At 69.0% G+C, this 56261-nt stretch carries 53 protein-coding genes, 1 tRNA gene and 1 pseudogene (2 of these 55 cut by a window edge); 25 read left to right on the forward strand and 30 right to left on the reverse strand.

Annotated elements, in window-relative coordinates; genetic code table 11:
- The 6 genes and pseudogenes from uidA to KXS11_RS00530 all read right to left on the reverse strand — a co-directional run.
- A protein-coding gene (gene uidA / locus KXS11_RS00505) for a beta-glucuronidase (protein ID WP_437383474.1) crosses the window boundary here: on the reverse strand, nt 1–1211 show its 5' portion. It extends 589 nt beyond the left edge of the window; the window shows 1211 of its 1800 coding nt (coding positions 1–1211); its start codon is at nt 1209–1211; its stop codon lies off the left edge, out of view.
- A gap of 8 nt (nt 1212–1219) precedes the next feature.
- On the reverse strand, nt 1220–3673 hold the full coding sequence (locus KXS11_RS00510; RefSeq protein ID WP_437384114.1) for a glycoside hydrolase family 2 TIM barrel-domain containing protein: 2454 nt from the start codon (nt 3671–3673) through the stop codon (nt 1220–1222).
- Nucleotides 3674–3691: 18 nt separating this feature from the next.
- Nucleotides 3692–4288: pseudogene (locus KXS11_RS00515) on the reverse strand (sugar-binding domain-containing protein); the annotation flags it as partial.
- 51 nt (nt 4289–4339) lie between these two features.
- Nucleotides 4340–5566 (reverse strand): family 1 glycosylhydrolase, encoded by a 1227-nt coding sequence (locus KXS11_RS00520; RefSeq protein ID WP_437383476.1) that lies wholly within the window; start codon nt 5564–5566, stop codon nt 4340–4342.
- Nucleotides 5567–5714: 148 nt separating this feature from the next.
- Nucleotides 5715–7388, reverse strand: a complete 1674-nt coding sequence (locus KXS11_RS00525) for an FAD-dependent oxidoreductase (RefSeq protein WP_437383478.1) — start codon at nt 7386–7388, stop codon at nt 5715–5717.
- Nucleotides 7389–7507: 119 nt separating this feature from the next.
- Nucleotides 7508–8065: a TetR/AcrR family transcriptional regulator gene (locus tag KXS11_RS00530; protein ID WP_437383479.1), complete on the reverse strand. Its 558-nt coding sequence runs from the start codon at nt 8063–8065 to the stop codon at nt 7508–7510.
- Between the two features lie 191 nt (nt 8066–8256).
- On the opposite strand from KXS11_RS00530, the gene KXS11_RS00535 reads away from it, so the two are divergent.
- The 3 genes from KXS11_RS00535 to KXS11_RS00545 all read left to right on the forward strand — a co-directional run bounded on the left by KXS11_RS00535 (nt 8257) and on the right by KXS11_RS00545 (nt 11271).
- Nucleotides 8257–9312 (forward strand): zinc-dependent alcohol dehydrogenase, encoded by a 1056-nt coding sequence (locus KXS11_RS00535; RefSeq protein ID WP_437383481.1) that lies wholly within the window; start codon nt 8257–8259, stop codon nt 9310–9312.
- A gap of 10 nt (nt 9313–9322) precedes the next feature.
- Nucleotides 9323–10090: an SDR family NAD(P)-dependent oxidoreductase gene (locus tag KXS11_RS00540; RefSeq protein ID WP_437384115.1), complete on the forward strand. Its 768-nt coding sequence runs from the start codon at nt 9323–9325 to the stop codon at nt 10088–10090.
- Nucleotides 10091–10374: 284 nt separating this feature from the next.
- The gene (locus tag KXS11_RS00545) at nt 10375–11271 is read left to right on the forward strand and encodes an alpha/beta hydrolase (RefSeq protein ID WP_437383483.1); all 897 of its coding nucleotides are present in this window, start codon (nt 10375–10377) and stop codon (nt 11269–11271) included.
- On the opposite strand, the gene KXS11_RS00550 is transcribed toward KXS11_RS00545, so the two are convergent.
- Nucleotides 11230–11628 (reverse strand): hypothetical protein, encoded by a 399-nt coding sequence (locus KXS11_RS00550; protein WP_437383485.1) that lies wholly within the window; start codon nt 11626–11628, stop codon nt 11230–11232. The genes KXS11_RS00545 and KXS11_RS00550 overlap by 42 nt on opposite strands.
- Before the next feature lie 21 nt (nt 11629–11649).
- Here KXS11_RS00550 and KXS11_RS00555 point away from each other — a divergent pair.
- Nucleotides 11650–11739: transfer RNA gene (locus KXS11_RS00555), tRNA-Ser, on the forward strand.
- 133 nt (nt 11740–11872) lie between these two features.
- Here the strand turns inward: KXS11_RS00555 and KXS11_RS00560 are convergent.
- From KXS11_RS00560 to KXS11_RS00570, 3 genes are all read right to left on the reverse strand, one after another.
- The gene (locus KXS11_RS00560; RefSeq protein WP_437383486.1) at nt 11873–12550 is read right to left on the reverse strand and encodes a hypothetical protein; all 678 of its coding nucleotides are present in this window, start codon (nt 12548–12550) and stop codon (nt 11873–11875) included.
- Nucleotides 12551–12642: 92 nt separating this feature from the next.
- Nucleotides 12643–12960, reverse strand: coding sequence for an ArsR/SmtB family transcription factor (locus KXS11_RS00565; RefSeq protein WP_437383488.1), 318 nt, complete (start codon nt 12958–12960; stop codon nt 12643–12645).
- Nucleotides 12957–13439 carry an SRPBCC domain-containing protein gene (locus KXS11_RS00570; RefSeq protein ID WP_437383490.1) on the reverse strand — a complete coding sequence of 161 codons (483 nt, stop codon included), beginning with the start codon at nt 13437–13439 and terminating at the stop codon, nt 12957–12959. Before KXS11_RS00570 ends, KXS11_RS00565 begins: the two co-directional genes overlap by 4 nt.
- 110 nt (nt 13440–13549) lie before the next feature.
- On the opposite strand from KXS11_RS00570, the gene KXS11_RS00575 reads away from it, so the two are divergent.
- From KXS11_RS00575 to KXS11_RS00585, 3 genes are all read left to right on the forward strand, one after another.
- Entirely contained in the window at nt 13550–13804 is a 255-nt protein-coding gene (locus KXS11_RS00575; protein WP_437383492.1) for a DUF1653 domain-containing protein, read from the forward strand.
- 11 nt (nt 13805–13815) lie between these two features.
- Nucleotides 13816–14304 (forward strand): SRPBCC family protein, encoded by a 489-nt coding sequence (locus KXS11_RS00580; protein WP_437383494.1) that lies wholly within the window; start codon nt 13816–13818, stop codon nt 14302–14304.
- A 108-nt stretch (nt 14305–14412) separates the two neighbouring features.
- Nucleotides 14413–14790: a hypothetical protein gene (locus tag KXS11_RS00585; RefSeq protein WP_437383496.1), complete on the forward strand. Its 378-nt coding sequence runs from the start codon at nt 14413–14415 to the stop codon at nt 14788–14790.
- On the opposite strand, the gene KXS11_RS00590 is transcribed toward KXS11_RS00585, so the two are convergent.
- A complete protein-coding gene (locus KXS11_RS00590; RefSeq protein WP_437383498.1) occupies nt 14772–15107 on the reverse strand; it encodes a DUF7882 family protein in 336 nt (111 codons plus the stop codon). The genes KXS11_RS00585 and KXS11_RS00590 overlap by 19 nt on opposite strands.
- A 71-nt stretch (nt 15108–15178) precedes the next feature.
- On the opposite strand from KXS11_RS00590, the gene KXS11_RS00595 reads away from it, so the two are divergent.
- Together KXS11_RS00595 and KXS11_RS00600 are read left to right on the forward strand one after the other, a co-directional pair.
- On the forward strand, nt 15179–15535 hold the full coding sequence (locus tag KXS11_RS00595; RefSeq protein WP_437383500.1) for a DUF6804 family protein: 357 nt from the start codon (nt 15179–15181) through the stop codon (nt 15533–15535).
- A 66-nt stretch (nt 15536–15601) separates the two neighbouring features.
- On the forward strand, nt 15602–16885 hold the full coding sequence (locus tag KXS11_RS00600) for an FAD-binding protein (protein WP_437383502.1): 1284 nt from the start codon (nt 15602–15604) through the stop codon (nt 16883–16885).
- 134 nt (nt 16886–17019) lie between these two features.
- Here the strand turns inward: KXS11_RS00600 and KXS11_RS00605 are convergent, their stop codons facing one another.
- The 4 genes from KXS11_RS00605 to KXS11_RS00620 all read right to left on the reverse strand — a co-directional run bounded on the left by KXS11_RS00605 (nt 17020) and on the right by KXS11_RS00620 (nt 19833).
- Nucleotides 17020–17682, reverse strand: a complete 663-nt coding sequence (locus KXS11_RS00605) for a pentapeptide repeat-containing protein (protein ID WP_437383504.1) — start codon at nt 17680–17682, stop codon at nt 17020–17022.
- An 83-nt stretch (nt 17683–17765) separates the two neighbouring features.
- Nucleotides 17766–18053: a hypothetical protein gene (locus KXS11_RS00610; protein ID WP_437383505.1), complete on the reverse strand. Its 288-nt coding sequence runs from the start codon at nt 18051–18053 to the stop codon at nt 17766–17768.
- A 4-nt stretch (nt 18054–18057) separates the two neighbouring features.
- Entirely contained in the window at nt 18058–18312 is a 255-nt protein-coding gene (locus KXS11_RS00615) for a putative acetyltransferase (RefSeq protein WP_437383507.1), read from the reverse strand.
- 27 nt (nt 18313–18339) lie between these two features.
- On the reverse strand, nt 18340–19833 hold the full coding sequence (locus tag KXS11_RS00620) for an SDR family NAD(P)-dependent oxidoreductase (RefSeq protein ID WP_437383509.1): 1494 nt from the start codon (nt 19831–19833) through the stop codon (nt 18340–18342).
- A 104-nt stretch (nt 19834–19937) separates the two neighbouring features.
- Here KXS11_RS00620 and KXS11_RS00625 point away from each other — a divergent pair, with 104 nt between their 5' ends.
- Both KXS11_RS00625 and KXS11_RS00630 read left to right on the forward strand, forming a co-directional pair.
- Nucleotides 19938–23573 carry an SNF2-related protein gene (locus tag KXS11_RS00625; RefSeq protein WP_437383511.1) on the forward strand — a complete coding sequence of 1212 codons (3636 nt, stop codon included), beginning with the start codon at nt 19938–19940 and terminating at the stop codon, nt 23571–23573.
- Between the two features lie 65 nt (nt 23574–23638).
- Entirely contained in the window at nt 23639–25378 is a 1740-nt protein-coding gene (locus KXS11_RS00630) for a cation:proton antiporter (protein WP_437383513.1), read from the forward strand.
- An 88-nt stretch (nt 25379–25466) separates the two neighbouring features.
- Here the strand turns inward: KXS11_RS00630 and KXS11_RS00635 are convergent, their stop codons facing one another.
- Together KXS11_RS00635 and KXS11_RS00640 are read right to left on the reverse strand one after the other, a co-directional pair.
- Nucleotides 25467–25706: a hypothetical protein gene (locus tag KXS11_RS00635; RefSeq protein WP_437383515.1), complete on the reverse strand. Its 240-nt coding sequence runs from the start codon at nt 25704–25706 to the stop codon at nt 25467–25469.
- Nucleotides 25707–25824: 118 nt separating this feature from the next.
- Complete coding sequence (locus KXS11_RS00640; protein ID WP_437383517.1) at nt 25825–26808, reverse strand: SDR family NAD(P)-dependent oxidoreductase; 984 nt, start codon at nt 26806–26808, stop codon at nt 25825–25827.
- 103 nt (nt 26809–26911) lie between these two features.
- On the opposite strand from KXS11_RS00640, the gene KXS11_RS00645 reads away from it, so the two are divergent.
- Nucleotides 26912–27379, forward strand: a complete 468-nt coding sequence (locus tag KXS11_RS00645) for a hypothetical protein (RefSeq protein ID WP_437383518.1) — start codon at nt 26912–26914, stop codon at nt 27377–27379.
- 4 nt (nt 27380–27383) lie between these two features.
- On the opposite strand, the gene KXS11_RS00650 is transcribed toward KXS11_RS00645, so the two are convergent.
- The 10 genes from KXS11_RS00650 to KXS11_RS00695 all read right to left on the reverse strand — a co-directional run bounded on the left by KXS11_RS00650 (nt 27384) and on the right by KXS11_RS00695 (nt 38675).
- The gene (locus tag KXS11_RS00650) at nt 27384–28142 is read right to left on the reverse strand and encodes a hypothetical protein (RefSeq protein ID WP_437383520.1); all 759 of its coding nucleotides are present in this window, start codon (nt 28140–28142) and stop codon (nt 27384–27386) included.
- Nucleotides 28143–28158: 16 nt separating this feature from the next.
- On the reverse strand, nt 28159–29481 hold the full coding sequence (locus tag KXS11_RS00655) for a tetratricopeptide repeat protein (RefSeq protein ID WP_437383522.1): 1323 nt from the start codon (nt 29479–29481) through the stop codon (nt 28159–28161).
- On the reverse strand, nt 29478–30665 hold the full coding sequence (locus KXS11_RS00660; RefSeq protein ID WP_437383524.1) for an ATP-binding protein: 1188 nt from the start codon (nt 30663–30665) through the stop codon (nt 29478–29480). Before KXS11_RS00660 ends, KXS11_RS00655 begins: the two co-directional genes overlap by 4 nt.
- Nucleotides 30666–30845: 180 nt before the next feature.
- Nucleotides 30846–31613: a polyprenol monophosphomannose synthase gene (locus KXS11_RS00665; protein ID WP_437383526.1), complete on the reverse strand. Its 768-nt coding sequence runs from the start codon at nt 31611–31613 to the stop codon at nt 30846–30848.
- 91 nt (nt 31614–31704) lie between these two features.
- A complete protein-coding gene (locus tag KXS11_RS00670) occupies nt 31705–32382 on the reverse strand; it encodes a class F sortase (RefSeq protein ID WP_437383528.1) in 678 nt (225 codons plus the stop codon).
- Nucleotides 32382–33557 (reverse strand): glycosyl hydrolase family 8, encoded by a 1176-nt coding sequence (locus KXS11_RS00675; RefSeq protein WP_437383530.1) that lies wholly within the window; start codon nt 33555–33557, stop codon nt 32382–32384. Before KXS11_RS00675 ends, KXS11_RS00670 begins: the two co-directional genes overlap by 1 nt.
- Before the next feature lie 2 nt (nt 33558–33559).
- Entirely contained in the window at nt 33560–34411 is an 852-nt protein-coding gene (locus KXS11_RS00680; RefSeq protein WP_437383532.1) for a DUF4397 domain-containing protein, read from the reverse strand.
- A gap of 105 nt (nt 34412–34516) precedes the next feature.
- Nucleotides 34517–36514, reverse strand: coding sequence for an ArnT family glycosyltransferase (locus KXS11_RS00685; protein ID WP_437383534.1), 1998 nt, complete (start codon nt 36512–36514; stop codon nt 34517–34519).
- Complete coding sequence (locus KXS11_RS00690; protein ID WP_437383536.1) at nt 36511–38013, reverse strand: glycosyltransferase; 1503 nt, start codon at nt 38011–38013, stop codon at nt 36511–36513. The genes KXS11_RS00685 and KXS11_RS00690 overlap by 4 nt, the downstream gene beginning before the upstream one ends.
- Nucleotides 38013–38675 (reverse strand): GtrA family protein, encoded by a 663-nt coding sequence (locus KXS11_RS00695; RefSeq protein ID WP_437383538.1) that lies wholly within the window; start codon nt 38673–38675, stop codon nt 38013–38015. Before KXS11_RS00695 ends, KXS11_RS00690 begins: the two co-directional genes overlap by 1 nt.
- Before the next feature lie 295 nt (nt 38676–38970).
- Here KXS11_RS00695 and KXS11_RS00700 point away from each other — a divergent pair, with 295 nt between their 5' ends.
- From KXS11_RS00700 to KXS11_RS00750, 11 genes are all read left to right on the forward strand, one after another.
- Complete coding sequence (locus tag KXS11_RS00700) at nt 38971–39330, forward strand: DUF7882 family protein (RefSeq protein ID WP_437383540.1); 360 nt, start codon at nt 38971–38973, stop codon at nt 39328–39330.
- The gene (locus tag KXS11_RS00705; protein ID WP_437383541.1) at nt 39327–40172 is read left to right on the forward strand and encodes an SDR family NAD(P)-dependent oxidoreductase; all 846 of its coding nucleotides are present in this window, start codon (nt 39327–39329) and stop codon (nt 40170–40172) included. Before KXS11_RS00700 ends, KXS11_RS00705 begins: the two co-directional genes overlap by 4 nt.
- A 242-nt stretch (nt 40173–40414) precedes the next feature.
- A complete protein-coding gene (locus KXS11_RS00710) occupies nt 40415–41320 on the forward strand; it encodes a formate/nitrite transporter family protein (protein ID WP_437383542.1) in 906 nt (301 codons plus the stop codon).
- 61 nt (nt 41321–41381) lie between these two features.
- Nucleotides 41382–43970 (forward strand): nitrite reductase large subunit NirB, encoded by a 2589-nt coding sequence (nirB, locus tag KXS11_RS00715; protein WP_437383543.1) that lies wholly within the window; start codon nt 41382–41384, stop codon nt 43968–43970.
- Nucleotides 43967–44377, forward strand: coding sequence for a nitrite reductase small subunit NirD (nirD, locus tag KXS11_RS00720; protein WP_437383544.1), 411 nt, complete (start codon nt 43967–43969; stop codon nt 44375–44377). Before nirB ends, nirD begins: the two co-directional genes overlap by 4 nt.
- Entirely contained in the window at nt 44374–45627 is a 1254-nt protein-coding gene (cobA, locus tag KXS11_RS00725; RefSeq protein ID WP_437383545.1) for a uroporphyrinogen-III C-methyltransferase, read from the forward strand. The genes nirD and cobA overlap by 4 nt, the downstream gene beginning before the upstream one ends.
- Nucleotides 45624–46751 (forward strand): uroporphyrinogen-III synthase, encoded by a 1128-nt coding sequence (locus tag KXS11_RS00730; protein WP_437383546.1) that lies wholly within the window; start codon nt 45624–45626, stop codon nt 46749–46751. Before cobA ends, KXS11_RS00730 begins: the two co-directional genes overlap by 4 nt.
- A complete protein-coding gene (locus KXS11_RS00735) occupies nt 46748–47458 on the forward strand; it encodes a sirohydrochlorin chelatase (protein WP_437383547.1) in 711 nt (236 codons plus the stop codon). The genes KXS11_RS00730 and KXS11_RS00735 overlap by 4 nt, the downstream gene beginning before the upstream one ends.
- A gap of 73 nt (nt 47459–47531) precedes the next feature.
- Nucleotides 47532–47705, forward strand: a complete 174-nt coding sequence (locus KXS11_RS00740) for a hypothetical protein (protein ID WP_437383548.1) — start codon at nt 47532–47534, stop codon at nt 47703–47705.
- Between the two features lie 90 nt (nt 47706–47795).
- On the forward strand, nt 47796–48791 hold the full coding sequence (locus KXS11_RS00745) for an SDR family oxidoreductase (RefSeq protein ID WP_437383549.1): 996 nt from the start codon (nt 47796–47798) through the stop codon (nt 48789–48791).
- The gene (locus tag KXS11_RS00750; RefSeq protein WP_437383550.1) at nt 48788–49720 is read left to right on the forward strand and encodes an NAD-dependent epimerase/dehydratase family protein; all 933 of its coding nucleotides are present in this window, start codon (nt 48788–48790) and stop codon (nt 49718–49720) included. Before KXS11_RS00745 ends, KXS11_RS00750 begins: the two co-directional genes overlap by 4 nt.
- A 24-nt stretch (nt 49721–49744) precedes the next feature.
- Here KXS11_RS00750 and KXS11_RS00755 read toward each other — a convergent pair whose 3' ends face one another.
- The gene (locus KXS11_RS00755) at nt 49745–51349 is read right to left on the reverse strand and encodes an AMP-binding protein (RefSeq protein ID WP_437383551.1); all 1605 of its coding nucleotides are present in this window, start codon (nt 51347–51349) and stop codon (nt 49745–49747) included.
- Between the two features lie 73 nt (nt 51350–51422).
- Here KXS11_RS00755 and KXS11_RS00760 point away from each other — a divergent pair, with 73 nt between their 5' ends.
- Together KXS11_RS00760 and KXS11_RS00765 are read left to right on the forward strand one after the other, a co-directional pair.
- Nucleotides 51423–52325 carry a hypothetical protein gene (locus KXS11_RS00760; RefSeq protein ID WP_437383552.1) on the forward strand — a complete coding sequence of 301 codons (903 nt, stop codon included), beginning with the start codon at nt 51423–51425 and terminating at the stop codon, nt 52323–52325.
- A 2-nt stretch (nt 52326–52327) separates the two neighbouring features.
- Nucleotides 52328–52993: a TMEM175 family protein gene (locus KXS11_RS00765; protein WP_437383553.1), complete on the forward strand. Its 666-nt coding sequence runs from the start codon at nt 52328–52330 to the stop codon at nt 52991–52993.
- Nucleotides 52994–53106: 113 nt separating this feature from the next.
- Here the strand turns inward: KXS11_RS00765 and KXS11_RS00770 are convergent, their stop codons facing one another.
- The gene (locus KXS11_RS00770; RefSeq protein WP_437383554.1) at nt 53107–53880 is read right to left on the reverse strand and encodes a DNA-formamidopyrimidine glycosylase family protein; all 774 of its coding nucleotides are present in this window, start codon (nt 53878–53880) and stop codon (nt 53107–53109) included.
- Between the two features lie 94 nt (nt 53881–53974).
- A protein-coding gene (locus KXS11_RS00775) for an ATP-dependent helicase (protein WP_437383555.1) crosses the window boundary here: on the reverse strand, nt 53975–56261 show its 3' portion. It continues 2555 nt past the right edge of the window; the window shows 2287 of its 4842 coding nt (coding positions 2556–4842); its start codon lies beyond the right edge, outside the window; its stop codon occupies nt 53975–53977.

Below are 56261 nucleotides of genomic sequence, written 5' to 3' on the forward strand. Positions count from 1 at the left end.
ATGACGACGCTCGGATGGTTCTTGTCTCGAGCGATCAGTTCCCTGATGTGTTGGGCGTGAGCCGCCTGGGTTTCATCGTTGCAACCGTCAGGCCCGAAGGTGGGGATCGCCGGTGAGCCGGTCAGGCCGCCCATGACGCCGAGGTTGAGCCCGACTGCCGCCGTTTCGTCGATGACGACGATGCCGTGTCGGTCGGCGAACTCGAGCACTTCCTCCGCATACGGATAGTGGGAGGTTCGGAACGAGTTCGCCCCGATCCAGTCGAGCAGCTGGAAGTCGTGGACGAGGTAGGCCGGATCGTGCCCCTTCCCGCGGATGGCGGTGTCCTCATGCTTGCCGAAGCCGGTGAAATAGAAGGGCTGCCCGTTGATCAGGAACTGGTTTCCTCTGACCTCGACGGTGCGCACCCCGACAGGAATGCTGAAGCTGTCGACGAGATCCTCGTCGTCGGTCAACTCGACGGTCAGATCGTAGAGGTACGCCGCTCCGGGCTGCCAGAGGTGCACGTCCGACACGCTCAGGGATCCCGACGCCCCGTCTGCGCGGGCGACAACGGCGCCCGCCTCGTCGGTGAGGTGCACCGAGACCTCGCCGGAACCCATCGCGTCGATGGTGAAATCGACGAGTGCGGAAGAACCGATCAGCTCCGTCGTGATCGCGATGTCTCGGACGAAACGGCGGGGGGTGGAGTACATCCAGACCGATCGCGCGAGTCCGGCATAGTTGTAGAAGTCATGGAGATAGGACTGCCGCTGAATACCGTCGGGGCCCGTGGTGACCGTCCCCGGGGGAATCGTGACATTCGTCAGGCGGTTGTCAACGCCGATGGTCAGTCGAACCGCTTCACCCGGTGTGACGATGTCGGTCAGATCGGCCTCGAACGGGGTGTAGCCGCCGACATGTTCTGCGACGAGACGATCCTCGACGTACACGGACCCCGCGTGGGTTGCGGCGTCGATGCGCAGGACGATCCGTTCCCCGCCCCATCCGCGCGGCACGAAGACGGTGCGCTGGTACCAGACGACACCGACGTGGCCACGGATCGCGGGATCGACGAACTGGTCGTTGTAGCTCGCCGGCACGGCCGCCTCGAGGCGCCCCGGGAGAACCCGCTCCCAAGGGGCGACGAGGTCGTGCGTGTCAACTGCGAAACGCCAGGTGCCGTCGAGGTTGATCAGGTCGCGGGTCGGGGTGGCTTGGGGCTTGAGCATGGTGCTCCTCAGTTCTCCGGGGCCAGAGCGAGGCTCCAGCTCCATGCGTAGTGGTCTCCGTTGAGGCGGTGGACGGGTCGAGTGTCCGGCCCGAGCAGTGCGGTTCCGACGCCGCGGTGGGCGATGTCTAGATGCACGATCGTGCGGGAGCTCGCAGGAAGCTTCCACCAGTGCGTCGCCTCTTCGAGCTCCTCAGTGGTGTACCGGGAGACGTTCACGTGCAGCGTCGTCGCCGACTGCACGCGCACCCGCCCGGCGGATCCGAAGAGCTCCAGCTCATCGACGCCTCCGCGAGTGCCGTTCTCCTGCGGGATGAGGTAGGGCGTGGCAAGGTCGTCGACGGGACTCGTCCAGCGACCCAGCAGAGCCGAGTCGCTCCGATCCGGATAGTTCTCCCATGGACCAAGCCCCGTCCAGGCGGCATCGGTGAACCCGTCGCTGAGTTCGAATTCAACGCCGACGCGCAGGCCGTCCCGTGTTCCATGAGGAAGGGAGACGTCTTCGTCGAAACGGTACTCCCCGTCGGCTGCGCTGATCCGGCGGCGGTGGACGATCTCCTCGCCCCAGGCGGTCGCGTAACGGATGGTGACGACGGTCGCATCGCCCTCCGCCTCCGCATCGACGGTGGACGGCGTGAGGGCGAAGAAGCCCGACCGGACGAAACGCTTGTCGAGAGCGAACGAGGCATCGTTGTCGGTCAAGGCGCGCCAGAGGCTCAACCGCGGAGGGCTGGTGAGGAGCGGGTGTCGGATGGACCCATCGGCGGCGACCCGTGCCGGTCCGCCGATCGGCAGCGAGAGCGGTGCTCGTGGGAGCACCACCTGCTGGACGGCGACTTCCGTGCCGGCCGGTGCCCAAATGGTGCTGGTGGCGGTCCGCGCGGTCAAGGTGACAGCGAGGACGCCCGGATCGGTCAGATGCTGGACGATCTCCACCGGCAGGTCGATGCTGCGTTCCGAGCCCGGGGCGAGATCGAGCTTGATCGGTGTCTCTTGGCCGGCTCCGCGGCGTGTGTCGACGCGGACGGACAGTTCGAGGTCATCAAGCCCGGAGAAGGCCCGCCGGCTCCGCACCCGTAGCCGACCCTGCATGACGTCTTCGGGGCCAGAGGTGATCCGGATCGGACTAAAGATCCCGCGCATCTCGAACATGGCCGGCTTCGGTGCTGCGTCAGAGAAGGCGATGCCGTTGAGCATGGTCGCACCGCTCTGTCCGGCATCATCGAAGTCGCCGCCGTATCGCAGGCGACCGTCACCGTCGACGTCCAGTGCATGATCGGTGAACTCCCAGATGAATCCTCCTTGCAAGGCGGGGAGGGATTCGAAGAGACGCCAGTACTCGGCGAGCCCGCCCGTGGAGTTGCCCTGGGAGTAGGCGTACTCGCAGGTGATCAACGGGCGGTCCGTGCGCTCATCCATCGCATACCCTTCGAGCGCTGCAAACGAGGGGTACATCGGGACGACGAGGTCGGTCGACGCATGGCCGGCGTGCCAGTCGGTTCCGACCGCCCCTTCATACTGGACCGGGCGTGTGGGATCAGTCGCTCGGACCCAGGCTGCTGCGGCCTCATGCACGGGAGCGTGCCCGGATTCGTTGCCAAGTGACCAGGACACGACGCACGGGTGGTTCCGGTCGCGGAGGACCATCCGCGAGACGCGCTCCATGATCGGGAGCAGGTAGCGCGGATCATGTGCGAGCGATGACGCGAAGGCATGCGACTCCACATCGGCTTCATCCACCACAAGGAACCCGATCTCGTCGCAGAGGTCGAGGAAGTGAGGGTCGTTCGGGTAGTGCGAGGCACGGATGGCATTCACGTTGCAGCGTTTCAGCAGTGACAGCTCCCGGAGCATCCGGTCTCGGCTCACCACCCGACCAGTGCGGTGGTCGATGTCGTGTCTGTTCACGCCCTGGAAGAGGACTCTTCGGCCATTGATGAGGAGATCCGTCCCGACGATCCGCACGGTCCGGAAGCCCACTCGAAGGCCGACTCGATCGATCTCTGTGCCAGTCGGGTCGATGAGGGAGACGGAGAGGTCGTACAGTTCGGGAGTCTCAGGCGACCACGGTCGGACAGCGAGGTCCGCTCTCTCGACGACCGCCGTACCGGCGATGCCGAACGTCGGCATCGTCATGGTTGCGAGATCAGGGATGGCGCGGAACTCGGGCGGGATCGGGGCGCTCGCCGCCCGGATGCTGAGGAGGTCCATGAAGTCGTCCGGCAGCGTCTGGACAGGCCGTTCGTTCCTTCCGCGGGCCGGTTTCGGCAACGTGGGCGCGGCCACTCGCGGCGACACGACGCCGTCGTGCTCGTCGTCTCCGATGCGCACGACCGTTCGATACCCGCCGTCGGTGCGGTGAGCCAGACCATCAGTCTGGACGTCGACGCGGAGGCTTCCGAGACCCCGAGCATGGTCCCACTCAGCCACGGTGACGACGTCGGTGATCCGGACCTCAGGCACGTAAGAAATCCAGACAGATCGTGCGATGCCTGATTGCCACCACTGGTCCTGGTCCTCAAGGTAGCTTTCCGCCGACCATTTGATGACCACGAACTCGAATTCGTTCATCCCTTCTCGGCATGCATCGGAGATGTCGAACACGGACTCGAGGTGCGAGTCGGTTGCCGGAGCATACCGATGCCCGTTGATCGTGACGCGAAGCTCTCCTTCGACAGCACCCACGTGAAGCATGGTCCGCGTCCCGGGCCGTTCCGACAATTCGACGGATCGTCGGTACACGCCTGTGGGGTTCCTGCTCGGGATTGCGGGTGGGATCTCATCGAACGGCATCGGGACGTTGGTGTAAAAGGGACGATCGTCGGAAGACGTCATCGTCCACAGCGAAGGAACCTGCACGGTCGTCCAGTCGTCGCGACGCGGCGCCGTCGGCGCCGGAAGCAGTTGGAAGGCCCACTCGCCGTCGAGCGAGAGGTCGACCGGGCGACGGATCGCTCGCATGGGCTCTCGGCTGGCGACCGCGGAGGGGGCAACGGGACCTTCCGGCCAGGGCGAGCTGTTCGTGACGAGTGTCATGGTGATCCTGTTTCTGCGCTGAAGATACGAGCTCACGAGCATGAGCGAGCCCGAAGATGGATTGGAGATCGGAGGGAACGTGGAACGCTCGCCCTAACCGCTCAGAGCTGCACCGTTGGATCGGGCGATCTCGCCCAGCCAACCGAAGCTCGGTTTCGGCCGTCGGACGAAGGTCTCCCGGTCGACGGCGATGAGTCCGAAGGTCGGTTCCCAGTGGCCCCATTCGAAGTTGTCGAGCAGGCTCCAGTGCAGGTATCCACGGACGTCGACACCCTCGTCCAGAGCGCACTGGACGGCATCCAGCGCGCCTCGTGTGTAGGCGATCCGCTGCGCGTCGTCGGAGGTCGCGATGCCATTCTCGGTGATCAGGATCGGCACGCCGGCGGTTACCTGCCAGCAGTGACGGACGGCGATGCCGACTGCATCCGGCCGGAACGGTGTCCCGACGAGTGTGTCGTCCGGTCGCGGTTCGTGCGCAACCTGGCCATCTGGCCCCACTTGCAGCGTGGAATAGGACTGGACGCCGACGAAGTCGTCTCCTCGGGATGCCTCGAGGTACAGGTCCTCCCATTGCCAGCTGAGGTCTCGGGCACGGGACTCGCCTCCCGGCAGGATTTCGAAGGCTCGGTTCGCCACTGTCCAGCCCACACGAGCACCTGTCCGCTCTCGAATGCGGTCTCGGACCGCGTGGTGCGCGGCGACGAGCCGTCGACCGATCTCCGCATCGGGCGGCGGGAGCTGCGGTCGAGCCTGTGCCGCATCGGGATCGCCGTCGATCGTCGGGCTCGTCCACCGAGCGCGGGCTTCCGGGTCTGCGGCGAGCCGGGCCATGCCGGTCATCATCGAGAGCATGTTGGGTTCGTTCATCGTGCACACCCATGCGACACCGCTGAGAATGGGGATGACGGCATCGACGTAGGCGGCGAATCGAGCGACCGCGGAGTCGACGAGCCAGCCGCCCTCGTCGGCGAACCACTTCGGGTTGGTGAAATGGTGGAGGGTCACGACCGGCGTCAGGCCGAGCGACACGGCGGTGTCGATCATCCGACGGTAGTGGGCGAGTTCTGCACGCGAGATCATGCCCGGTCGAGGTTCGATGCGTGCCCACTCGATGCCGAATCGGTAGGAGGTGTATCCCGCTGCAGCGAGCAACTCCATGTCCTCGGCATAACGGTGATAGCTGTCGCAGGCGTCTCCGCTGAAGTCCATCCCGGGCATCAAGCCCTCGTTCGCCCAGAAGTCGCTGTTGAGGTTGTTGCCTTCGGTCTGATGGGGAGCCGTTGCGGCTCCCCAGAGAAATCCGTCGGGAAAAGCGGTCATCGTTGATCCATCCTGCCTAGGAACCGGTGTGGATCACCGTAACACGAATTATGCAATTGATTGCGATTTTCAGTTCCAGTGCGCGGGCAGGCGAGCCCGCTCTGGCGAGTGTGCGTCCTCCGTCCGGCCTCGAGGAACGCCGTCGTGTTCAGTCCGCGTCGTGTGGATTCGCCGCATGACGGGCTGCGAGATAGCCGAACGCGAGGGCGTAGGAGATGCTGGCCCCTGCGCCGAAGTAGGAGCGTCCAAGCACCGTCGCGGTGGTGTTGCCGGTTGCGTACAGACCGGGGATGGGCAGGTCGTCGACCCCGAGGACCCGCGCATGTTCGTCGGTGACCAGGCCGCCGCCGGTGCCCGCATCCGCGGGGTAGATCTCGTACGCGTAGAACGGGCCCTTCTCGAGGGGGCCGAGGGCCGGGTTCGGCTTGTGGCCCGGGTCTCCCATCGACCGGTCGTAGTTCGATGCGCCGCGTCCGAAAGCCGGGTCGCGGCCCTCGCGAGCGTGCTCGTTGAAGGTGTCCACGGTTCGTCGAAGCGTCGCCGGTTCCGCGCCGATCAGCGCAGCGAGCTCCTCGAGCGAGTCCGCGCGTCGTACCCAACCCCGCTTCAACCACTCCTTCGGCATGGCTCCTGGAAGGCCGACCCCGCTGGAGTAGCGTGCCCGGTACGCGTCGTCGAAGATCGACCAGCATGGCACCGACTTGGCCGCGTACATGGCTTTGGCGACGTCGATCATCGACGTCGATTCGTTGACGAATCGTTCGCCGCTTCGGCTGACAAGAATTGCCCCAGGTCGCTGTCGTGCTTGCCCCAGGGTGGAGACGCCCAGCGCGGTCTGCGTCGACGGCAACCACCAGGCAACGTCCAGCAGATCTGTCTTCGCGCCCAACGCCATCGCCATCCGCATGACCTCCCCGGTGTCGCCCGGGTTGGCGGTGCTCCACTGCCCGTCGTTCGGCATCGCTCCGCTGTACTCGTGCCGCATCCGGGCGTTGCGTGCGAAGCCTCCGGCGGCCAGGAGCACGCCCTGGCGCGCCCGCACGGTGACGAGTTCCCCTCGGTGCTTGATGCGGGCACCGACGACCCGCCCGTTCTCGACGAGGAGCTCTTCGAGTGGCGAGTCGGTCCACACCGGAGTGTTCTCACGGAGGCAGATATTCAGCATCTGCCCGATCAAGCCGGCTCCATTTGTCCAGAGATCCTGTCCCAGGAGTCGGGACCCGAATGTCCGGATGCCGATCCGGACTGCACTGAGCAGTGGCCCGAGGGCGCGATTGAAGAACTGCACCGATCGCATCTCGTTGGTCTTCAGCACCAACCCGATGTGTGTGGCCATGCCCGGGACCACCCGGGACCGCCATGGGCCGAGTCGTTTCGCGTTCCAAGGCTTGGATTCGATGGACCGCCCCCGGGCGACACCGCCGGGTGCCGTGTCGAAATAGTCGCTGTATCCATCGCTGTACGCCAGTTGAACGCCCTCACGGCGAAGGAGGCTCACCACTTCGTTGCCGGCGGTGACAAAGGCCCGGCGCCGGGTGAGGCTCGTCGGCAGGGTCGGCTCACCGAGAAGCGACTCCATGTAGACCATTGCGTTCTCGGTCGAGTCCGGAACGCCCTGGGCCGTCATGAGTTCGTTGGCGGGCACCCAGAGCATGCCTCCGGACATCGCCGTCGATCCGCCGACCGCCGATTCCTTCTCGACGACCAACGTATCCAGTCCTGCGTCCTTCGCGGCGATTGCGGCCGCGAGCCCCCCGCCACCAGAACCCACGATCAGGAAGTCGACAGTGAGTGATCCCGTTCCGGCGGATGGTCTGGTCATCTCGAACACTCTGCTCCCCTGTCGGGGCACGCTGTCCGGGCCCCATCGAATAAGCGTGCACTGGCGCACGCTTAGTCGATGTTAGGGTCCCGAGGTTGAGACTGCCTGGCAGTTTCCGGTCAGGCGAACAGTGCGCGGTGGATCAACGCGCGGGCGTCGCGGAGTTGTCGCTCCCTCGCTGCTCGACGCGGCACGTCCAAGACGCCCGCGAACAGGGGAAATGCCAGCATGACGTCGGAGAGTTGTGTGTCGGGGTGGACGACGCCCGACCTCAGGGCGCGCTCGAGCAATGGGGTGAAGCTGGACTCCGTGCGTTCGGACAGCGCCTCCAGCCATTCGAGGCCCTCGCCAGACAGTGCGCCAACGAAGATCTGGTTCTCCTGCTGCATGTCGAGCACGAAGTCGAGCAGTCCGACAATGCCCGCTTCCTCGTCCCTCAGTGCTTCCGCTCGTTGTTCGATGCGTGCGACGCTCTCCTCGTAGACGCTCGCAGCGAGCTCTTCTCGGCTCGAGAAATTCCGGTAGAGCGTCATTCGACTGACCCCCGCAGCGCGTGCGACTTCCTCGAGTGCGACGTCGATCCCTTGAGTGGCGAACACCTCCCGGGCCGCCCGCAGGAGGCTCTCGCGATTCTCGGCGCCATCTCGCCGCATCGGCTTGGAACGGGTCTCAGGCATGCCCGAATACTATCGGCCGCTCTGCAGGGAAGCGTCCCAGCTCGCGCGATCGGGCATCCGTTCGGCACTGCACGACGAATAAACGTTCATTAGTGTACGTTTATTGCGGACGCGGCGGCGGGCGACTCTGGCGTCGCTGTCGGCGCTCCACTGCACGTGCGCCACCCGCGTTGAAGAGAAAGAGGCACGCCATGAAGAGCGTCTTCGTCACTGGTCCGGGAATGCTGGAGATCCTGGAGGTCCCGACCCCGGTCGCGGGCCCCCGTGATCTGCTCGTTCAGGTCAAGGCCTGCGGCATCTGTGGCGCGGACCCCCATTCGCTTCACAGCGGCGGCGTGATCCCCGGTGCGCCACGGACCGCGATCGGACACGAGCCGGCCGGAGAAGTCCTGGAGGTCGGCAGCGATGTCGACGGCGTGAAAGTGGGAGACCACATCGTGATCGACCCTACTCAGGTCGACGACGCGATCGTCGGCGGGGGTGGACCCCAAGGGGCGCTGAGTGAGGTTCTCGTCGTGCGCGGGGCCCAGGAGGGCAAGAACTTCTCCGTTATCCCCGACCATGTTCCCTGGCACGTCGCCGCCCTGGCCGAGCCGTTGGCGGTCGCGCGCCGTGCTGTCGACAAGACCGGTCCGCGGCCTGAGCATCGTGTGATCGTGTTCGGTGCAGGCCCGGTCGGACTCGGAGCGCTGCTCGCCTTCAAGCACTATGGCGTGGCGCATGTCGTGGTCGCCGATGTTCAGCCCAGCAGGCTGAAGACGGCCCTTCTGCTGGGCGCGGACGCCGTGATTGACTCGAGCGCGGAGGATGTGCGCACGCGGTTGGTGGAGCTGCACGGAGAGGCCACCGACGCGTTCGGGCGCTCTGGCCTTCCTGCAACCGACATCTATCTCGATGCCGCAGGCGTGCCAGCCGTCGCCAACACCGTGTTCGCCGGGCCGAAGCTCGGTGCGGTCTTCGGGGTCGTCGCGATCTACCACGAGCCCATCGAGGTCGACTTCCAGATGCTCATTCCGTCCGAACTCACCATCGTGCACTCGATGGGTCATCCCGACGGAGAGATGTTCGCCGTGGCCGAGGACATCGCTGCGAACACCGACAAGTACGCGCTGATCGTCAGCGATGTACTCCCGCTGGCCGAGGCGGCCGCGGCAGTCGACCTCGCTGGTCGTCCTGCCGATGCCCGCAAAGTCGTCGTCACCTTCGACGAGGCCGAGCCGGTCACTCACCGATACCCCAACCGATAGGAATACACCCATGGAAGGTCTCTCAGGCAAGGTCATCGTCTTCGCAGGAGCCGGAGGAATCGCAACTGCGACCGCATCGCTGCTTGGCGCCGGTGGCGCGACGGTGGTCGTGAGCGATGTCGTCCTCAGCTCAGCGGAGCACACTGTGCAGGCGTGCAAAGACGCCGGTGGAGATGGAATCGCCACGGTCGCCGACATCTCTGACGAAACGCAGGTGAAGGCGCTCGTCGATCTCGCGATCGGCACCTATGGGCGCATCGACGGTCTCTTCAATGTCGCGGCGAACATCGGACCGGAGGACGTCGCGCAGGATACGAACGTCGTCGACATCGACGTCGCTGCATGGCAACGCGCACTCGACGTGAACCTGACTGGTTACATGCTCACCAGCAAGCACGTCGTTCCGCACATCATCGCTGCTGGCGGTGGCTCGGTGGTCAACACGATCTCCGACGCGGTCTACGCCGGGATGGAAGTGAATGTCGCTTACCAGGCCACCAAGGCAGGCATCAGCGCAATGACCCGTCACATTGCCCGCAAATACGGGAAAGACCGCGTCAGAGCCAACAGCGTGGCGCCCGGCCTGGTTCTGACTGAGCAGACGAAGCGCACCATGCCGGAGGGGTACGCCGACATCATCCTGTCCACGACCCCTTCGTGGCGTCATGGTGAACCGCGCGACCTCGGTGCGATGGTCGCGTTCCTCCTCTCCGATCACGCGGAGTGGGTGACCGGCCAAGTGATCAACGTCGACGGTGGAGTCGTCATGCGCGCGTGACCTGGTTTCGTTCTGGAGAGGGCGTACCGAAGTGATGAGTGGTGTCGTCACACCCCTGGCGTCTTCGTTGAAGCGCTGAGGCAGGCTCGCGAGGAGCGGAAGGACGTACGACCGAGGGCGGATTCCAGCGATTGACGGCGTTCGGTGGCGCACCCCGCGCTAATGGTGCAGTAGTGTACGTTTAGAACCTCAGCGATTAGGAGCAGACAATGCCGTCACTCAGCAACTCAGAATCGATCCTGCGTCCCCCGTACGATCCCGGTGTCGCCGCGGCCCTCGCGACGATGCAAGAGGGCACGATCTTCGCGCCGCTGACGCTCGACTCGATTCCGACGATGCGTCAGTACTCCGTACCAGAGGACATCAGCGGCTTCGATCTGGAACGGATCGAACATGTCATTTCCGGCTTCGAGGGCGCTGAGCTGCAAGTGACCGTCCTGCGGCGCCGCGACCACGCGGGCCCTGGACCGGGGATCCTCCACCTTCACGGAGGTGGTCTGGTCATGGGCACGCGCATGACCGGTATTTCACTGGTAGCCCCTTGGGTGGCCGAACATGACGCGGTAGCTGCGACGGTCGAGTACCGGCTGGCGCCGGAGCATCCTGACCCCGTGCCCGTGGAGGACTGCTATGCCGCGCTCCTGTGGCTTGCAGAGAACGCACGTGACCTGGGCGTTGATCCCGGGAGGCTGCTCGTCGTCGGAGCGAGCGCCGGGGGTGGTCTCGCTGCAGGCGTCGCCCTGCTCGCACGAGACCGAAGCGGCCCGCCGATTCTCGGACTCTCGTTGGTGTGCCCAATGCTCGATGATCGGGACGAGACCGTCTCCACCCGGCAGTTCGAAGGTATGGGGCTGTGGGATCGAGGCAGCAACCTCGTCGGCTGGACGGCGCTCCTGGGAGACCGTCGCGGAACCGAAGACGTTTCGCCGTACGCGGCGCCCGCGCGGGCCACAGATCTGACGGGGTTCCCCTCGACCTTTCTCGATGCAGGATCGGCCGAGGTCTTTCGCGACGAGACCGTCGCGTTCGCCTCGCGACTGTGGCGTGACGGCGTCGCCGCTGAATTGCACATCTGGCCCGGTGGCACACACGGTTGGGATGCTCTCATCCCGGGCTCGACGCTTGCCGGTCAGGCTGCGTCAGCACGGAACTCGTGGGCCTCTCGGCTGCTCGCCGGCTGAGTAGTCCTCGGCGCGGTCACGGTGAACGTGAGCGATCCAGTCCAGATCGCCGCAGGCACGCACGGTACTGCCCGGAAATCGGAAGCGGCGGCTCAACGTGCCTGCGCTGATGCCTGGGGAGTTGACGACGTTGTCGGCGATGGTCAGTCCTGACGCGAACGCATTGGCACCCCAGACCCACCACCGGGTGCCGGTGCAGTCGTCGATGACGTTGGCCGCGATGGTGAGTCCGGAGGAGGACTGGTCGGTGTACAGCGGATTTCCCTGTGACGCACCGCCTGTGTGTTCGATGAGGTTGTGCGAGCTGGAGGATCCTGGCTGCGCGCCGAGCGTGTAGATCGCACCGCCGTCGTGCATCTTCCCATTACACTCGATCCCGGTACCGTGTCCGAGCGGCCGAAGGTGCAACTCTCGAAAAGTTGTGTGCTTGAAAGAGCACCGTGGGTTCAAATCCCACCGGTACCGCCAGCAACCCCCTCCATCCCCTGGAAACAGCGGGACGGAGGGGGTTTCTTCGTGCGTGTGCGGGCAGGCGATCCGCGCCGGGGCAGGGAGAGAGTCGGCCCGCGGGTGTCCTGCACCTCGCGCGGATCTCCGGCGCTCAGGGAGCGTCCTGGAGCTCCAGCCCGATCTCCGTGAGGGCGTCGTCGACGAAGGTGAAACGGAGCAGGGCGCCATCGACTGCGTGGAGGTCGTGCTCCCCGGCGAGGGGTGGGCCGAGGCGGTCCAGCACGTCGGCCCGGGTGCTGCCCGGGCCCAGCCCACCGACCAGTGTGCGCGGGCGCGGGTGCGCACCGTCGCCCACGAGGCGGAACACCAGGCGCTCGCGAGCCTCCGAGTCGCTCTGCTCCTGCGCCGAACCGCCTGCCAGCCCGCGCGAGACGGCACGGAGCTGGCTGTCCGCCGGGGTGCCGAGCGCGTCGACGTGGTGCCAGATCTCGCCATCGAACGGCGGAGGGACCGCACGGGTGCTCGCTCGCACGAACCGCTCGGGCTGCCACCGTCCGCCGGCGGGCATGAACAGCAGCCGGTCGGGGTGCTGCCCGTGCCAGGCCTCCGTCACGAACTGCCGGGTCGAGGTCATGCTCCCGAAGGCGTCGTCGTACTGCTCGTCGCTCAGGGCGAACAGGGCGTCGGCCGAACCGTGCCCGACCTGCTGGTCGATGCCGATCCACCCCTGGCCGCTGGTGAGCTCGATCCCGATGCTCGGGTGCGTCGCGACCTCGACGAAGCATCGGGTGTCAGGCTGGTCGGCCCCGGACATCGTGCGTTTCGCCATGTGTGCGTCCCCTCGTGCAGTGGCGTCCGCCAGCCTCTTGGTTGCCGCATTCTGGCCAGAATCGCGGCATGCTGGAGCGGACTTGAACAAGTTCAGAGTGATTCTGCGATGCGCTTGATCGCGGCGAGGCGGCGCTCCCACTCGCTACCGATCGCATCGAGACGCTTGGCTGTCTCGGTCAGCTGCGTGCCGATCACGCGGAAGCGGAGCTCGCGCCCGACTCGCAAGGACTCCACGAGGCCGACCGCCTCGAGGATGCCGAGATGCTTCGCGATGGCCTGGCGCGTGATCGGGAGGCGCTCGGCGAGGGTGGATGCAGAGGCATCGCCCGCGCCGAGCGCTTCGAGAATGCTCCACCTGGTCTCGTCGCCGAGCGCGGCGAACACGGGGATCATGGTCTCGGATGTCACGCGGGCCCTTCCAGGAGGGCGACGAGTTCGTCCAGCTCGGAGGTCCATCCGTCGCGGTGGCTCGTGAGGTTCGCCGAGGGGTCCGAGGTCGTCTCGAAACCGGTCTCCAGGACGTGCAGCTGCGTGCCGCCCTCGATCGCTTCGAGCGTGAAGGTGAACACGGTGGAGTGCGCGTCGTCGATCGTGGCGGGCACGACGTCGAGCGAGTCGTCGCCGCACCAGCGATAGGTGACGCTTCGTGGCGCGTCCATCGCCTCGACGCGGAACGGGATCGAGCCGTGGTCCGGCCACGAGAGCGTGCCCTCCGCGCCGACTCCCGAACCCTGCAGAGCGGCCTCGCCGAACCACAGTGAGATGAGGGTGGGTTCCGTCACCGCTGCCCAGACGCGGTCGAGCGGGGCGTCAATGCGAATCGTGCGGCGGACGGCGAACGCGTCCTCCTCGATCGTGGCGTCGGGGTTGGTGGTCATGTGTTCCATGATGTTCCTTTCGCGTGCTTCAAGCAACCGTCTGGTTGCTTGAGAGTAGCGTAAACTGCAACTGTTGAGTTGCACAAGTGTTGCGCTCCAGGCCTGGATAGACTCTCGACATGAACGAGCAGCCCCAGTCGACGAGCTCCGAGGATGCCGACTTCGGGGTGCAACCCGGCTGGTACCGCCATTTCAAGGGGTCGCTCTACGAGGTCATCGGTGTCGGACGCCACAGCGAGACCGAGGAACCCTACGTGTTCTACCGGACGTCGACGACGCCGCCCACCTCTTGGGTCCGCCCGCTCGCGATGTTCGTCGAGCCCGTCGCGCGCGACGGCTACGAGGGACCGCGCTTCGCACGCGTCACAGACTGAAGGAGCACCGCATGTCCGAGCACGATGAACAGCCCACACCGGCGGACCCCCGTGACCTGCTCGTCGAGCGGATCATCCGCGCTCCGCGTGCGGCGGTCTGGGCTGCATGGGCCGACCCCGCGACGCTGTCCAAGTGGTGGGTTCCGGCTCCCGCCGTGTGTCGGGTGATCGAACTCGAGCTGTCCGCGGGGGGCTCGTTCCGCACCGAGTTCAGTGAAGACGGAGCGGAGTTCGGGCCGCAGATCACCGGATGCGTGCTCGAGGTCGTGCCGGAGCAACGGCTCGTGTGGACGACAGCGCTCGTCGCCGGTTGGCGTCCCGCGCAGCAGCCGTTCATCACCGCGGTCATCGAGCTCGAAGACCACCCGGATGGCACGAGGTACCGGGCCACCGCGCTCCACAGCGACCTCGCACAGCGCGACATGCACCTGGAGCTCGGCTTCCACGCCGGCTGGGGCATCGTCACTGAGCAACTCGCCGCACTCGTCGAAGCCGCCTGAGCACTGCCGAGCCTCGGGCACCCTGGCGCGGTCCTGCAGCGCCCGCTACAGTCGGTGCATCGCGGTCCGGTCGCAGGCGATCGCGTCGATGTCGAGAGGGGACGCAGCATGGCGAAACGACCAGGAGGAGTGACACTCGTCGCGGTGATCGTGTGGATCCAAGGATTCCTGAGCGCATTCGGCGGGGCGCTCCTCATGATCGGCGCGAACACGCCCAACGGTTCGATGTCCGGGTTCAGCATCATCGGGCTCGCCTCGCTCATCCTCGGCGTGGTGACGATCATCGTCGGCGTCGGCCTGCTCCGGGGGAGCCGCACCGCCCGCGTGCTCACCACCCTCGTGCTGGTGCTCTCGATCGCGAGCGCCGTCTACGCGATGGTCACGACCGGGAACGTCGCCACGCAGCTCATCAGCGTGCTGCTCGCGGTCATCGGCCTCATCCTGCTCTACACGAAGGCCGCGTCCGACTACTTCCGGTCGACCTGAGTCTGCGCGGGCGGTGTCGCCGCTGCCGCCGGTTCCGGGACGACGACCATGCCGCCCGGGGTGTAGGACGTGTCGAGCAACGCCGACACCCAGTCATGGTTGATCCGCGGCTCCGCCTGTGTGAACACGAACTGCAACGGAACCGCCGACGCGATCCACAGACTCACCCGCCCACCGCCGTCAGCCGGCTCCTTCGTCCACTCCAGGTAGAACGACTCCTGACGGCGGAGCTTGTTGCCGATCGCGGCCTTGAGGTGCGCGAGCGTGCGGTCGTCGAAGTCGTAATGACTGTTGGTGCCGTAGATGAGAACCCCCATGCCCTGATTCTGCCCCACGGCTGCTCGGGAGCGGCGCGGCCACGCCCCGACGCGACGCGTAAACTCGGGGGATGCCGAGTCCGACCCCAGCCCCAGCCCCAGCACCCTTCACGCTCCGACCCGCGCTCATCCCCGGGATCTTCGGCGCGATCGCGCTCATGCTCGGACTCGCGCTGCTCGAGGTCGACGCGTTCACGATCGTCCGGTTCGTCGTGAGCATCCTCGCACTCATCATGGCTGTGTTCGCCTGGCAGGCGAAGCAGTGTTGGTGGATGGTCCCCACCATCCTCGTCGCCATCGTCTGGAACCCGGTGTTCCCGCTCCCGTTCAGCGGCGTCGGATGGATCATCGCCCAGTTCGTCGGCGGTGTCGTGTTCGTCGCCGTCGGCATCCTGCTGCAGAACAAGCACACCACGCCGGCCGCCTGAGCGGAAACGTTTCGAGTTCACCGCTCGACACCACGGCCGCGGCGCGCCTCTGGCAAGCTGCTGAGCATGACGCTTGAACGCAACTGGGCCGGCACGCACACCTTCGCGGCCCCTCGCATCGTGAACGCCGCTTCGGTCGACGAGGTCCGGGCACTCGTGGGCGGTGCCGCCCGCACGGGAGGCCGGGTCCGCGCGCTGGGGACGCGGCACTCGTTCACCGACCTCGCCGACTCCGACGGAACGCTGGTCACGGTCATCGACATCCCGGCCGACCCGGTGCTCGACGAAGCAGCCGGTACGGTGACGATCGGCGCCGGTACCCGGTACGGCATCGCTGCCGCCTGGTTGGCCGAGCGGGGGCTCGCGCTGCACAACATGGGCTCGCTCCCGCACATCTCCATCGGCGGCGCGATCGCGACCGGTACTCACGGCTCGGGGAACGGCAACGGAATCCTGTCCACCGCCGTGAGCGGGCTCGACTACGTGGACGCGCAGGGCGACCTCGTGCACGCGCGCCGCGGCGACCCCGGCTTCGACGGGCTCGTCGTCGGACTCGGTGCGTACGGGGTCGTCGTGCGGGTGACGCTTGACGTGCAACCCGCGTACCGGGTACGCCAAGACGTGTTCCGCGATGTGCCGTGGGACGCGGTGCTCGCCGACTTCGAGGCGGCGACCGGTGCCGCGTACAGCGTGAGCATCTTCACGAACTGGCTGGGCGACACCATCGAGCAGGTCTGGTGGAAGACGCGGCTGACGCCCGGCGACGACACGATGCCCGAAGTGCCCGATTCGTGGCTCGAGGCGGACCGGGATCCGCTCACCGCTGGCAACCTCGTCGAGACCGATCCGAACAACCTCACGCTGCAGGGTGGCGTGCCCGGGGAATGGTGGGAGCGGCTGCCGCACTTCCGGCTGGAGTCGACTCCGAGCAACGGCGACGAGATCCAGACCGAGTACTTCATCGATCGTGCCGACGGGCCGGCGGCGATCGCTGCGTTACGGGCACTCGGTGAGCGCATCGCCCCGCTGCTGCTCGTCACCGAGCTGCGTACGGCTGCAGCCGACAAGCTGTGGCTGAGCGGTGCGTACCACCGCGACATGCTGGCCGTGCACTTCACCTGGCGGAACCTGCCGGAGGAGGTTCATGCGGTGCTGCCGGCGATCGAGGAGGCCCTGGCTCCATTCGGCGCCCGGCCGCACTGGGGCAAGCTCAATCTGTTGAGCGCCGAGCGCATCGCCGAGGTGAGCCCGCGCGTTGCCGACGCCCGTGACCTCTTCGAGCGCCTCGACCCGGCCGGTACCTTCTCGAACGCCCACCTCGAGCGCATCGGCGTGCGTCGCCCCCGCTGACCCGTCCCTGGGCCAGCGCGGTGCGGCCGACCACGCGCGGGGCAGTGACACGAGCGCGGGTCTCCGGAGGGGCGCGCTCGCGCTGGTACGGCGCGCTGGGTCCAGCGCACCGCGCTGGCAGCCGGCAGGACTGATCAGTCTTGGACGCGGATGCCGAACTGCTCGGCGAACATGGCCGCGAGCTCGGCGACCTGGAACGAGGTCATGGTGGCCCCGCGGAGGTGTTCGAGACCGGCGATGCGGCGCAGCTCCAGGGAACGGAGGTCGACGTCCGTGAGCTTCGCGCGGGTCACATCGAGACTGTTGAGCGTGCAGTTGACGAAGGAGACCCGTGTCGCCGTCGCGTCGGCCAGATCGAGCTCGTCGATCGCACAGTCGGTGAACAGCACGTCCTGCAGGACGGCCCCACGGAGGTTCACGAAACCGAGCTTCGAATGCGACACGTGCACCGACTGCCAGTTCGCGTCGTAACTGTCGGCGGAACCGATGCGGGAGCCGTCGATCTCCACATCCCGTAGCCGGGCACGCGGCGTCAGGAAGATCGGGGCGTTCAGACGCTCGATGCGGGTGTCGAGGAACGACGCCGCGCGGAAGTCCGTCTGGTGCGCGGTGACCTCCGTGAGGAGGGACTCCGACACCGTGATGCCAGCGAGATCGCGGTGCGACAGGTCCAGATCGGTGAGCCGCAGACCCTCGATGCTCCCGTGCGCCTCGAGCGCAGACTCCTCGCCGTCGGTGAGATCGATGAGGCGCACGGCGTCGAGCCGCGGGGCCGTGGTTCCAGTGCGCTTCGCCATGCGGAGGCCTCCCGGGTGCTGGTGCTCATGGTCTGTGTGCGATCAGCCTAGAGCCGCCCACAGACGCGGCTCCGAGCGCGCCCTCAGGCGGTTGTGATCCGACCGGGGCCGAAGCCGAGCCACGGCGCGTGGTAGACGAGGGCGGTGTCGACACCCGTGCGCAGCGTGGTTCTGGCAGCGCCGAACCGCCAGACGCGGTTGTACAGGAACACTTCGAAGTCGACTTCGGACGAGGGCAGCTGCCAGCTCCCGACGCCCCACTGCGCCGGCTGCCCGCGGCCGTCGAACACGACCGTCGGTCGCTGCCAGGCTCCGTACCAGGGGCGCCGCAGGGTGACCTCGACCCGGTGCGCCGCAGCTTCGTTGCTCATCGCCTCAGCCTACGGGGCGTCGACGAGTGCGCGGGGCCGGGGCCGGAGGCACCGGTTTCGCCGCGATGACCGACGTGAAGTGGACCTCCACCGCGCCGCGCTTCGTCTCGACGGTGCAGCCTGTCGCGGTGCGTGCGGACAACTCACCGAGCGCGTCGGTCGCCCCGGCCTCGGCGTCGTCCGGCAGTGCGTAGCGGACGACGACGCGGGTACCGAGCGGCGCGTCGCGGAGGAAGTCGACCGCGGGCGAGCCGATCATGGCGTCACCGTCACCGACCGCTCGCGCTCACCACGAGCTCGGACGGTAGTCCTTGAGGAAGACGCCGAAGAGGTTCTCGCCGGCTTCGCCGCGCACGATGGGATCGTAGACCCGGGCCGCGCCGTCGACGAGGTCGAGCGGAGCGTGGAAACCCTCCTCGGCCAGACGCACCTTCGTGGGGTGCGGGCGTTCATCGGTGATCCACCCCGTGTCGACACTCGTCATGAGGATGCCGTCGGTCTCGAACATCTCGCGGGCGCTCGTTCGCGTGAGCATGTTGAGCGCGGCCTTCGCCATGTTCGTGTGCGGGTGCCCCGGGCCCTTGTAACCGCGACCGAAGACACCCTCCATGGCGGAGACGTTGACGACGTAGGTGCGCTCGAAGTCGGAGGCGACCATCGCCGACCGGAGTCGGCTGATGAGGATGAACGGAGCGGTCGCGTTCGCGAGCTGCACCTCGAGCATCTCGATGGGCTCGACCTGCTCGACGTTCTGCACCCAGCTGTTGCTGTGGTCGACGTCGGGGACGAGGCCGCCGGCGTCGATCGCCGTGCCGGCAGCCAGACGCTCGAGCGACGACGAACCCGCCGTCATCGCCGCTTCCGTGAGGGCGTCGGCCTTGGCGGCTGCGGCAGCGAGGATCGGGTGGGCCGAGACGGAGGCTGCGAGCGACAGCGGGTGGGCGTCGTTCGTGTGGCCGAAGGTGACGAGTTCCGGCAGCGGACCGTCGGGCAGGGGAGCGAGTTCGGCGTCGACGAGCGGCTGGTACGCGCCCTTCGTGCGGCGCACCGTCTGGGCGGCGTTGTTGATGAGGATGTCGAGCGGGCCCTGTTCGGCGACCGAGTCGGCGAGCGCGATGACCTGCGCCGGGTCGCGGAGGTCGATGCCGACGACACGCAGGCGGTGGAGCCAGTCGCCGGAGTCGGGTAGCGCGCTGAAGCGGCGGACGGCGTCGCGCGGGAACCGCGTGGTGATCGTGGTGTGGGCGCCGTCGCGGAGGAGACGCAGCGCGATGTACATGCCGATCTTCGCGCGGCCGCCGGTGAGGAGCGCACGTTTGCCGGTGAGGTCGGTGCGGGCGTCGCGCTTGGCGTGGCTCATGGCGGCGCAGGCCGGGCAGAGCTGGTGGTAGAAGGCGTCGACGGTGGTGTACGGCTGCTTGCAGATGTAGCAGTTGCGGGGCACGAGGAGTTCGCCGGCCGTCGGCGCCGTGGTCGTGGTCGCGAGCGGGATGCCCCGCGTCTCGTCGTCGATGCGGTCGGGGGCGCCAGTGGCGGTGGCGGCGATGACCGCGCGGTCGGCGTCGGCGATGCGCGCGCGGCGGTCGAGGCGGCGCTCCTTCTTCACCGCTTTGAACATCTTCGCGGTGGCCCGGCGCACCTGCAGGTAGTCGGGGTGCTCCTCGTCCATCGTCGCCATGTGCTGCAGGACGCGGAGGGTGGTCTCGAGATCGGTGGGGTCGATGCCCGCGTCGTCGCCGGGAGCGTGGTTCGTCGGCTCGTCGTGGGGGAGGGAGGTCATTGTTTCATTCTACGAGCCGCGCGAGGGGTGCCCTTCGACAGGCTCAGGGACCGGTCGGGGCAGGGGCAGGGAGCGGTGTCCGTGCTGCGTGAGACGATGGGGCCATGACCGTCGACCACGCCCCACTCGTCGACGTGGCCGACATCGTGCGTCTCGTCGGGAGGCCGGCCTTCGATCGCGGACGCAACTACGCCCGCGACGGTCGGGTCACCGCCGCCGACTGGCACGGGGACAAGGGCCGGGTGCACGGCATCGTCGAGGGATCGACGGACGTCCCGTACGCCTGCATCATCGACCTCGGTGACGACGCGACCGGCTTCGCGCGCATCGAGGGGAGCGCCTGTTCCTGCCCGATCGGTGGCGACTGCAAGCACGTCGCGGCGACGCTCCTCCGCAGCAACGCCGACACCCTGCGCGCCGAAGGGCGCACCGACCGCTGGATGGCGCCCGCGGTGCGGGAGGAGACACCGCGAACACCGAGCGCGCCGCGCGGACGCTGGTCGGCGCAGAGCGACGACCCGGAGCTCGATGAATCGTGGTCGGAGCGGCCGATGTACCGTTTCGACGGCACCGACGACTTCAGCGACCTCCCTGCCGCCTGGCGCCCCGAGGCCGAGCGGCAGTCCGCAGCCTGGGCGCCGACGCCGCAGACCTCGCCAGCACCGCCGAGCTGGCGGAACCGTCTCGACTCCCTCGCCGGCGACGGCCAGCGCACGGCGGCCCCCACGGCGATGGGACTGCAGTTCGAGGTGCGCGAGAGTATCCCGCGCACTGCTGAACGCTGGCGTGGCCCGACCTCCCGCACGGCCGACGGCCCGCCGGAGGCGAAGCACCCGCGCCGCATCGCCGTCCGGCCCGTCATCCGCAAGCCCGGCGGCGGGTTCGTGAAGTCCACGGTCTCCTGGACCTCGTTCACCCACCAATCGCACCGCCTCACGCTCGACCCGGCGCACCAGCAGTGGTTCGTCCAGTTCCAGGCGCTGCTGCGCGCCACCCGTCCGCCGGCCGGTGCGTACGCGGGTGCAGGCGACACCGACTGGCTCGTGCTCGACGACTTCGGGAGCCCCGTCCTCTGGCACCTGCTCGAGGAGGCTGCGCAGCTCGGCATCGAACTCGTCGGCACCCGCAAGGGCACCGTCGCCGTGGGGTCCGCCGCCGCGGTCCGGCTCGACGCCGCGCAGGATTCGGAGGGCGTCGTGCTCCGACCGGTCGTGTCGATCAGCGGAGTCGACGCCGACGCGGCGACGAGCGGCACCATCGGCGATCACGGGCTCTACCACTACTCGCTCGAACCGCAGCAGGCGATCGTCATCGCGCCCCTCACGGAACCACTGACGGACGAGGCGCGCGGGCTGCTCGGACCGACCGAGCCCGTCGTCGTCCCCGAGGCCGAGGTCCCGGAGTTCCTGGAACACTACGTGCCGCGCCTGCGTCGCACGATCACGCTCAGCTCCGCGGACGGGGCCATCGTGCTCCCCGAGATCGTCCCACCGACCCTCGTCCTGCAGGCCTCCTACGAGCCGAAGCAGACGCTCCGGCTCAGTTGGGCGTGGCACTACGCCCCGGACCAGCGCGTGCCGATCGTCGGTGCCGCCCCGGCCCTCGCCGCCGGCCGGCCGCACTCGTACACGGTCGCGCACGGCACAGCCGCCGCTCCGGCACTCGCGGCTGGTGCCGCCCCGGACGTCCTCCGCGACGACCGGGCGGAGCGCGCGATCCTCGAACGCGTCGGCGCCGCCCTCACCGCCGCGGCCGAACCCGAGCGGCGCGCCATCACGGCCGGCTCGCTCGACGAGCTCGTGACCCCGTCGATCTGGCCGCCCAGGGCACAACAGCTCACCGACTTCGATGCGGCCCTCGTCACCGAGCGCACCATCCCCGTCCTCGAGGGCCTCGACGACGTGCTCGTCGACATCCACGGCGACCGCCCGGAGTACCGTGAGCTCACCGGCACCCCGCACATCTCGGTCACCACGGTCGAGACGGAGCAGCGTGACTGGTTCGACCTGGGCATCGTCATCCACATCGGCGAGTACAGCATCCCGTTCGAGCCGCTGTTCAAGGCGCTGTCGAAGGGCCGCAACAAACTGCTCATGGTGGACCACACCTACCTCTCGCTCGACCATCCGGCCTTCGAGCGTCTGCGCGACCTCCTCACCGAGGCGGCCGCGCTCAAGGAGTGGGAGACGAAGCCGAGCATCAGCCGCTACCAGGCGAGCCTCTGGGCCGACTTCGAGGACCTCGCCGACGAGACCGAGCAGGCGGTGTCGTGGCGTGCCGCGGCGGCGGGACTCAACGCGATCGACTCCGTCCCCGAGACGCCGCTCCCGGCGGGACTCGACGCCGAGCTCCGCCCGTATCAGCTCGACGGGTTCCGCTGGCTGGCGTTCCTCTGGCAGCAGGGTCTCGGGGGCATCCTCGCCGACGACATGGGCCTCGGCAAGACCCTCCAGACGCTCGCCCTCATCGCGCATGCCCGGCAGACGACGGGCGGCGCCGCGGCCCCGTTCCTCGTCGTCGCACCCACCTCCGTCGTCTCCAACTGGGTCGCCGAGGCCGCCCGGTTCACCCCGGGGCTCGTGGTGCGCAGCATCACGGCGACCGAGGCCAAGGGCAGCGCCTCGATCGCGGAACTCGCCGCCGGCGCCGACGTCGTCGTGACGAGCTACGCCCTCTTCCGGCTCGACGCGACGGCTTACCAGTCCGTCGAGTGGTCGGGTCTCATCCTCGATGAGGCGCAGTTCGTCAAGAACCACCGCGCCAAGCTCCACGAGTGCGCCGTCGACCTCCGTGCACCGTTCAAGCTCGCGATCACCGGCACCCCGATCGAGAACACGCTCATGGAACTGTGGTCGCTGCTGTCGATCGTGGCGCCCGGGCTCTTCGCCTCGGCCCCGCGGTTCACCGAGCACTACGTGAAGCCCATCGGGAAGGGACTCGACTCGAGCCGGTTGCCGACGCTCCGGAAGCGCATCCGCCCGCTGCTCATGCGCCGGACGAAGGAGATGGTCGCGCCGGAGCTGCCACCGAAGCAGGAGCAGGTGCTCCGGATCGAGCTCGCACCTGCCCACCGCAAGCTCTACGACCTCGTGCTGCAGCGCGAACGACAGAAGCTCCTCGGCCTGGTTGACGACCTCGACCGCAACCGCTTCATCGTCTTCCGCTCGCTCACCCTGTTGCGCATGCTCAGCCTCGACGCGGGCCTCATCGATGCCGAGGAGCACGCGGGCATCCCGTCCAGCAAGCTCGACGCGCTGCTCGAACAGCTCGACGACGTCGTCGCGGAGGGGCACCGGGCACTGATCTTCAGCCAGTTCACCTCCTTCCTCGGCACAGCGGCGAAACGGCTCGAGGAGCAGGGCATCGCTTACGAGTACCTCGACGGCTCGACCCGCCGCCGCAGCGAGGTCATCGACCGCTTCCGGGGCGGTGAGGCGCCGGTGTTCCTCATCAGTCTGAAAGCCGGCGGCTTCGGCCTGAACCTCACCGAGGCCGACTACGTGTTCCTGCTCGACCCCTGGTGGAACCCGGCGGCTGAGGCCCAGGCCATCGACCGCACGCACCGCATCGGCCAGACCGCGAACGTCATGGTGTACCGGCTCGTCGCCGCCGACACCATCGAGGAGAAGGTCATGGCGTTGCAGGCGAAGAAGTCCGAACTGTTCGACGCAGTGCTCGACGACGACGCGGTGTTCAGCCAGGCGCTGACCGCGGAGGACATCAGAGGCCTGCTCGAATAGCGTCGCGTCCGCTGCTCGACATCCGCACGGGTGCTGCGCGCCGCGCTCCCGATACCCTGAGGGGTATGGAACTCGGGGTGTACGCGGTCGTCGGCATCGCCGTCATCGTCGCCGTCGCGGCATTCTCCCGCAAGCTCGGTGTCGCGGCCCCGATCATCCTGGTCATCGTCGGGGTCGCCCTCTCGTACCTGCCGGGTGTGCCGGAGATCGAGGTGGAGCCGGAACTCGTGCTCGATGTGGTGCTGCCGCCGATCCTCTACGCCGCGGCGATCAGCGTGCCGATCGTCGACTTCCGACGGAACCTCGCGACGATCACGAGTCTGTCCGTCGTGCTCGTCATCGTCACGGCGTTCGGTGCGGGTTTCTTGCTCTACTCGCTCCTGCCCGACCTGAACCTCGCGGCGGCGATCGCCCTCGGTGCGATCATCAGCCCGCCGGACGCCGTCGCCGCCACGTCGATCGGTCGGCGCCTGGGGCTCCCGCCACGACTCCTGACCGTGCTCGAGGGTGAGGGCCTCGTGAACGACGCGACCGCCCTCGTGCTCCTGCGCTCGGCGAGTGCCGCTGCCGCCGGCGGCTTGCTCACACCGTGGGCCACGGTCGGCGACTTCGTGTACGCCGTCGTGCTCGCGGTCGTCGTCGGGTTCATCGCCGGGTACGTGACGGTGTGGTTGCGGTCGAAGCTCAACGACTCGGTGCTCGACACCGCCATCTCGATCGCGGTCCCGTTCGTCGCGTTCATGCCCACCGAGGCGCTCGGTGGTTCCGGCGTCCTCGCCGTCGTCGTCGCGGGGCTGTACACGGGCCATGCCTCGTCGTCGTCGTTCTCGGCGCAGGCGCGCATCAGCGACCGCATCAACTGGCGGACCATCCAGTTCCTGCTGGAGAACGCGGTCTTCCTCCTCATCGGTCTCGAGATCCGCACCCTCATCGGTGCCGTCGACTCGGAGGTGCTGTCGGTCGAGGCGTCCATCGGGATCGGCCTCGTGGCGACCGTCGCCCTCATCGGTCTGCGGTTCCTCTGGGTGGGGCCGCTCGTGCTGGGCCTGCAGGCCCGGGAACGGGTGGCCGAGCGGCAGACCCTTCAACGGTGGCTCTCCATGGGGTACTCGGAGCGGTTCCCCCGGGAGAGCAGATGGTGGCAGCGGCGCCGACGCCGCACCGAGCGTGCGTACGAGCGCCAACGCGCCGACCTCGAGCAGCTGCGCCAGGAGCAGATCGATTGGCGAGGCGGCGTGATCCTCAGCTGGTCCGGCATGCGCGGTGTCGTGACGCTCGCGGCAGCGCAGTCGCTCCCGCAGAACACGCCCTACCGAGAGCAACTCGTGCTCATCGCCTTCACGGTCGCCGTCGTGACGCTCGTCGTGCAGGGCGGCACGCTCCCGTGGCTCATCCGACTGCTCAAAGTGGAGGGCATCGACGAGTCCGACGACCGCCGTCAGCTCGCGACGCTGCTCGACGAGATCAGTTACGCGGGGCTCAGCGTCCTGGAGGACCCGGCTGCGTCGGTCGGCATCGAGGAGGAGATCGACCCCGACGTCATCGAGCGAGTACGGCAGTCGACGTATCTGCGCGCCGAAGCGGCGTGGGAGCGATCACGTGAGTCGGTGTCGCCGAGCGAGACACATGCGGAGACCCCGCATCAGCTCTACCGGCAATTACGTCTCGCCGTCGTGCAGGCCGAACGCGAGCGTCTGCTCGACGCGCGGGCCCGCGGCGCGTACCCGTCGCGCATCCTGGGGGAGGCGCAGGCCATGCTCGACATCGAGGAGACGCGCCTGCGTCCGCCGAAAGCCGAGCACTAGGCACTGCGCGACAGCAGGAGATCCGCCCGACAGCAGGATCGTCCTGCGGACGAACTCCTGCTGCGGTGCGGATCTCCTGCAGGCAGGGCTACTCGTGCGGGCCGGGGTTGGTGATGTTCGCGATGCGCTCGGCCTCCCGCTCGGCGGCGGCATCACGCTCGGCCTCGGAGCCGGGGTTCGTGATGTCGGCTTCTCCGGTCGCCGCCGGGTCGTCGCCGCCCGTGTGCGGACCAGGATTCGTCGTGGATGCGACCCGTTCCGCCGCCGCGTCGTCGATGGCTTCGTCGTGCGGACCGGGGTTGTTGATGCCGGCATTGTCGTTGCTCACGTCGTGCTCCTTCCGCGATCCGCCGAGGGCGGTCTCACTGCTCGCGCGTCGTCGCGCGGGTCCGCTCTCACGCTAGGTGCGGGGGAGCGCCGATGGCAAGGGCTGGTGTGCCCGTCGTTCAACTCTGTCGGGCGAAGGCGTCGACGCCGGTGAGTTCTGCGGACAGCGTCCAGAGTCGTGCAGCCTCCTCGGGGTCGGTCGCGTGCGGTGCGACCCCCGACGCCGGTGGCGTCGCCTGTTCCACGGGCACCGCGATGTCGCAGTCCTCGCAGAACACGCCACCGAGGCCGTCGAGCGCCGGGGAGGTGGCCGCCCACACCTCGGTCGCGGCTCCCTGCTCGGTCGACTTGAACCCGGTGACGAGGAGGTTGCCACTGGCGTCGACCCAGCCGAGCGCCATCATCTCCTCTCGCGGCAAATGACGCTGCAGCGGTGTGAGGATGCCGCCCGGGTGCACCGAGAACGCGCGGACGCCGTCCTCGGCGCCCAGAGCGTCGAGCTGCACGGCGAAGAGGGCGTTCGCGGTCTTCGCCTGCCCGTACGCCGTCCACTTGTCGTAGTCGTGCTCGAACTGCACGTCGTCCCAGCGGATGCCGGAGCGCTTGTGGCCGCTGGACGAGAGCGCCACGACGCGGGACGTGCCGCCCTTCACGATGGCGGGCCAGAGGCGGTTGACGAGGGCGAAGTGGCCGAGGTGGTTGGTGGCGAACTGGAGCTCCCAGCCGGGACCGACACGGGTCTCCGGAGCGGCCATGACGCCGGCGTTGGTGATGATGAGATCGATCCCGCGACCGGACGCAAGGAAGCGGTCTGCGAAGGTTTCGACGCTGGCGAGGTCTGCAAGGTCGAGTTCGTCCACCTCGACGCCGTCGATGCCGGCGAGCTCCTCCCGCGCCGTCTCCGGTCGTCGCGCCGGCACGATGACGTGGGCTCCGGCGGCCGTGAGTGCACGAACGGCTTCGCGACCGATGCCCGAGTATCCGCCGGTGACGATCGCGAGCTTGCCTGCCAGGTCGATCCCCTCCAGCACCTCCATCGCCGTGCTCGAGTGGCCGAAGCCGGAACCGATGGGGCGCTGCGGGGTGCGTGCGGGAGTCGTCATGCGGCTCACGGTACGCCGATTCGGCGATCGATGGCACCGGTTCCGCCACCCGCGAAGTCGGTGGCGCTAGCGTGGACGTGCACGCTGGCGGTGAGGGGACACCATGACGGACGACAGAACGTGGAACGACGCGGCTGGGACGAACCCACTCGACCCGGCGCCGGAGGTCCTCGCCGAGATCGATCGGCGCGACGCTGCCTGCAAAGCGTCGCCTGGGGAGGTGGATCCGCAGATCCGGCTCTGGCAGGCGGTGGTCGCCCTCGAACAGTGGGTGTTCATCAACCGCGGCACCGCAGAGGCGCCTCGTCCCTACGCGCTCGCCGCGCAGGCGGGGCAGATGCTCTGCGTCTTCAGCAGCGGCTCACGGGCGGAGGCCGCGGCACGGGCGAACGGGCTCGTCGCTGCCGACGCTCGCGTGGAGCTGTTCAGCATCCCCGTGCCGGCGGCCATCGACTGGGCCATGGCGTTCGGTGAGCGAGGCGTCACGGGCGTGACCATCGACTACCCGCAGCTCGGGGCGTGGTGTCCCTTGCCCAACCTTGCCGGCCTGCGCGCGTCGCGTTCTGACTGACCGCTCAGGTGGCGTCGCTTCCGACGCCCTCGTCTGCACCGGGGGCGGGTTCCCCGCCGTCGGCATCCGGGCGCCGGGCGAACATCGTGAGTGCCGTGGCGAGGGCTGTGCCGAGTGCGATCACCGGGGGGAACCAGAAGGACAGGTCGCTCACCTGGCTCGAGCGGATGCCCATGCACACGAGGGCGAGGGTTGCGAAGACAGCCGTCCCGACCGCAGTGCTCTGCGCGCGGCGCCTGGCCGCCTCGTCGCCTCGCCGACCCCACGACCACTGCAGGACCATGTGGATCGCGGCCAGCGAGTAACACGCCGCGACGACGACGAGTCCCGACTCGGCGGGGAAGATCAACTTCCCCCGGTCGTCGGAACTGAGGGAGTACTTCATGGTGTCCGCCCAGGAGTAGGCGAACGGTGACATCCACAGCCAACCGAACATCGTCACGAGTGTGCAGATTCCGCTGAACACCCCGGCGACCCCCAGCCCGCGGTAGATCCCCACCAGCGGGGTGGGCCGCACGCGGTCCGCTTTCTGCAGTTTCAGACACTCGTACATGTAATCGAAGGCGGCCGCGTCGCTCTCGAACGACTGTCTCGTGGATTCGACGGGTTCGTTCCGGTGGTCGGTCGCGTAGACCGTCCAGGCCCCGTCGAGCGGCGCGAACACCACGGCGTTCGCCTCGGAGGCGTCCCCCTCGTCGAGGAAGCGGGCGTTCCCGGCTCCGGGTGCGGCGACGCCCAGCGATCTCAGGTCTTCGCGTCTCATCGGTGGTCCGCTCCCGTCATCGCCCGCGCGCAGCTTCGGGCGGACCGGGATTCACCGAGGCGGTCGCCGCCGCTCTCGAACGGCGACCGGGCCGGGCGTCGTCGCCACCGAACGCCGCGACGCGGTCCCAGAGCCAGTCGGCGAAGCTCGGCGCGACGTCCTGATCGGCGACGCCAGGGGCTCGTCGGATGAGTCGTCCGCCCGCTCCTTCGAAGAGGTACGCGCCGGCATCGTCGGTGAGGAGCTGCGTGAAGTACTCGTGTTCCCCGTCCCACTGCAACCAGTCCTCGGGGTGCTCCTCCATCGACTGGTCCATGTCGCGGATCTCACGACCGGTCATGAGCCGGAATGCCGTCCCGTCGCCCCACAGCCCCCCGGAGCCTGCGATCTGGCCGTCACGCCATTCGAGGAGTTTGTCGTCGCCGCCGCTCGCGCGAGCCGCCTCGCGGTCGAGACCGGGCCGCAGGGAGCGGGCGAGTCCGTCCGGCATCACGGTCTCCAGGGCTTCGAGCGCCTCTCTCGTCCCGGTACCGAACAGCGTGTCGCGCAGGATGCGCCAGGCGATCTCGCCCATCCCTCCGTTGCGCAGGTCCTGCATCGTGCCGACGCCACGCTCGATGGGATCGAGGAAGGCGCGGGCGACGATCATCCCGCCCTGAGCGACCTCGTCCGTCGGGTCTTGGCGAAGCACACGGAGCAAGAGCTCCTTCGCCTCCTCGGGGCGGTAGTCGAACAGGTACGCGTAGGCGAGCGCGGTCGCGAGCAGGGTCTCACTCGGGTCCGCTTCGATGGCTTGCTGAGTGGCTTCGAGGAATCGCATCGGGGGTGCCCCGAGCGAGAGGAAGCGCAGCGAACGTTGCCCGAGCGCGCCTGCAGAGCGGTCGGGTTCGGTACGGCCGCAGAACTCGACGGCGTCGTCGAGCATCGCCCAGCCGGTCTCGGGGTCGACCGCCATCGCCGTCGCGCTGGCGAGTTCCATCCGGTCGAGCCAATCGGCGTCCGGGTCCTCGCGGAGCACGAGTTCCGCGAGCCGCAGTGCTTCGGGGTAGTCGAGCACGGCGAGTTCGAGGTCGCGCAAGGTGCGCAGGGCACCGAGATACTGGCGGTCCCTTCTGCCGAGGAGGTCGTGCAGCAGACGCCGAGCCTCGTCGACCTCGCCGCAGGCACGACGGTGCATGGCGAGCAGGATGATCATCCCGGTGAACTGCGGCGCCCGGGCGAGGACGCTCTGCGTCAGCTGTGGGATCTGCGGATGCTGCGGACGGGCGTCGAACAGCTCCCAGGCGAGGTCGCGGTCGTGTTCGATCGCGGCGCGTTCGAGGTCGAGCGGCTCGTTCATCGCAGGCCCCTCGCGACGCGGTAGGTCCTGAGCTGCGTGAAGGTGCCGTCGTCCACGCCGTACTCGAGCACCGGCGCGATCTGGTCGAACCACGACGTCGTCGACGGGACGAGCGTGCGCGCGGCGTCGAGGAGTGCCTCCGTCGTGACGGGGACCACGGCTCCGGCGCTCATCGACGCCGTGAGCGACTGCTGGAGGGCGACCCTCGCGACCTGCGCGATGTCGGCACCGGAGAAGCCGTCGGTCGCGCTGGCCACGGCGGCGATGTCGACCCCGTCGGCGGGTTTCCCCTCGAGATCGCCCTGCAGGATGGCTGCGCGCGCGACCTCGTCGGGCGGGAGCACCAGGACCGTCTTGTCGATGCGGCCGGGACGACGCAATGCCGGGTCGATGTCCCAGGGCCGGTTCGTCGCCGCCAGGAAGTACACGCCCTCGTTGTGGCTGGTGACGCCGTCGAGTTCTTCGAGCAGCTGGGTGACGATGCTGCGCATCGTCTGCGAGCCGCTGCCGGAGGTCCGTCGGGCGCCGAGCGCATCGAACTCGTCGAAGAAGATGACACACGGTGCTGCGGCGCGCGCGTCGCGGAAGACGCTCTGGATGGCCTTCTCGCTCTCGCCCAGCCATTGCCCGAGGAGGTCGGCCAAGGTCACATGGATGAACGCGGCTCCGAGGTCGCCGGCGATCGCCTTGGCGATGAAGGTCTTGCCGCAGCCTGGCGGACCGTACATGAGGAGGGAGCCGCCGGGCGTCTGCCCGAACGCCGCGGCGAGCTCGGGGTTGCGCAGCGGCGCGAGGAAGGTGGAGTCGAGGTGGCTCTTGACGTCGGCGAGCCCGGCGACGTCGTCGAGGGTGATGCTGGGACGCTCGGCCTCCCACAGCCCGGGCGCGTCGTCGGCCGGGGTGTCGGCGATGGACGTCGGCACGGGGATGGGAGATCCGGTGGGCTCCGTGGCGGCCGGCGCCGAGGCGGATCCGCGCATTCTCGCCGCCATCACCCGCGCACGGAGCAGGCGGACGCGCGAGGGATCCCCGCCGAGCTTCTCAAGCGCCGCGACCTGCTCGGCTGCGCGGTCGACATCGTGCTGCAGCAGCAGCGTGATGAAGTCCTCGCGGAGTGCCCCGTTCGTCGGATCCTGTGCCACCTCCGCGGCGATCACCTCGAGGAAGTCCTCGTCCTGCGTCATCCTGTCTCCCCCAGTCGATGTCGAACGGCCCCCAGTCTGCCAGCGGGGCGGTGTCCGCCGACAGCCGTCGGGTGAGATCCGAGGGTGATCGCCGTGGGGAGTCCTCCCCATTGCAACACTCGTCGGCGGAACGGGACGCGAGCGTTCGGATCGCCAACGTACACGTCCCGCCGCGGGCGGTCAGCGGGAGGACAGCACCCGCACGGAGGGCAGCGGGTGACCCTGGAGGAACGCACGGGCTTCCTGCAGGCGGCGGCGAATCCCCCAGACGGTGACTTTCTTGAGGGACTCGGTGACGATGCCACCGCTCATCTTCGACTCTCCGGACACCCGCTCGGTGAACACGATGGGCGTCTCGACGACGCGCAGACCGCGTTGCAGGGCGCGCCACAGCAGGTCCACCTGGAAGCAGTACCCCTGCGAGGCGACGTCGTCGAGGTCGATGCGGCGCAGGGCGTCGGCACGGAATGCACGGAACCCTCCGGTGGCGTCGGCGACGGCGATGCCGAGCGCCAGGCGCGTGTAGAGGTTGCCCCCGCGGCTGAGCGCAAGCCGGTGGGCCGGCCAGTTCTCGACGGTGCCGCCCGGCACCCAGCGGGAACCGAGCGCGAGATCGTGCTCATCGAGCAGGCCGACGAGCCGCGGGAGGTCCTCCGGATGGTGCGAGCCGTCGGCGTCCATCTCGACGACGGCGTCGTACTCGCGAGCGAGTGCCCAGGCGAAGCCGGCGAGGTAGGCGCCACCCAGACCGTCCTTCACCGCCCGGTGGAACACGTGCACCTCGGGGTGCTGGTCGGCGAGCTGGTCGGCGAGGACTCCGGTGCCGTCCGGGGAGGAGTCGTCGACGATGAGGATGTCGAAGCCGGGGTTCGCCAGGGTGCGGCTCACGATCGGCTGCAGATTGTCGAGCTCGTTGTACGTGGGGATGACGACGAGGGAGCGGTTCACGATGGTGCCTTTCTGGTCGGTCGAAGTGGTTCGGAGCCCAGCGGCTCCGCGACAGGCTCGGGGAGCGGATCCGGTCCGGTGAGCGTCGGGGCTACGGAGTCCTGCTGACGAGCGTCGCGAAGACGACGTAGTTGTTCGCGTAGGTGTCGGCCGCGTCGTCGAACGGGCCGTTGCAGGTGATGAGCCGCAGCTGGGCATCCGGCGTCGGTCCGTACACCTCCTGCGTGGGGAAGGCCTTCTTCTCGACGTCGATGGCGCGGTCGACGGCGAAGGTCGATGTGGAGCCGTCGGACATCGTCACCGTCACCTGGTCGCCCGCCACGAGCTGCTTGAGGTGGACGAAGACGGCCTCGCGAAGCGTCGTGTCGAGGTGACCGGCGATGACAGCGGGGCCGACTTGGCCGGGGAGCACCCCGGCTTCGTACCAACCCGCGTCCTCCCATTCCACGGGCGGGAGCAGGACGCCAGTGGCGTCGCGCTCCAGAGGTTCGACGTTCGCATCGACACCGATCGACGGGATCTGCACCCGGGCGACGGTCAGTGCGCTGACGTCGGTTGCCGGCTGCTGCGCGACGGGATCCTGCTTCGCACCGGCGGCGCCGCGGTCCTCAGCCTCCTGCGAGGTGATGGGACCGTCGGCGGCGTTCGGCGATGACGGCGTCGTGCCGCTGGGCGTCGAGCCGCAGCCGCTCAATGCGACCGCGAGGGCGACCGCACCGGCGACGACGAGACCACTGAGTGAACGGCGGGAGCGAGGTCGCATGATCATCACGAGGCTCCTCCGGTCAGCGGCGCGCAGCCGTCGAGGTCGTCGGTGGACAGCATCATCGGCGCGAGCGCTGCCCAGGCGGCACCGAAGTAGGTCGGTATCTCCTGCGAGAGCTCGTCCGCGGCCCGCAGGTCGTCGGCGGACTCCGGCAGGTTGCCGACGGCGGCGCGTGCCGCGGCGCGTGCCTGGAGGGCGAGCGGGTGCTCGTCCGACGTGATCGGCGAACCGCCCAGGTCGGACTCGGCGCGCAACTCGGTTGAGCGGGCGAGGGTCGTGGCGAGCCGGGCTGCCATCGCGACATCGCTCGTCTCGCACGACTCCGCGTACCGGAGGGGCAGGCGGGCGGCGTCGTAGCCGTAGCGGACACTCTCGCCCCCTCCTGCGGCACCCGGCATGGCGTTGACCGTGCCGTCGGCGTGCACCTGCGCCCAGTCCGGCGGGAGGGGGCTCTCGTCGAGTAGGGCGGTCGTGACCGCTGCGGAGCCCGCTTGCAGCTCGGCCCAGCGCGGGTCGCCGGTCGCCTCGCCGAGCACCGCGAACGCGACGGGAGAGGCGTACGACGGGTTGTAGGCGTACGGTTCGGCCGCACCGGCCCAGACGCCGGGAAGGAGGATGCGTCCCACGGCCGTCTGGGCAGTCATTCGGTCGGCGATCACCCCGGCGAGGGCGACACCGGCCTCGGTGAACCGCGGCTCATCGAAGCGGGTACCGGCGATCACGAGTGCGCGGGCGGCGTCCAGGTCGCCGTCGCTGGCGGGTTCGTCGTCGACGACCTCGCCGTCGCTCCAGCGCCAGGCCAGGAGGCCGTCGGCGCGCTGCAGGTGCTGCTCGGTCCAGTCCCAGATCTCGGTGAACGCGTCCTCGTCGCCGACGCCGGCTGCGACGAGCAGCCCGTAGGCCTGCCCCTCGCTCACCGTGTCGTCGCCCTGGTCGCGGCGCACGACCCGGCCCTCGTCGACCCAGTCGGCGAGGAACGCGTCGGCCGCTTCCACGGCGGTGCGGTCCGTCGCGACGGGCTGAGCCTGACCGTCGGTGCCCGAGGTGCCGGTGGAGCGGTCGCTGGAGTCGTCGATCAGGTTGGCGGGGAAGCCCGTCGCCATCGAGGCGATCACGGCTGTGGCGGTGACCGCGGCGACCGCGGTCACGGCGATGCCGATCGTTCGTTTGGCGACCATGATCAGCGCACCGCCGTCCCGATCTCGCGCACCAGCTCGACGATTGCAGCGTCGACGTCGTCGAGCGTGCGCTGCACCCCCGAGGCCCCGTGCTTCGCGAGTCCGCCGCCACCGGTCTCGATCGGTCCTGCAGGAGCGTCACCGGCGGCGGAGCTGTCGAGCACGGGCATGAGGGTCACGCCACCGGAGGCGTTGTCGAGGACGAAGAGCGTGCTCACGGTGCCTGGCGCGAGGTCGACGGACGCGGCAGCGGTCTTCGCTCCACCCGTCAGTTCGAGGTCCCACGGTCCGGCAGGCACGCTTGCGTACCCGGTCGCCGTGCCGGTCGCGGCGTCCTTGGCGATGGGCATGCCGGTCGAGGTGCTGACGTCGACGCTCTTCACTTCCGTGGAGGCCTGGATGAGGCGGATGCGTGCGGCACCCTCCGCCGGCCCCGTGAGGTCGTCCTCGAACACCTTCGTCTGCAGATCCTTGTTGGGGCCGTAGGCGACGGCGGTCGCGGCCTCGCCTGCGGTGATCGTCACGTTGGTGCTGATGACGGGCTTCGTGCTGTCGGGGGACCCGGCCGGCACCATCGACACCACGTAGGTGCCTGCGGCGAGGTCGGTGTAGGGCGACACCTGCCCGTAGGCGACGTCGTCGAGTTCGAAGACGGTCGCGCCGCCCGAGAGCGCCGACAGCTTCACGTCGACGGTCTTGGTGTCGGCAGAGAGGTGTCCGATCCGGATCCAGCCGGCGCCGGACGCCTCGGTGGTCGCGGCGCTCGCAGCGGTGGTGCCGAAGCCGATGAGTGCTGCGGTGGCGACGGCGGCGAGCCCGGTGAGGGCGACGCGGCGTGAATTGGTGGTTCGCATGGTGGGGACTCCTTGTCCTTCGGTTCAGTCGGGATGGCCCGGTCGGGCCCGTGGCGGTGGTGACCCCTCGACACGCTCAGGGCCGTGCGTTGCGGATCGGGCTGCTCAGCGGAGTACGTCAGGCTCGACGGCCGAGTACACGACGCGCACACCGTCTGCGGTCTGCGTCACCTGCTCCGGCGCGTAGCTCCCCTGGAGGGTGCGGAGGGTGTCGACGAGAGCGCCGTCACCGTCGGCCGAGCCGGTGCGGAGCACCATCGTCCGTCGGACCTCACCCGTCTCGCCGTCGAGCACCGGGGTGCTCTCGAGCCGGACGGGGGTGGTGGAGAGCACTTGGCCGAGAGCGAGGAGTGCCCGTGCATCGAGCTGGCCGTCGTTGACGGTCTTCCTGGCTTCTCCTGCCACGCTCAGCGATGGATTGCGGAGGAGTTCTGCGCCGACGGCCGCGCGGGCGGCGGTGCGTCCGGCCGCCTGCTCGGCGGCGGCGTCGAGCCCGTTCGCCTCGATCCGGCGCACCTCCACAGCCTGGGTGCCTGAGCCGAACGTGGCGACGAGGGACGAGTTGTCGATCGCGCCCTTCACCTCGGGGAACGTCGTGGGGAAGGTGCGCATCGAGTCGGTCGTGACGATGTAGTCGGCGTCGCGCCATCCGTTCGGCGATTGCGCCTGGACCGCGGAGTCGGTGTCCATCTTGTAGTACCAGATGACGTTGTCGCGGTCGAAGCCGCTCTCCACGAGGTCGACCCACATGGCGTCGTCGACGATCACCCGCGACTCCTGCGGCACGTTCGCCTGCACCCACTGCTGGGCCTGACGGACGGGTTTGTCGAGGTCGGCGAGGAGGAACCCGCGCAGCTGGGTGGCGGTGTTCGGCACGGCGATGACGACTGCGGCGAGTGCGGCGGCCAACCACACGACTCCGGCAGCGCGGCCGACGGCGGGCTTCCGACGCAGGCGATGCAGTGCCGCCCCGGTCACTCCGGCGATGAGGATCGTCATGAACGGCAGCAGCATGATGATGTACGGCACAGGCAGGTACCCGCCGGGGCGCAGCATGAACAGGCCGAGGAACACGGTCATCGCAGCGATGACCCGGAGCCGTTTCAGGAACAGCCCGACGACTGCCGCGACGGCGCCCGCGACCAGGATCACGGCGTCGAGCTGCCACCACATGCTGAGCGTCTTCGCCGAGAGGCTCTCGGGGTCGAACAACGAACCGCTCGAGACGCGTGAACCGAGCTGGAAGAACACCCCGCCGAGGAGGCTGACCCGGTCGGCACCCGGGACGAGCTCGCCCTTGATCGCGGCGAACAGGATGTACGCGAAGCCGGTGACCAGGAGGATGGTGCCGGCGACCGGGAGGGTGTACCGACGGGTCTCCTTCCGGGCCGCCCGCCACATGGTCCACGCGAGGAACGGCAGCGCCAGGAGGAACGTCTCCTTGCTGAGCACCGCGATCGCGAAGGCGGCGGCGGAGCCTGCGAAACCGACGAGCTGGTGCTTCTTCGAGGTCGCGAGGACGAACGCCCCGATCAACCACGGCACGGCGACGTTGTCGAGGTACACCGTGCGATGGAACTGCACGGCGAGCGGCGAGATCGCGAAGCCGAGGGCGGCGACCGCGGCCATGGCTCGGCTGAGGTGCAGACGGCGGGCGAGGACCCACACGAGCACGACCGAGATGAGGGTCGCGACGAGCATGGCCTCACGGGCGGCGACCACCGCGATGTCGTACCGGTCGAACGCCCCGGTGAGCCCGGTGTACGCCGCGATCTGCAGCCAGCCGAGCGGCGGGTGGTCGTACCAGTACGTGTAGTGGGCGAGCTCCCCGAGCTTCAGCACGCTCCACGCCTGGGCCGTGTAGGTGCCCTCGTCGTCGATGCGCTGCGGCGAACCGCCCATGTTCATCGCCTGCACGACGGCGGCGATGGCGAGCACGGGGAGGAGGAAGGCGACGGTGCGGCCGTGGCGCCAGAGCCAGCGGCGGAACGCGCCGGGTCCGCGCTGCGGCGGCGGGCCCGAGGCGATCCAGTCGAGACGGTCGTTCGCGAGGTGCAGCTCCGGGGCCCTGAGGGACGCCGGGCGTTCGAGGATGCCGGTCATCGTGATGCTCCGTTCTGGAGGACGAGCTCAGGGGTGGGGCTCGGCAGGGTGACCGTGACGGGTTCGGTCTCGGTGGCCTCGGCGACCTCGTCGGTGCGGTGTGCGCCGGTGTGCTCCGTCTTCTCCCAGGAGTGGTCGCCCTTCCACTCGCGGAACACGGAGCGGACAGCGGCCAGGCCGAGGAAGATCTGGTACGGGAAGGTGCCGAGGATGAGGCGCGCATAGTCGCGGAACCGCACCTTCTGGCCGTAGAGCCGGCCGAACTCGCCGAGCCCGGAGGCCTCGACCGCGAGGGTGACGATCGTCGGGGCGAGCGGGATGAACGTGAGCAGGGCGATCGGTGCCGGCACCTTGGCGAACAGCACCAGGAGCACGGAGACCGGGATGAGGAGTCCGGTCGCGGCCTGCAGGAACGGCATGGACAGCAGGTACCGGGCGAAGAGACGCTGACGGAGCGTGGGGAGCTTCCGCCACTCACCCTTCTTCAGCACCTGCAGGAAGCCCTGGTTCCAGCGCGTGCGCTGCTTGTACAGCGACTTCAGCGTGCCCGGCGTCTCCTCGCGGGTGACGACCTCGGGGCTGTACGCGACGACGACGGTCGCGCCGGCGCTGGAGAGCCTCACCCCGAGCTCGCAATCCTCGGCGAGGCAGCCGTCGTCCCAGCCGTCGGACCAGTCGAGCCAGCTCTTCTTCACGAACACGGTGTTGCCGCCGAGCGGGATGAACCGCGAGTTCGCGTGGAAGTGGAGGCGCGAACGGAACCAGAAGTAGTACTCGAGCACGTTCCGGAGCGACCACCAGCTGGTCTGGAAGTTCATGAGCTGCACGCCGCCCTGGACGACGTCGGCACCCGACTCGGTGAAGCGCGAGTCGACGAGGGTCAGCAGGCGCGGATGCACCTCGTCTTCGGCGTCGAACACGCCGACGACGTCACCGCGAGCGATCTGCAGTGCACGGTTGAGCGCCTTGGGCTTATTCTTCGGCACGCTGTCGTCCACGACGACCTTGATCAGCTGCGGGTGACGTGCTGCGGCCTCACGGACGACGCGTTCGGTGCCCGGGTCGTCGTGGCCGACGATCGCGATGATCTCGAAGTCGGGGTGGTCCTGCTGGGCGAGGCGGTCGAGGGTCTGGCCCATGACCTCCTCCTCGTGCCGACCGGGGACGAGGAGCGTGAAGGAGTGCTTCGCCGGCAGCGGAACCGCCGAGAAGCCCGTGTTCTTCAGGTGCCCGGTGGAGCGCCACGCGTGCAGCATCCAGTAGAGCGTCGTGACGGCGATGATCGTGAGGCCGGCGGCGAACAGCAGCATCGTGCCGTAGCCGAGCCATTCGAGGAAGCCCCAGGAACCGGGATCGGCGAGCGAGGACGGGTCGAGGGTCGTGCCGCGGTTGGGGAGTTGGTCGACGGGGGCCGCCGGCTGCGGGGTGAGGAGCGGGGCGGGCTCATCGGCGGCGGTGAACGGGCGACCGAGCGTGGGGGAGAGGAGTGCGGATGACATCAGGACAGGCCTCCGGAGGTGGACAGGATGTGGGCTGGTGCGGTCGTCTGCGCTGCTGCTGCGTGCGCGGAGGCGGGCACCGGGGTCGGGACACCGGGGTCGGACGGGATGGTTCGTCCCGTCGACTCCGGTGATGCGGCGTGCTGCTGCGGTGGATGGAACACCAGGAACCGGTAGGCGAGGAAACGGAAGACCATGCCGAGCACGAGGCCGACGCCGTTGCCCGCGATGTTGTCCGCGAGCGGTGAGGTGTAGCCGAGGATGTAGTGCGACACGAACAGGCAGGCTGCGGCGATTCCGAGCCCGCCCACGTTCATGAGGGCGAAGAGCGCACCCTCCTTCCAGAGCGCACGACCACGCTCGGCGCGGAAGGTGAGCGCGCGATTCCCGAGCCACGCGACGATCGTGGCGACGGCCACGGAGATCACCTTCGCGCCGATCGGCTTGTCGTCGAGCAGTGTGAGCCGCAGGAGGTTGTAGACGCCGACGTCGACGACGAAGGCGGTGCCGCCGACGAGTCCGAAGGCGGCCAGCTGGGAGACGAGTCTCGGCACGCGGCGCGGCTCGCGGGCCGGCCGGCGGAGCGTTCCCGTGGAAGCGGATCGCCCGTGGGTGACGTGCTGGGTCGAGGGCACGACGGAAGGTTCGGTCTTCACGGTCATGCAGCCGGTTCGGGGGCGGTCGGCGATCGGTTTGGCCTGATCGTCGGGCGTCCAGGCGTTTGCCAGGCCCGCGAAACAGGCCCGAAATTCCTTGATTTTCCGGCACATGTCGGGTACTCGCGAGGCGGTGGGGGACAACAGCGTGGTGTTGCGGAGACACACCGACGGCGGCGTGTCCGGCACCACCGCGCCGTCACGTCCGTCGCCTACGATGGGGACAACGCCCGGGTCTCCGGGTGCACCGCGACGCTGTTCGGTGGCGACGCGGGAAGACCGGTACGGGGGAGTGGTCCTGGTGGGAAAACTGATCTACGGGAGTTCGTCACGAGAGCTCGAGCTCGACGATCGGACCCTCGCGCACGTGAAATCGATCGCGGTCATGAAACTGCGCCGCAACGAATCCTTCACCATCTCCTGGCAGCGTGACCCCGAGACCGGTGGCGGTCGGGTGTCGATCTGGGTGCACCCCTCCATCTCCCTGCAGTTCGAGTTCGACGAGGAGGTGCGGCCCGAACTGAACCGCACCTGGCTCGAGGCGATGATGCAGGACGCGAACAAGACGGGCGACCTCCGCATCGGCCACGAGGTCCCGGAAGCCGCCCCCGTGAAGCCGACCCGCACGAGCGAGCCCCGCGCCCGGAAGTCGTCCGCGTGAGTGACCGCGTCATCGTCCTGACCGGGGCGAGTGACGGCATCGGCGCTGCCGCAGCGAAGGCGTTCACCGACGCCGGGGAGCAGGTCGTCGTCGTCGGACGTTCTGCTTCGAAGACGGCCTCGGTCGCCGAGCGCATCGGTGCGCGGGCGTTCGTCTGCGACTTCGCGGAACTCGCACAGGTGCGATTGCTCGCCGCGCAACTGCTCGAGCACTACCCGCGCATCGACGTCCTCGCGAACAACGCCGGTGGCATCTTCGGCGCCGAGCGTCGGCTCACGGCCGACGGCCACGAGCAGACCTTCCAGGTCAACTACCTCGCGCCGTTCCTGCTGACCACGCTGCTGATCGATCGACTGCTCGAGTCGGACGCGACGGTCGTCAACACCTCGAGCGTCGCGAACCGGTTGTTCGGCAAGCTCGACCTGGCCGGTCTCGACGACCTCGACGGTGAACGGTCCTACTCGCCCACCCGCGCCTACGGCGACGCGAAGCTTGCGCAGATCCTCTTCACGCGAGAACTCGCCCGTCGGTACGGCGCGCAGGGTCTGTCCGCTGCGGCCTTCCACCCCGGGGTCATCTCGACGAACTTCTCGAACAGCCCCGACGGTGCCATGCGCCTCCTCTACGCGACGCCGTTCGGGCGTCGCCTGCTCAACACCCCTGAAGAAGGAGCGGACACCCTCTTCTGGTTGGCCGAGAGCCAGCCCGGCATCGACTGGACGTCCGGTGGGTACTTCGCGAAGCGCAAGCCGGCCCGGATGAACCGCCGTGCGACGGACACGGCGCTCGCCGCAGCGCTCTGGGACCGTACCGAGGCGATGCTCGCGCCCGTCGCCGACTGAGACCGGCGCAGCGACAGGTGATCCGCCGGAGCAGCGCCGCTGCTCGCTGCGGTGTCCTGCTGCGGGGCGGATCTCTGCGAGCCAGGTTTCGGACTTCTCACAGTGCCCGGCGGGCCGTGAGAGAAGACTGTAACGCGAGCGATGTCCTAGGGACACTGCGGTGAAACGGCGCTCTCCTACTGTCGGAGCATGCCCGGAGCGTACGGGCTTCCGCAGCACGTCGAATCCTCCAGGAGCGTCCCATGTCATACGTCCCACCGGTTGAACTCGTCACCCGAATGATCGATGCAGGCGAGTCGAAGATCTTCCTCTCCACGCGCGACACCATCGTCCGATCCATCATGGGCGGTGCCACCCTGACCATCGCCGCGGCGTTCGCGGTGACGGTCAGCGTCACCACCGGGATGCCGCTGCTCGGGGCAGTGCTCTTCCCCGTCGGCTTCATCATGCTGTACCTCCTCGGCTATGACCTCCTGACCGGGGTGTTCGTCCTGGCCCCGCTCGCCTGGCTGGACAAACGACCGGGTGTCACACTCGGCGGCGTGCTCCGCAACTGGGGGCTCGTCTTCCTCGGCAACTTCATCGGCGCCTTCACGATCGCCGTCCTGATGGCGATCGTCGTCACCTACGGGTTCTCGACGCCACCGAACGAGGTCGGCGAGGCGATCGGTCATATCGGAGAGGGCCGGACCGTCGGCTACGCCGAACACGGCCTCGCCGGCATGCTGACCCTGTTCGTCCGCGCCGTGCTCTGCAACTGGATGGTCTCCACCGGCGTCACCCTCGCCATGGTCTCGAAGGACGTCACGGGCAAGATCCTCGCGATGTGGATGCCGATCATGCTGTTCTTCTTCATGGGCTTCGAGCACTCCATCGTCAACATGTTCCTGTTCCCGTCCGGCCTGCTGCTCGGCGCCGACTTCACGATCATGGACTACCTGATCTGGAACGAGATCCCCACGGTGCTCGGCAACCTCGTGGGCGGACTCGTCTTCGTCGCCCTTCCGCTGTACACGACCTACGCGCGGACCAAGGCTCCGCGTGCATCGACGCCGCGCCGTCAGCCGCGTCGAGGGAAGTCCGGGATCGCGGCCGGGATGCCGGTGGACGACCAGACCCAGCAGACTCCCGCGACCGCCGGCGTCTGAGGGGTCGGAGATGAAACTGCCCGGTCACGCGTCCGAAACATCCGAACCGTACGGTGAGGGAATGAGCCACCCGTCATCGACCCCGCGGCATGTCGTCGTCGTGGGCGGCGGGATGGTCGCCCACCGCTTCGTGGAGACGCTGCGGAATCGCGACCGGGAGAACCGCTTCATCGTCACCGTGATCGGCGAGGAGTCGTGGCGACCGTACGACCGGGTCGGCCTCACGTCCTACTTCTCCGGGACCCCCGCTGCAGGACTCGAACTCGGTCGGCCACTCATGTGGGCGGACCCGCGGGTCACGCTCGTGACGGGTGATCAGGTCGTGACGGTCGACACCACTGTGAAGCAGGTGCGGACCGCGTCGCGTGCCGTGTACGACTACGACGAGCTCGTGCTTGCGACCGGCGCGGCCGCCACCGTCCCGCCCATCACGGGAACCTCTCTGCCCGGTGTGTTCGTGTACCGGACCATCGACGACGTCATCGCGATCGAGGCGGCGGTCGATCTCGTCGCGGCGGAGCGCGGACGACCGCCACACGGCGTCGTCCTCGGTGGCGGGCTGCTCGGCCTGGAGGCGGCCGGAGCCCTCGCGGGTCTCGGTGCGAGCTGCACGATCGCGCAGTCCTCAGGGCACCTCCTCTCGGCACAGCTCGACGAGGGTGGGGGAGAAGCCGTCCGCGGCACGATCGCCGCACTCGGGATCGACGTCCGCACGGGGTCGCGCAGCAGCGCCATCCTCGAAGGGGACGACGGCCGCGTGGCCGGCGTCGAGTTCCCCGACGGCGGTCTGCTCGAAGCCGACATCGTGGTCCTCGCAGCGGGGATCAGACCGCGGGACGAACTCGCGGCCGCTGCCGGGATCCGTCTCGGCACCCGCGGTGGCATCGCGATCGATGAATGCTGCCGGACGTCCGCCGAGCACGTCTGGAGCATCGGTGACGCGGCGACGCTCGGCGACGAGGTGTGGGGGCTCATCGCCCCCGGATACGCCCAGGCCGAGATCGTCTCCGACCGTCTGCTGGACGGTGACGCGGTGTTCCCCGGCGTCGACCTCTCGACGAAGCTGAAGCTCGCCGGCGTCGAGGTCGCGAGCTTCGGTGACGCGTTCGCCACGACACCGGGCGCGGTCGGGGTCGTGTACGCCGACCCGACGCTCGGCGTCTACAAGAAGCTGGTCCTGTCCGACGACGGCACGACGTTGCTCGGAGGCATGCTCGTCGGCGATGCGAGCGCGTACTCCTCGCTGCGCCCCCTCGTCGGACGCACGCTCGGCGCCGACCCTGCCGCCTACCTGCTGCCCAGCGACGGCGTCCCGGTGGCCGGCGACGGCCTGCCCGACGACGTGACCGTGTGCTCCTGCAACAACGTCACGGCTGGCACTGTGCGGGCCGCCGTGCATGACCAGGGGTGCACCGACGTGACCTCGGTGAGCGGCTGCACGGGCGCCGGGGCGGCATGCGGCTCGTGCGTGCCGCTCGTGAAGAAGCTCGTCGGCGCCGAACTCACGAAGACCGGCGTCGCCGTGTCGAATGCCCTGTGCGAGCACTTCGCCCTCTCTCGTGCGGGGCTGTTCGACGCCGTCCGGATCACCGGGCTCACGAGCTTCAGCGCGATCCTCGAGCGGCACGGGTCCGGCGGCCGCGGCTGCGACGTCTGCCGCCCCGTCATCGCCTCCATCCTCGCGACCCTCGATGCCGGGCACGTGCTCGACGGCGAGCGCGCCAGCCTGCAGGACACCAACGACCACGTCATGGCGAACATGCAGCGCGACGGTTCCTACTCGGTCGTGCCGCGGATGCCGGCGGGTGAGGTCACCCCGGACGGACTCATCGCCGTCGGCACCATCGCCAAGGAGTTCGGCCTCTACACGAAGATCACCGGCGGCCAGCGGATCGACATGTTCGGTGCACGGATCGACCAGCTTCCGACGATCTGGTCGAAGCTCATCGACGCCGGCTTCGAATCCGGTCAGGCGTACGGCAAGGCTCTGCGGAACGTCAAGTCCTGCGTGGGTTCCACCTGGTGTCGGTACGGCGTTCAGGATGCGGTCGGGATGGCCGTGCTCCTGGAGCTCCGGTTCCGTGGGCTGCGCTCGCCGCACAAGCTGAAGTTCGGTGTCTCGGGCTGCGCCCGGGAGTGCGCGGAGGCACGCGGAAAGGACGTCGGGGTGATCGCCACGGAACGCGGCTGGAACATGTACGTCGGCGGCAACGGAGGGTTCACACCGAGACACGCGGAACTCCTTGCCGAGGACCTCGACGACGAGCAACTGGTCCGGGCGATCGACCGTTACATCGTCTACTACATCCGCACCGCCGACCGCCTGCAGCGCACCGCCCGCTGGGTGGAGGACCTCGAAGGCGGCATCGACCAGCTCCGCGCCGTCATCTTCGAGGACTCGCTGGGGATCGCCGAGGAACTCGATGCCGTGATGCGGGCCCACGTCGGCACCTATCGCGACGAGTGGCGGGAGACGCTCGAGGACCCCGAGAAGCTCAAGCGTTTCGTCGCCTTCGTGAACGCGCCCGACACCCCTGACCCCGACCTCGCCTACGTTCCGGAACGCGGTCAGCTGCGTCCCGCGACGCAGGCCGAACGGCGGGACGGCACCACCCTCATCGCCGGCACGACCCTGGAGGTACACCGATGACGATCACCGACCCCACGACCCAGCGGCCAACGCATGTGGACTCGGACCTCGAGACGTGGACCACGGTCTGTCCACTCGACGCGCTGCTCCCCGAGCGCGGTGCGGCGGCCCTCGTCGACGGCGAACAGATCGCGCTGTTCCGACTCCACGACGGCGGTGTCCGCGCCGTCCAGCAGGCGGACCCGTACGCCGACCACGCGAACGTGATGAGTCGTGGGCTCGTCGGGCAGCGCGGTGGCCGGGACACTGTGGCATCACCCATGTACAAGCACGTCTTCGACCTCGCCGACGGCGCGTGCCTCGACTCGAAGGGTGCAGAGCCGATCGCGTTGCGGTGCTGGCCGGTACGGGTCGCCGATGGGCTCGTGCTCGTCGGCGTGCGCCAGGGCGCGGAGCGTGCGGCATGAGCCTGTTGCTGTCGCTCGACGTTCAGGGGCGGCGTGTCGTCCTCGCCGGAGGCGGTTCGGTCAGCGCCCGGCGCGCACGCGCGTATCTCGACGAGGGAGCGGTCGTCATCGTCGTCGCCCCTGAGCTGTGTCCCGAACTGCACGACCTCGTCCGCGGTGGCCTGCTGACCTGGATGGCGGAAGCGATCGACCGGGAGCACGTGCTCGGCGCCTGGCTGGTGCACACGGCCACCGGTGACCGAGCGGTCGACCTGCTCGTCGCGGACTGGGCCGCTGCCGAGCGGATCTGGTGCGTCAACGCCGGCGACGGAGCCTCGGGGAGTGCGCGGAGCGTCGCGACCAACCGTGTCGGTGAGCTGACGATCGGTGTGTCGTCGACGACGGGTGCCGATCCCCGCCGGACGAAGGGCATCGGCGATGCGCTCGCCGATCACCTGACCACCGGCGGTGTCGACCTGCGTCGTCGACGTCGCACACCGACGGACGAGGGCCGTGTCGTGCTCGTCGGCGGCGGGCCGGGCGACCCCGAGCTGCTGACGGTGAAGGCACGACGGGCGATCGCCGAGGCCGACGTCATCATCGCCGACCGGCTCGGTCCGCGCTCGATCCTCGGCGACCTGCCCGACGGTGTCGAGATCGTCGAGGTCGGCAAGTCCCCGAACCACCATCCGGTGCCGCAGGAGCAGATCAACGACATCCTCGTCGAGCGCGCGAGGGCCGGGAAGGTCGTCGTGCGGCTGAAAGGCGGCGACCCGTTCGTCTTCGGGCGCGGGGGCGAGGAGTTCATCGCCTGCCGTGCGGCGGGTATCCGGGTGGAGGTCGTGCCGGGCATCTCGAGTGCCGTGTCTGTCCCCGCAGCCGCAGGCATCCCCGTCACCCACCGCGGCGTCGCACGTGCCTTCCACACGGTGACCGGACACGAGGCCGTCGAGGAGGACACGCTCGCGGTGCTCCGGGCCGGTCGGACCACGGTCGTCGTCCTCATGGGGGTTGCGGCATTGCCCACGATCGTCGAACGGGCGATCGCCTCCGGTGTCCCAGCTGACCTGCCGGTCGCGATCATCGAGGAGGGGACGACGGCCGAACAGCGCACGACCCGTGCACCACTCGCCGACATCGTGGAAGCAGCCGTGCTGGCGGGGGTGCGCAACCCGGCGATCATCGTCCTCGGAGAGGTGGCCCGGTTCGGTCTGCTCGACCCGGATGCGGTGGGAGCGCCCATCGAGCGGGCGGTACGCTCCTCGTCATGACGCACTCGCTCGAGCAGCACCTCGCCGGTTGCGTGATCCTCGTCACCGCGGAGCGCCGCTCGACCGAGCTCGCCAGTGCGCTCGAACGCCGCGGAGCCGTCATCCGGCACGCGCCATCGCTCAGCATGCTGCCGCTCGACGACGATGTGGCGCTTGCGGCTGCGACACGATCCGTGATCGACGACCCGCCGGACATCGTGGTCGCGACCACCGGCATCGGGTTCCGGTCCTGGATCGACTCAGCCGAGTCGCTCGGGCTCGGCGACGAGCTGCTCGCCGTGCTCGGGCGTGCGCGGATCGTCGCCCGCGGTCCGAAGGCCCGCGGAGCGATCCAAGCCGCCGGCCTGAACGCCGACTGGGTGGCTGAGTCGGAGACGTCGACCGAACTCGCGGAGTTCCTGCTCGCCGAAGGAGTCGACGGTCGGAACATCGCGATCCAATACCATGGCTCGGGCGCCGACGGCATCGACGAGCTGTTCCGCGCGGCAGGCGCCCGGGTGCAGACGGTGATCGTCTACCGCTGGGGTCCGCCGCGCGATCCGGCACTCGTCGTCGAGTGGGCGGCGCGCACGGCTGCCGGCGAGGTCGACGCCGTCGTGTTCACATCGGCGCCCGCGGCGGCAGCCTGGATCGACGCCACCGGCGACGGAGCCGCACGCGAGCAGCTCGTGGACATGTTCAGCTCGGGGGCTGTCACGGCGTTCGCCGTCGGCCCCATCACGGCAGCTCCGCTCCGGGCCGTGGGGATCGATCCCGTGGTGCCGAGCCGTGGCCGGCTCGGAGCGCTCGTGCGGGAGGTCATCTCCCATTTCGCCGACCGGGCCGACGGACCCATCACGACGGTCGTCGGATCGCTCGTCGTGCGGAACGCCCGGGCCGTCCTCGACGGTGAACCGCTCCCGCTCAGCCCCAGCAGCTTCGCCGTCCTGCGTGCGCTCGCCCGTCGACCCGGTGTGGTGGTCTCGCGGGACGCCCTCCTCGCCGAACTGCCCGGAGAGGCGGTGACCCCGCACGCCGTCGACGTCACCATCGGCCGGCTCCGCGAGACGCTCGGCGACCCGGCCGTCATCCGTACCGTCGTCCGACGCGGATACCGCCTCGACCCCCTGGAGGAGCCCGCATGACCACACCGACGAGACCGCTGCTCATCGCCAGCTCCCACGGGACCGACGACCCGGACGGCCAGGCCTCGATCCGTGCCGTGATCGCGGCAGTCGCCGAGCGCCTGCAGGACGTCGATGTCGTCGAGGCGTTCGTCGACGTGCAGCGGCCCGCACTGCCGGACGTCGTCGCCGCAATGGCCGTCGGCCGTGAGGCCGTGATCGTTCCGCTTCTCCTGTCGACAGGGTTCCACGTCGAGGTCGATGTGCGTGAAGCGGCCGACTCCCGGACCGGCGTCGTCGCGGCACGGCCGCTCGGTCCGGACGACCGCATCACCGACCTGCTCGTCGAGCGGTGGCGGGAGAGCGGGGCGGATCCGCGGGAACCGGTCGTCCTTGCGGTCGCTGGATCCTCGAAGCCCTCGGCCGTCGAGGCGATCGAGGCCGTCCGCGCACGGTTCGCTGAACGGACGGGGACCCGGCCGATCGTCGGCTACGGCTCCGCGGTGGCGCCGAACGTCGCAGAGGCCGTCGGACGCGCGCGCGCGACGGGCGGAGAGGACAGTCGCGTTTCGGTCGCCAGCTACCTCCTCGCGCCGGGATTCTTCCAACGCCGAGTGCTGCAGGCCGGAGGCGACCTCGTGTCGGCCCCACTCGGCGTGCACGAGGGTCTCGTCGACGTCGTCGTGGATCGGTACCTCGAGGCCGAGGCAGCGCTGGCATCGCACTGAGTCGCCCGAATCGGCGCGATTCTCGCGCGATTCCGTGCAGTTTTCGGCGACTCGGCGGCTCTAGGCTGGTGGGATGCAGCGCAACGAATGGACGACCGCCCTGGTGATCGCGGGGATCCTCGCGGTCGCCGCGGCAGTGTCGTTCCTCCTGCTCGGCCCCGAGGCACCCGTCGTCTGGGGGCTCGTGTCGGGTGTCCTGCTGGCGCTCGTCGTCGCCACCATGTCGTACGCCAAACGGCCGCGCTGACACCTCCATGAGTTGCCTCAATCGGTCCGATTTCGGCGCGATTCCAAGCATTTCCGGGCGAGTCGGCGAGGGGTGCGGGAGGATGGTGCCATGACGACGAAGCGCATCCTGTTCATCGGCGGTAGCGGCATCATCTCCTCGGCCTCGGTCGCCAGATCGGTCGCACTCGGCCACGAGGTGACGGTCCTCAACCGAGGACTCTCCGAGGTCCGCCCCCTGCCCGACGAGGTCGAGCAGCTCCACGCCGACGTCCGCGACGCCGACGCCGTGACCGAGGTGCTCGGGTCCCGCGAGTTCGACGTCGTCGCGCAGTTCACCGCGTTCACGCCCGAGCAGGTGCAGCTCGACATCGACCGCTTCGCCGGGAGCATCGGCCAGTACGTGTTCATCAGCTCCGCCTCCGCTTACCAGAAGCCGCCGTCCCGGCTCCCGGTCGTCGAGTCGACCCCGCTCCGCAACCCGTTCTCGCAGTACGCGCGCGACAAGACCGCCTGCGAGGACGTGCTCGTCTCGGCGTACCGCGAGGGCGCGTTCCCGGCGACGATCGTGCGCCCGTCGCACACCTACGACCGCACGCTCATCCCCACGTTGGGTCGGCGCACGGACCTCGAGCGGATGCGTGCCGGCAAGCCGGTCGTCGTCCACGGCGACGGCACGACCCCCTGGACGATCACGCACACGGAGGACTTCGCCGTCGGTTTCGTCGGCCTGCTCGGCCGGCGCGACGTGCTCGGAGAGGCGTTCCACATCACGGGCCAGCACGCGCCGAGTTGGAACGACATCACGACGTGGATCGCCGACGCCGCAGGGGTCGAGGCGAACATCGTCCACGTGCCCTCCGACCTCATCGCCGAGATCCACCCGGGCTTCGGCGCGAGCCTGCTCGGCGACAAGGCCTTCCCGATGGTCTTCGACAACACGAAGATCCGTTCCCTCGTGCCGGAGTTCCACCCGACGATCCCCTTCTGGGACGGTGCCGCGCAGATGGTCGAGTTCCATGACGCGAACCCGCGCTGGCAGCCCGCCGAACCCGAACTCGACGCCGCGTTCGACCGCATGGTCGCTGCGGTGTCGCACCGATCGTGAGTCGGGCGCTCGTCCTCGGCGCCGGGTTGATCGGCGCGGGGCTCACCGCCCGACTCGTCGAACGCGGCGACGACGTCATCGTCGGGACGCGGAGCGGGACGACGCTCCCCGGAGCTCGTGCGGTGACGCTCGACGCCACGGATGCGGATGCGATCGCGACGGCGGGTGTGGGGGTCGACACGGTCTTCCTCTGCGTCAACCCGCCCTACGGTCAGTGGGCGACCGCCTGGCCGCCGGTCTTCCGAGCCGTCGTCGACGGCACAGCCCGGCTCGGCGGTTCACTCGTCACCATGGGCAACCTGTACTCGCTCGGGCGTGCCACCATGCCGATGACGGAGCACTCGCCGGAGCAGCCGGCCGAGGCGAAGGGGGCGATCCGCGCGGCAGGGTGGGCACTCGCCAAAGCTGCCGACGACCGCGGCGAGCTGCGCGCGGTCGAGGTGCGGGCCTCGGACTACTTCGGCGCCGGTGCCGGCCCCACCGCTCACCTCGGGGCCAGGTTCTTCGAACCGCTGCTCGCAGGGCGGACGGCCCGCGTCGTCGGGGCGACCGACCAGCCGCATTCGTGGGCGTACCTGCCGGACATCGTCAGCACGCTCGTCGCAGCCGCCGACCATGACGGCGAGTGGGGTCGCACCTGGCACGTGCCGCCGTCGGGCGATGCCTCGCGGGGCCAGATCGCGGCCGAACTACGCGCGCAGTACGGCGCGACCGGTCGCGTGCGCTCCTACCCACCCGGTCTCCTCGCGACGCTCGGCCTGTTCTCCGCAGACCTCCGCGAAGTGCACCGTTCGAGCTACCAGTTCGCGGCGCCGTTCGTCGACGACGCGTCGGAGTCGTCCCGCATCCTCGGTGTGACCGCGACCCCGTGGTCGGATGCGCTGGCGGCGACGGTCGCCTCCTACCGGGCGGCGCCCCGACAGGCTTAGGCCCAGGAGCCTGTCGAGGGGCGGTCAGACGCTCGCGCGTGCGGCAGCTTCCGCCGCACGGAGGTCCTTCCGGAGGATCTTGCCCGAGGAGGACTTCGGGATCGTCTCGACCACTTCGACCCGGCGGATCTTCTTGTGCGGGGCGACCTGCTCGGCGACCCAGGCCATGAGCTCGTTGTCGGCGAGTGTCGCCCCGGCCTGCAGCACCACGAACGCCTTCGGCACTTCCTGGCCCTCGTCGTCAGGCACGCCGATGACGGCGGCGTCCGCGATCGCCGGGTGCCCGAGGAGCAGTGCCTCGAGCTCCGCCGGCGCCACCTGGTAGCCGTGGTACTTGATGAGCTCCTTCAATCGCTCGATGATCCGCACCGTGCCGTCTCCGCGAACCGTCGCGATGTCGCCCGTGTGCAGGAAGCCGTCGGGTTCGAGTGTCGCCGACGTCGCCTCCTCGTTGTTCAGGTAGCCGAGCATGACGTTCGGACCGGCGCAGAGCAGCTCACCGGGCACGCTCTCCTCGGCGGGGTCGGTCGGGTACTCGACCTCCTCGCCGGTCTCCGGGTCGACGATCCGGCACTGCATGTTCGGCAGGGTGGTCCCGACGCTGTCGAGGGAGGCGTCCGAGGCGTGGAGCGCGATCGCGTGGCTCACGGGGCTCATCTCCGTCATGCCGTAGCCCTGACGCATGCGGCAGCCGAGCCGTGCCTCGACCGCATGGCCGAGGGTGGCGTCGAGCGGAGCCGCGCCGGAGAACACGGTGTGCACACTCGACAGGTCGAACTCGTCGACGAGCGGGTGCTTCGCGAGCGCCACCGCGATGGGCGGCGCGATGAACACGTAGCTGCAGCGGAAGTCCTGGATGATGCGCAGGAACTCCGGCAGGTCGAACCGCGGCATCGTCACGAGCGACGCCCGTCGCGACAGTGCGAGGTTGAGCAGCACCGTCATGCCGTAGATGTGGAAGAACGGCAGCACCGCGAGGATGCGGTCGTCGGCGACCATGCCGAGCTGCGGGATCGACTGCTGCACGTTCGCGACCAGGTTGCGGTGCGAGAGCATGACCCCCTTCGGACGCCCGGTGGTGCCGGAGGAGTACGGGAGCACCGCCACGTGGGTCGCCGGATCGAACGACACGACCGGGGCCGGCAGACGCCGCACGAGGAGGTCGTGGAGCGAAGCGTGCCCCTCGGCTCCGTCGAGGACCACGACCCGGTCGGCGGGGATGCCGCTCGCGCTCGCCGCGGCCAGCGCCTGCGGAAGGAGTGGCGAGACGGTGAAGAGCATCGACGCACCGGCGTCCTGTAGCTGCGCCTCGATCTCCTCGGCGGTGTACAGGCCGTTGACGGTCGTCGCCGTCGCCCCGGCGCGCAGGATCCCGTGGAACACGGTCGCGAAAGCGGGGACGTTCGGTGCATGCAGGGCGACGACGTCACCGACCCCGATCCCGGCGGCTGCGAGGGCACCGGCCAGCGCGTCGATCTGGCCGATGAGCTGCCGGTAGCTGGTTTCGGCGCCCGTGGTGCCGTCCCGGAGCGCGACACGGTCCAGATCGCTCGGCGCGATGCCACCGAAGAGGGAGTCGTAGACGCTCAGCGCGGGGATCTCGACGTCGGGCAATGGGCTGATGAACACGAGTGATCTCCTTCGAACACCGGTGATGGTGGAGTGAGTCTACCCACGCCTGGTGATCGTTAGGCTGATACGCGTGAACGCATCCCGCCCCATCCTCGGCCTGCTCCTCGATGTCGACGGCCCCATCGCCAGCCCGATCACCCGGACCATCAACATCCCGAGCATCGCCGACGACCTCGTCATCCTCGCGAACGCCGGGGTGCCGATCGCCTTCAACACGGGGCGGAGCGACGCGTTCCTCCGTGAGGTCGTCGTGCCGCCGCTGCTCGCCGCCGGGCTCGCGTCCGACGTCCGGCTGTACGGCATCTGCGAGAAGGGGGCCGTGTGGTTCGGCTTCTCGGCCGAGGGCGTCGACGAGTTGAGCTTCGACGCGGAGGTCGCGATGCCCGAGGGCTACGGCTCGGTGATCGAGCAGCTCGTGGACGAGCGCTACGCCGAGACGGTCTTCTTCGACTCCACGAAGCGCGCGATGGTCTCCGTCGAGCAGCACGTCGAGGTCCCGGCGGCCGACTACGCGGTGGTGCGCCGCCACTTCGACGCCGACGCCCGCACCGAGCTCGTCCGCCGCGGGTTCGGGGTGGAGCACGGACCAGACCGTTTCCCGAACGACGCCGGCCTCGTGCAGTACCGCATCGACCCGACGATCATCTCCACCGACATCGAGTCCGTCCGCCTCGGCAAGGACCTCGGCGCCGAGCGTGCGCTGGAGCTCCTGGAGGCCGACGGCGGGGCGCTCCCGCTCGCGTGGCGCACCGTCGGTGACTCCCGCAGCGACTATGCGATGGCCGACTGGCTGTTCGAGCACGGGTACGAGGTCGAACATGTCGACGTCCGGCCCTCCGACGGCGTTCCGGAGAAACCGTACCCGATCCTCACCCATCCGACACTCATCCACGACGAGGCCGGTGCTGCCTTCCTCGCCCGCTGGGTCGAGATGGTGCGCGGCGATGCCGTGACCGACGCCGACGTCGGCTGACCATGGCGAACGCGCGAGGAGGGGGCGCTGGCCGCGGGAAGCGGAGCGCGCTGAGGACGGAGCGCGGGCTCGACCGACTCGTGAACTTCAGCGACGCCGTCGTGGCGATCGCGATCACCCTCATCATCCTGCCGCTCGTCGACACCGCCCAGGAGTACGGCGGTGAGCCGATCTCCGACTTCCTCGGCGCGAACGTGACGAGCCTCGCCGCTGCCGCCCTCAGCTTCGTGGTGATCGCCAGCTTCTGGCGCGACCACCACCGCTTGTTCGAGTGGACGACGGGCTACTCGCGTTCCCTCGTGTCGTTGAACTTCATCTGGCTCGCCGGGATCGTGTTCCTGCCGCTGCCGACGGTGCTCATCGTCGACGCCACCGGAGAGGACCGCGGGGCGGCGATGCTGTACATCGCGACGATGCTCGTGTCCATGGTGGCGGTCCGCCTGCAGGAGGTCGTCCTCGTGCGTGACGGGTTGCTGAGCGAGGAGGCGGCCGCTCTCCGCCGCTCGCAGCTGCTCGTGTGGGCGCCGACGGCACTCATGCTCCTCGCGTTCGTCCTGGCCGCGGTCGTGCCGGGCCTCGGGACGAAAGCGCTCCTGCTGCTGCTCCTGTCGATCCCGCTCTCCTGGGTCGTCGGGCACCGGTCGCACGCACCTCGACAGGCTCGGTGACCTGGTCGGCTCGGTGACCTGGTCGGATCGGTGCCGATCCGGTCCCCGAGCCTGTCAAGGGCGGCCTTGAGACCGGGATTCACTCCGTTCGTCTGGCGCCTGTCGCCGGGTCGTCAGCGTTGGCAGTTCGGGCACCAGTAGGTGTCGCGGAGCGCCGTCGGGTCGGCGCCGAGCTTGCCTCGCTGGATGCGCGTGCCGCAGCGGAGACAGCGCTGGCCGTCCCGGGAGAACACCCAGCTCGTCTTCCCCGGCCTGGTGTCACCCGTCGTCACGCGGTTGCGGCGGTCGCGGTTCGCGATGATGAGGCGCGAGGCCAGCCGTACCGCCGCCGGCAGGTCCACCTCGCTCGTCGGCGTCGTCGGCAGGATGCCGCGGATGAAGCACAGCTCGTTGACGTACTCGTTGCCGAGCCCGGCGAGGTTCCGCTGGTCGAGGAGGGCGACGTGGATCTCGCGCGGATCGGCGGCGAGGTTCCGCACCGCGAGTTCCGGGTCCCAGTCCGGCCCGAGCAGGTCGGGTCCGAGCCAGGCGAAGCGCTCGGCGTCCTCGCTGCTCGGGAACACCTCGACGAGCCCCAGGTCGAATCCGACCGTCACCCAGTGCGGTGTCGCGATGACCGCGCGAGCCTTCCAAGCCGGCCGTCGCCAGTGCTCGCCAGGCTGGTACACGTGCCACAGCCCCTCCATCTTGAGGTGGGTGTGCACGGTGTGCGAACCGATGTGGTGCAGGAGGTGCTTGCCGCGGGGGATGACGTCGTGGACGGTGTCGCCGCGGAGGTCCACGGTCGCCGCCTGGGGGACCCTGAGGTCGAACGAGGTCACGATCTCGCCGGCGAGCGCCTGCCGCAGTCGGTGCGCGGCTTGGAACACCGTGTCACCTTCCGGCATGAACGCCTCCGTTCCTCGACGACACGGTGCCACCCCGGCGGTGTGCAGCGCAACCCGTGGCGTTCGGTGCGCGCCCTGTGGCAGACCTCACCATTCAGCCGCGTCGCAGTCTGAGCCCGCGGGGCGTCTCCACGAAGCCCGCCTGACGGAGGGCGTAACCGGTGGGGGTGCCGAGGACGAACACCCCGTTGACCTGTTCGATCCCGAGCTTCTCGATGCGGCCGGACGTGACCGTCGCCGCGAGTGACCTGGCCCCGGCCTGCAACTGCTGCTCGTCGTCGGTGAAGGCGAGGGCCGTCTTCCCACCGCGCTCGAGGTACCACACGGGAGCGCCGTCGACGAGGACGACGAGTGCGCCCGCCTTGCGACCCGGCCGGTGCTTCACGCCCGTGACCTCCTGGCTCGGCCACGAGAGCGCGGCACCGTAGGGGTTCGCCGGGTCTGTTGCCGCCAAGGTGACGGCGTCGAACGCCGGGGCGTCGTCGGTCTGGATGAAGGAGCGGAGCCGATCGACGGTGCCGGAGGACGCGAACTGCGCCCCACCCAGCCGCTCGACGAAGTATCCGCGACGGCACCGTCCGTTCTCCTCGAACTGCTTGAGCACGCGGTAGGCGAGGGCGAAACCGCCGGTGACCCCCTCGGCCACGACCGAGCCGCGGGTCACGACGCCGTAGCGCTCCAGCAGTGTCTCTCCCGTGGCGACGGCACGGATCGTGGCGTCCTGTTCCGCGAGGGGCAGGATCGACCACCGGCCGCCGAGCGTCTGACCGGAGCGTGCCGGCATCGAGGCCCGACCCATGCCGCGGCCGCGATACAGCTTGGAGCGCGGCGTCTGCCGTTGCACCCGGTGCGCGGAGGTACCGGAGCCCGTGCCGACGAGCGTCCGGAGCGGCGAGAAGGTGTCGTTGGTGACGAGGCCGGCCCAGACGAGCTCCCAGAGGGCGTCGACGAGCGTGGTGTCCTCGGAGGATCCGACGGCCTCGGCGAGCTGTCGGAAGAAGTACGCGCCGCCACCGCCGAGTGTGGCGAGGAGCTCGGTCTGCAGTGCGTCGGGCGTGTGGGTCGTCGGCAGGAGCGGCAGGGTGAGCGGGGCCGTCTCGGCGAGGTGCAGGGCGACCCACCCGTCGTTCCCCGGGATGGATCCGGCGCCGGACCACACCACCTCTCCTGTCGCGGTGAGTTCGTCGAGCATGGCCGGGCTGTAGTCGACGACGCGGGACGGCAGGATGAGCGACTCCCACGCGGATGCGGGGACCGGTGCACCGGCGAGCTGGTCGATGACGGCAGCGACGCCGTCCACCCCACGGAGCTTGCCGCCGACGTGCTGCCAGACGGGGAGGAACCGCGCGAAAGCCTGCTGGTCGACGGGTTCGACCTCGTGGCGGAGGGCGGCGAGCGAGCGGATGCGGAGCTTCCGGAGGACGCCAGCGTCGCACCACTCGGTGGCGTCGGTCGGGCCGCGGTCCTGGGCGTCGTCCGCTCCGCCCGTGTGCTGTCGTCCGGCGGGCAGGAACTCGCCCTTCACGACGCGACCGGCGTCGGCCAGCCGGCCGAGCGTGTGCTGGACGACGGCCGCTCCGAGTCCGAACCGTCGTGCCGCTTCACCGGTGGTGAACGGGCCGTGGGTGCGTGCGTACCGGGCCAGGAGGTCGCCGAGCGGATCGGAGACGGGCTCGGTGAACGCGACCGGAACACCGATCGGGAGCGGGGTACCGAGGGCGTCGCGGAGGCGGCCGGCGTCCTCGATCGCGGCGAAGCGCTCCTCCCCGGCGATCGGCACCCGGATGACCCGCTTGGCGCGTTCGAGTTCGGTGGCCGCTGCGGCGGCGCGCGCCGGGTCCGGTGCCCAGCTCCCGGGGTCGTCGCCGAGGTTCGCTTCGCCGCTCGGCGAGACGGTGACGCCGTCGAAGGTGCAGCGCGCAGCGAGTTCCGCAGCGGTGAGCGGACCGAGCATCCGGAGGGCGTCCGCGACGCCCTCGACGCCCTTCAACCGGCGTTCGGGATCGAGGCGTTGCAGTTCGAGTCCGGTCTGCTCGATGACCCCGGGGTCGAGCAGCTCGCGCAGCTCCACCCGGCCGAGCAGCTCACCGAGCATCGTGCTGTCGACCGCGAGCGCGGCGGCCCGACGCTCGGCCAACGGGCTGTCGCCCTCGTACATGAAGGCGCCGACGTAACCGAACAGGAGTGAGCGCGCGTACGGCGACGGCTGGTCTGTGGTGGTCTCGACGATCCGGATGGCTCGCGACTGCAGTTCGCGGGCGAGATGGTCGAGTGCCGGCAGGTCGTAGACGTCCTGCAGACACTCGCGCAGCGTCTCCAGGATGATCGGGAACGTCGGATACTGCTTGGCGACGTCGAGCAGCTGCGCGGAGCGCTGCCGC

Source organism: Plantibacter flavus (genome assembly GCF_051487245.1).
Taxonomy (GTDB): Bacteria; Actinomycetota; Actinomycetes; order Actinomycetales; family Microbacteriaceae; genus Plantibacter; species Plantibacter flavus_B.

What these genes read in the sequence shown, in the direction of transcription:
- KXS11_RS00620 (WP_437383509.1), bottom strand. Translation starts at nt 19,833, where the DNA reads ATGACCTCCCTCCCCCACGACGAGCCGACGAACCACGCTCCCGGCGAC.
- KXS11_RS00685 (WP_437383534.1), bottom strand. Translation starts at nt 36,514, where the DNA reads ATGACCGGCATCCTCGAACGCCCGGCGTCCCTCAGGGCCCCGGAGCTG.
- KXS11_RS00675 (WP_437383530.1), bottom strand. Translation starts at nt 33,557, where the DNA reads ATGGTCGCCAAACGAACGATCGGCATCGCCGTGACCGCGGTCGCCGCG.
- KXS11_RS00615 (WP_437383507.1), bottom strand. Translation starts at nt 18,312, where the DNA reads ATGATCGGCTCGCCCGCGGTCGACTTCCTCCGCGACGCGCCGCTCGGT.
- KXS11_RS00710 (WP_437383542.1), top strand. Translation starts at nt 40,415, where the DNA reads ATGTCATACGTCCCACCGGTTGAACTCGTCACCCGAATGATCGATGCA.
- KXS11_RS00575 (WP_437383492.1), top strand. Translation starts at nt 13,550, where the DNA reads ATGAACGAGCAGCCCCAGTCGACGAGCTCCGAGGATGCCGACTTCGGG.
- nirD (WP_437383544.1), top strand. Translation starts at nt 43,967, where the DNA reads ATGACGATCACCGACCCCACGACCCAGCGGCCAACGCATGTGGACTCG.
- KXS11_RS00535 (WP_437383481.1), top strand. Translation starts at nt 8,257, where the DNA reads ATGAAGAGCGTCTTCGTCACTGGTCCGGGAATGCTGGAGATCCTGGAG.
- KXS11_RS00735 (WP_437383547.1), top strand. Translation starts at nt 46,748, where the DNA reads ATGACCACACCGACGAGACCGCTGCTCATCGCCAGCTCCCACGGGACC.
- KXS11_RS00690 (WP_437383536.1), bottom strand. Translation starts at nt 38,013, where the DNA reads ATGTCATCCGCACTCCTCTCCCCCACGCTCGGTCGCCCGTTCACCGCC.
- KXS11_RS00695 (WP_437383538.1), bottom strand. Translation starts at nt 38,675, where the DNA reads ATGACCGTGAAGACCGAACCTTCCGTCGTGCCCTCGACCCAGCACGTC.
- KXS11_RS00525 (WP_437383478.1), bottom strand. Translation starts at nt 7,388, where the DNA reads ATGACCAGACCATCCGCCGGAACGGGATCACTCACTGTCGACTTCCTG.
- KXS11_RS00645 (WP_437383518.1), top strand. Translation starts at nt 26,912, where the DNA reads ATGACGGACGACAGAACGTGGAACGACGCGGCTGGGACGAACCCACTC.
- KXS11_RS00650 (WP_437383520.1), bottom strand. Translation starts at nt 28,142, where the DNA reads ATGAGACGCGAAGACCTGAGATCGCTGGGCGTCGCCGCACCCGGAGCC.
- KXS11_RS00560 (WP_437383486.1), bottom strand. Translation starts at nt 12,550, where the DNA reads ATGGCGAAACGCACGATGTCCGGGGCCGACCAGCCTGACACCCGATGC.
- KXS11_RS00595 (WP_437383500.1), top strand. Translation starts at nt 15,179, where the DNA reads ATGCCGAGTCCGACCCCAGCCCCAGCCCCAGCACCCTTCACGCTCCGA.
- KXS11_RS00740 (WP_437383548.1), top strand. Translation starts at nt 47,532, where the DNA reads ATGCAGCGCAACGAATGGACGACCGCCCTGGTGATCGCGGGGATCCTC.
- KXS11_RS00530 (WP_437383479.1), bottom strand. Translation starts at nt 8,065, where the DNA reads ATGCCTGAGACCCGTTCCAAGCCGATGCGGCGAGATGGCGCCGAGAAT.
- KXS11_RS00655 (WP_437383522.1), bottom strand. Translation starts at nt 29,481, where the DNA reads ATGAACGAGCCGCTCGACCTCGAACGCGCCGCGATCGAACACGACCGC.
- KXS11_RS00605 (WP_437383504.1), bottom strand. Translation starts at nt 17,682, where the DNA reads ATGGCGAAGCGCACTGGAACCACGGCCCCGCGGCTCGACGCCGTGCGC.
- KXS11_RS00550 (WP_437383485.1), bottom strand. Translation starts at nt 11,628, where the DNA reads ATGCACGACGGCGGTGCGATCTACACGCTCGGCGCGCAGCCAGGATCC.
- KXS11_RS00745 (WP_437383549.1), top strand. Translation starts at nt 47,796, where the DNA reads ATGACGACGAAGCGCATCCTGTTCATCGGCGGTAGCGGCATCATCTCC.
- nirB (WP_437383543.1), top strand. Translation starts at nt 41,382, where the DNA reads ATGAGCCACCCGTCATCGACCCCGCGGCATGTCGTCGTCGTGGGCGGC.
- KXS11_RS00660 (WP_437383524.1), bottom strand. Translation starts at nt 30,665, where the DNA reads ATGACGCAGGACGAGGACTTCCTCGAGGTGATCGCCGCGGAGGTGGCA.
- KXS11_RS00765 (WP_437383553.1), top strand. Translation starts at nt 52,328, where the DNA reads ATGGCGAACGCGCGAGGAGGGGGCGCTGGCCGCGGGAAGCGGAGCGCG.
- KXS11_RS00730 (WP_437383546.1), top strand. Translation starts at nt 45,624, where the DNA reads ATGACGCACTCGCTCGAGCAGCACCTCGCCGGTTGCGTGATCCTCGTC.
- KXS11_RS00610 (WP_437383505.1), bottom strand. Translation starts at nt 18,053, where the DNA reads ATGAGCAACGAAGCTGCGGCGCACCGGGTCGAGGTCACCCTGCGGCGC.
- KXS11_RS00630 (WP_437383513.1), top strand. Translation starts at nt 23,639, where the DNA reads ATGGAACTCGGGGTGTACGCGGTCGTCGGCATCGCCGTCATCGTCGCC.
- KXS11_RS00670 (WP_437383528.1), bottom strand. Translation starts at nt 32,382, where the DNA reads ATGATCATGCGACCTCGCTCCCGCCGTTCACTCAGTGGTCTCGTCGTC.
- KXS11_RS00570 (WP_437383490.1), bottom strand. Translation starts at nt 13,439, where the DNA reads ATGGAACACATGACCACCAACCCCGACGCCACGATCGAGGAGGACGCG.
- KXS11_RS00640 (WP_437383517.1), bottom strand. Translation starts at nt 26,808, where the DNA reads ATGACGACTCCCGCACGCACCCCGCAGCGCCCCATCGGTTCCGGCTTC.
- KXS11_RS00585 (WP_437383496.1), top strand. Translation starts at nt 14,413, where the DNA reads ATGGCGAAACGACCAGGAGGAGTGACACTCGTCGCGGTGATCGTGTGG.
- KXS11_RS00770 (WP_437383554.1), bottom strand. Translation starts at nt 53,880, where the DNA reads ATGCCGGAAGGTGACACGGTGTTCCAAGCCGCGCACCGACTGCGGCAG.
- KXS11_RS00680 (WP_437383532.1), bottom strand. Translation starts at nt 34,411, where the DNA reads ATGCGAACCACCAATTCACGCCGCGTCGCCCTCACCGGGCTCGCCGCC.
- KXS11_RS00625 (WP_437383511.1), top strand. Translation starts at nt 19,938, where the DNA reads ATGACCGTCGACCACGCCCCACTCGTCGACGTGGCCGACATCGTGCGT.
- KXS11_RS00580 (WP_437383494.1), top strand. Translation starts at nt 13,816, where the DNA reads ATGTCCGAGCACGATGAACAGCCCACACCGGCGGACCCCCGTGACCTG.
- KXS11_RS00520 (WP_437383476.1), bottom strand. Translation starts at nt 5,566, where the DNA reads ATGACCGCTTTTCCCGACGGATTTCTCTGGGGAGCCGCAACGGCTCCC.
- KXS11_RS00590 (WP_437383498.1), bottom strand. Translation starts at nt 15,107, where the DNA reads ATGGGGGTTCTCATCTACGGCACCAACAGTCATTACGACTTCGACGAC.
- KXS11_RS00545 (WP_437383483.1), top strand. Translation starts at nt 10,375, where the DNA reads ATGCAAGAGGGCACGATCTTCGCGCCGCTGACGCTCGACTCGATTCCG.
- KXS11_RS00600 (WP_437383502.1), top strand. Translation starts at nt 15,602, where the DNA reads ATGACGCTTGAACGCAACTGGGCCGGCACGCACACCTTCGCGGCCCCT.
- KXS11_RS00540 (WP_437384115.1), top strand. Translation starts at nt 9,323, where the DNA reads ATGGAAGGTCTCTCAGGCAAGGTCATCGTCTTCGCAGGAGCCGGAGGA.
- cobA (WP_437383545.1), top strand. Translation starts at nt 44,374, where the DNA reads ATGAGCCTGTTGCTGTCGCTCGACGTTCAGGGGCGGCGTGTCGTCCTC.